Origin of the sequence: Micromonospora sp. Mcm103, from assembly GCF_024519755.1 — a bacterium.
In the GTDB taxonomy this organism is placed as follows: domain Bacteria; phylum Actinomycetota; class Actinomycetes; order Mycobacteriales; family Micromonosporaceae; genus Micromonospora; species Micromonospora aurantiaca.
Genome location: NZ_JALJRJ010000001.1, coordinates 113,142 through 168,352, shown reverse-complemented (window position 1 = coordinate 168,352; position 55,211 = coordinate 113,142). Strand labels below are relative to the sequence as shown.

General features: G+C 74.8%; 56 protein-coding genes and 1 tRNA gene (2 of these 57 cut by a window edge). 42 read left to right on the top strand and 15 right to left on the bottom strand.

Going from position 1 to position 55,211, the window contains the following annotated elements:
* A protein-coding gene (locus OC439_RS00810; RefSeq protein ID WP_262011695.1) for a DEAD/DEAH box helicase crosses the window boundary here: on the bottom strand, nt 1-1,080 show its 5' portion. 681 nt of this gene lie to the left of the window's left edge; 1,080 of the gene's 1,761 nt are visible here — the first part of the coding sequence; its start codon is at nt 1,078-1,080; its stop codon lies beyond the left edge, outside the window.
* Between the two features lie 118 nt (nt 1,081-1,198).
* Nucleotides 1,199-2,026, bottom strand: a complete 828-nt coding sequence (locus tag OC439_RS00805; protein ID WP_262011694.1) for a hypothetical protein — start codon at nt 2,024-2,026, stop codon at nt 1,199-1,201.
* 132 nt (nt 2,027-2,158) lie between these two features.
* On the opposite strand from OC439_RS00805, the gene OC439_RS00800 reads away from it, so the two are divergent.
* The 9 genes from OC439_RS00800 (at nt 2,159) to OC439_RS00760 (ending at nt 10,890) form a co-directional block, all read left to right on the top strand.
* A complete protein-coding gene (locus OC439_RS00800) occupies nt 2,159-3,304 on the top strand; it encodes a sensor histidine kinase (protein ID WP_262011693.1) in 1,146 nt (381 codons plus the stop codon).
* Nucleotides 3,301-3,906 carry a response regulator transcription factor gene (locus OC439_RS00795; protein ID WP_013286580.1) on the top strand — a complete coding sequence of 202 codons (606 nt, stop codon included), beginning with the start codon at nt 3,301-3,303 and terminating at the stop codon, nt 3,904-3,906. Before OC439_RS00800 ends, OC439_RS00795 begins: the two co-directional genes overlap by 4 nt.
* A gap of 44 nt (nt 3,907-3,950) precedes the next feature.
* Complete coding sequence (locus OC439_RS00790; protein ID WP_262011692.1) at nt 3,951-4,484, top strand: 2'-5' RNA ligase family protein; 534 nt, start codon at nt 3,951-3,953, stop codon at nt 4,482-4,484.
* A gap of 85 nt (nt 4,485-4,569) precedes the next feature.
* Complete coding sequence (locus OC439_RS00785; protein WP_262011691.1) at nt 4,570-5,514, top strand: inositol-3-phosphate synthase; 945 nt, start codon at nt 4,570-4,572, stop codon at nt 5,512-5,514.
* Nucleotides 5,515-5,571: 57 nt separating this feature from the next.
* On the top strand, nt 5,572-6,315 hold the full coding sequence (locus tag OC439_RS00780; protein WP_262011690.1) for an ArsR/SmtB family transcription factor: 744 nt from the start codon (nt 5,572-5,574) through the stop codon (nt 6,313-6,315).
* Between the two features lie 105 nt (nt 6,316-6,420).
* Complete coding sequence (locus tag OC439_RS00775) at nt 6,421-7,422, top strand: cytochrome P450 (protein ID WP_262011689.1); 1,002 nt, start codon at nt 6,421-6,423, stop codon at nt 7,420-7,422.
* Nucleotides 7,419-8,216, top strand: a complete 798-nt coding sequence (locus tag OC439_RS00770) for an isocitrate lyase/phosphoenolpyruvate mutase family protein (RefSeq protein ID WP_262011688.1) — start codon at nt 7,419-7,421, stop codon at nt 8,214-8,216. The genes OC439_RS00775 and OC439_RS00770 overlap by 4 nt, the downstream gene beginning before the upstream one ends.
* A 102-nt stretch (nt 8,217-8,318) precedes the next feature.
* Nucleotides 8,319-9,275, top strand: coding sequence for a hypothetical protein (locus tag OC439_RS00765; protein WP_262011687.1), 957 nt, complete (start codon nt 8,319-8,321; stop codon nt 9,273-9,275).
* A 4-nt stretch (nt 9,276-9,279) separates the two neighbouring features.
* Entirely contained in the window at nt 9,280-10,890 is a 1,611-nt protein-coding gene (locus OC439_RS00760; RefSeq protein ID WP_262011686.1) for an asparagine synthetase B family protein, read from the top strand.
* 40 nt (nt 10,891-10,930) lie between these two features.
* On the opposite strand, the gene OC439_RS00755 is transcribed toward OC439_RS00760, so the two are convergent.
* Nucleotides 10,931-11,806: a transglutaminase-like domain-containing protein gene (locus OC439_RS00755; protein WP_262011685.1), complete on the bottom strand. Its 876-nt coding sequence runs from the start codon at nt 11,804-11,806 to the stop codon at nt 10,931-10,933.
* 122 nt (nt 11,807-11,928) lie between these two features.
* On the opposite strand from OC439_RS00755, the gene OC439_RS00750 reads away from it, so the two are divergent.
* Genes OC439_RS00750 through OC439_RS00740 form a run of 3 tightly spaced genes read left to right on the top strand, consistent with a single transcriptional unit; the run spans nt 11,929 to nt 13,876 of the window.
* Nucleotides 11,929-12,402, top strand: a complete 474-nt coding sequence (locus OC439_RS00750; protein WP_262011684.1) for a DUF1203 domain-containing protein — start codon at nt 11,929-11,931, stop codon at nt 12,400-12,402.
* A 48-nt stretch (nt 12,403-12,450) separates the two neighbouring features.
* The gene (locus tag OC439_RS00745) at nt 12,451-13,443 is read left to right on the top strand and encodes a carcinine hydrolase/isopenicillin-N N-acyltransferase family protein (RefSeq protein ID WP_262011683.1); all 993 of its coding nucleotides are present in this window, start codon (nt 12,451-12,453) and stop codon (nt 13,441-13,443) included.
* 40 nt (nt 13,444-13,483) lie between these two features.
* On the top strand, nt 13,484-13,876 hold the full coding sequence (locus OC439_RS00740) for a VOC family protein (RefSeq protein WP_262011682.1): 393 nt from the start codon (nt 13,484-13,486) through the stop codon (nt 13,874-13,876).
* 71 nt (nt 13,877-13,947) lie between these two features.
* Here OC439_RS00740 and OC439_RS00735 read toward each other — a convergent pair whose 3' ends face one another.
* Entirely contained in the window at nt 13,948-15,399 is a 1,452-nt protein-coding gene (locus OC439_RS00735) for an LVIVD repeat-containing protein (RefSeq protein WP_194799303.1), read from the bottom strand.
* A gap of 138 nt (nt 15,400-15,537) precedes the next feature.
* Between OC439_RS00735 and OC439_RS00730 the strand changes: the two genes are divergently transcribed.
* From OC439_RS00730 to OC439_RS00710, 5 genes are all read left to right on the top strand, one after another.
* Nucleotides 15,538-16,233 (top strand): DUF305 domain-containing protein, encoded by a 696-nt coding sequence (locus OC439_RS00730; protein ID WP_262011681.1) that lies wholly within the window; start codon nt 15,538-15,540, stop codon nt 16,231-16,233.
* Between the two features lie 50 nt (nt 16,234-16,283).
* Nucleotides 16,284-17,498, top strand: coding sequence for a sensor histidine kinase (locus OC439_RS00725; RefSeq protein WP_262011680.1), 1,215 nt, complete (start codon nt 16,284-16,286; stop codon nt 17,496-17,498).
* Nucleotides 17,495-18,160, top strand: coding sequence for a response regulator (locus tag OC439_RS00720; RefSeq protein WP_262011679.1), 666 nt, complete (start codon nt 17,495-17,497; stop codon nt 18,158-18,160). Before OC439_RS00725 ends, OC439_RS00720 begins: the two co-directional genes overlap by 4 nt.
* A 148-nt stretch (nt 18,161-18,308) precedes the next feature.
* Nucleotides 18,309-19,073: an ABC transporter ATP-binding protein gene (locus OC439_RS00715; protein ID WP_262011678.1), complete on the top strand. Its 765-nt coding sequence runs from the start codon at nt 18,309-18,311 to the stop codon at nt 19,071-19,073.
* Between the two features lie 5 nt (nt 19,074-19,078).
* A complete protein-coding gene (locus OC439_RS00710; RefSeq protein WP_262011677.1) occupies nt 19,079-21,559 on the top strand; it encodes an ABC transporter permease in 2,481 nt (826 codons plus the stop codon).
* 61 nt (nt 21,560-21,620) lie between these two features.
* Here the strand turns inward: OC439_RS00710 and OC439_RS00705 are convergent, their stop codons facing one another.
* The gene (locus OC439_RS00705) at nt 21,621-22,997 is read right to left on the bottom strand and encodes a serine/threonine-protein kinase (protein ID WP_262011676.1); all 1,377 of its coding nucleotides are present in this window, start codon (nt 22,995-22,997) and stop codon (nt 21,621-21,623) included.
* Between the two features lie 505 nt (nt 22,998-23,502).
* Between OC439_RS00705 and OC439_RS00700 the strand changes: the two genes are divergently transcribed.
* The 8 genes from OC439_RS00700 (at nt 23,503) to OC439_RS00665 (ending at nt 30,491) form a co-directional block, all read left to right on the top strand.
* Entirely contained in the window at nt 23,503-24,138 is a 636-nt protein-coding gene (locus tag OC439_RS00700) for an RNA polymerase sigma factor (RefSeq protein WP_262011675.1), read from the top strand.
* 19 nt (nt 24,139-24,157) lie between these two features.
* Nucleotides 24,158-24,901, top strand: coding sequence for a hypothetical protein (locus tag OC439_RS00695; RefSeq protein WP_262011674.1), 744 nt, complete (start codon nt 24,158-24,160; stop codon nt 24,899-24,901).
* A gap of 155 nt (nt 24,902-25,056) precedes the next feature.
* Nucleotides 25,057-26,292: an ergothioneine biosynthesis glutamate--cysteine ligase EgtA gene (egtA, locus tag OC439_RS00690; protein WP_262011673.1), complete on the top strand. Its 1,236-nt coding sequence runs from the start codon at nt 25,057-25,059 to the stop codon at nt 26,290-26,292.
* Nucleotides 26,289-27,596: an ergothioneine biosynthesis protein EgtB gene (gene egtB / locus OC439_RS00685; protein WP_135240362.1), complete on the top strand. Its 1,308-nt coding sequence runs from the start codon at nt 26,289-26,291 to the stop codon at nt 27,594-27,596. Before egtA ends, egtB begins: the two co-directional genes overlap by 4 nt.
* Before the next feature lie 9 nt (nt 27,597-27,605).
* On the top strand, nt 27,606-28,352 hold the full coding sequence (gene egtC / locus OC439_RS00680; protein WP_262011672.1) for an ergothioneine biosynthesis protein EgtC: 747 nt from the start codon (nt 27,606-27,608) through the stop codon (nt 28,350-28,352).
* A gap of 32 nt (nt 28,353-28,384) precedes the next feature.
* Entirely contained in the window at nt 28,385-29,350 is a 966-nt protein-coding gene (gene egtD, locus OC439_RS00675) for an L-histidine N(alpha)-methyltransferase (protein ID WP_262011671.1), read from the top strand.
* Nucleotides 29,351-29,577: 227 nt separating this feature from the next.
* A complete protein-coding gene (locus OC439_RS00670; protein WP_013286559.1) occupies nt 29,578-30,165 on the top strand; it encodes a TMEM165/GDT1 family protein in 588 nt (195 codons plus the stop codon).
* Between the two features lie 122 nt (nt 30,166-30,287).
* Entirely contained in the window at nt 30,288-30,491 is a 204-nt protein-coding gene (locus OC439_RS00665) for a hypothetical protein (RefSeq protein WP_262011670.1), read from the top strand.
* 60 nt (nt 30,492-30,551) lie between these two features.
* On the opposite strand, the gene nhaA is transcribed toward OC439_RS00665, so the two are convergent.
* On the bottom strand, nt 30,552-31,853 hold the full coding sequence (gene nhaA, locus OC439_RS00660) for a Na+/H+ antiporter NhaA (RefSeq protein WP_262011669.1): 1,302 nt from the start codon (nt 31,851-31,853) through the stop codon (nt 30,552-30,554).
* A gap of 164 nt (nt 31,854-32,017) precedes the next feature.
* Nucleotides 32,018-33,865 carry a nucleoside-diphosphate sugar epimerase/dehydratase gene (locus OC439_RS00655; RefSeq protein WP_262011668.1) on the bottom strand — a complete coding sequence of 616 codons (1,848 nt, stop codon included), beginning with the start codon at nt 33,863-33,865 and terminating at the stop codon, nt 32,018-32,020.
* Nucleotides 33,866-34,050: 185 nt separating this feature from the next.
* On the opposite strand from OC439_RS00655, the gene OC439_RS00650 reads away from it, so the two are divergent.
* Entirely contained in the window at nt 34,051-35,499 is a 1,449-nt protein-coding gene (locus OC439_RS00650) for a polysaccharide biosynthesis tyrosine autokinase (protein ID WP_262011667.1), read from the top strand.
* Here OC439_RS00650 and OC439_RS00645 read toward each other — a convergent pair.
* Nucleotides 35,480-36,040, bottom strand: coding sequence for a low molecular weight phosphatase family protein (locus tag OC439_RS00645; protein WP_262011666.1), 561 nt, complete (start codon nt 36,038-36,040; stop codon nt 35,480-35,482). The genes OC439_RS00650 and OC439_RS00645 overlap by 20 nt on opposite strands.
* A gap of 144 nt (nt 36,041-36,184) precedes the next feature.
* Here OC439_RS00645 and OC439_RS00640 point away from each other — a divergent pair, with 144 nt between their 5' ends.
* The 8 genes from OC439_RS00640 (at nt 36,185) to OC439_RS00605 (ending at nt 45,188) form a co-directional block, all read left to right on the top strand.
* Entirely contained in the window at nt 36,185-37,426 is a 1,242-nt protein-coding gene (locus tag OC439_RS00640) for a glycosyltransferase family 4 protein (protein ID WP_262011665.1), read from the top strand.
* Between the two features lie 103 nt (nt 37,427-37,529).
* On the top strand, nt 37,530-39,314 hold the full coding sequence (locus OC439_RS00635; RefSeq protein ID WP_262011664.1) for a DUF4012 domain-containing protein: 1,785 nt from the start codon (nt 37,530-37,532) through the stop codon (nt 39,312-39,314).
* A gap of 13 nt (nt 39,315-39,327) precedes the next feature.
* Nucleotides 39,328-39,948 (top strand): hypothetical protein, encoded by a 621-nt coding sequence (locus OC439_RS00630; protein ID WP_262011663.1) that lies wholly within the window; start codon nt 39,328-39,330, stop codon nt 39,946-39,948.
* A 99-nt stretch (nt 39,949-40,047) separates the two neighbouring features.
* The gene (locus OC439_RS00625; protein WP_262011662.1) at nt 40,048-40,464 is read left to right on the top strand and encodes a protein-tyrosine phosphatase family protein; all 417 of its coding nucleotides are present in this window, start codon (nt 40,048-40,050) and stop codon (nt 40,462-40,464) included.
* Nucleotides 40,465-40,565: 101 nt separating this feature from the next.
* Nucleotides 40,566-41,870 carry a D-alanyl-D-alanine carboxypeptidase family protein gene (locus OC439_RS00620; RefSeq protein ID WP_262011661.1) on the top strand — a complete coding sequence of 435 codons (1,305 nt, stop codon included), beginning with the start codon at nt 40,566-40,568 and terminating at the stop codon, nt 41,868-41,870.
* Between the two features lie 54 nt (nt 41,871-41,924).
* Nucleotides 41,925-43,088, top strand: coding sequence for an MGDG synthase family glycosyltransferase (locus OC439_RS00615; protein ID WP_262011660.1), 1,164 nt, complete (start codon nt 41,925-41,927; stop codon nt 43,086-43,088).
* Nucleotides 43,085-43,807 carry a polysaccharide deacetylase family protein gene (locus OC439_RS00610; RefSeq protein WP_262011659.1) on the top strand — a complete coding sequence of 241 codons (723 nt, stop codon included), beginning with the start codon at nt 43,085-43,087 and terminating at the stop codon, nt 43,805-43,807. The genes OC439_RS00615 and OC439_RS00610 overlap by 4 nt, the downstream gene beginning before the upstream one ends.
* 100 nt (nt 43,808-43,907) lie before the next feature.
* Nucleotides 43,908-45,188, top strand: a complete 1,281-nt coding sequence (locus OC439_RS00605; RefSeq protein WP_262011658.1) for a D-alanyl-D-alanine carboxypeptidase family protein — start codon at nt 43,908-43,910, stop codon at nt 45,186-45,188.
* A gap of 15 nt (nt 45,189-45,203) precedes the next feature.
* Here the strand turns inward: OC439_RS00605 and OC439_RS00600 are convergent, their stop codons facing one another.
* The gene (locus tag OC439_RS00600) at nt 45,204-46,229 is read right to left on the bottom strand and encodes a LacI family DNA-binding transcriptional regulator (protein WP_262011657.1); all 1,026 of its coding nucleotides are present in this window, start codon (nt 46,227-46,229) and stop codon (nt 45,204-45,206) included.
* Nucleotides 46,230-46,428: 199 nt separating this feature from the next.
* Here OC439_RS00600 and OC439_RS00595 point away from each other — a divergent pair, with 199 nt between their 5' ends.
* Genes OC439_RS00595 through OC439_RS00585 form a run of 3 tightly spaced genes read left to right on the top strand, consistent with a single transcriptional unit; the run spans nt 46,429 to nt 48,818 of the window.
* Nucleotides 46,429-47,394 (top strand): acetylxylan esterase, encoded by a 966-nt coding sequence (locus tag OC439_RS00595; protein ID WP_262011656.1) that lies wholly within the window; start codon nt 46,429-46,431, stop codon nt 47,392-47,394.
* Nucleotides 47,395-47,454: 60 nt separating this feature from the next.
* A complete protein-coding gene (locus OC439_RS00590; protein ID WP_262011992.1) occupies nt 47,455-48,267 on the top strand; it encodes a M15 family metallopeptidase in 813 nt (270 codons plus the stop codon).
* Between the two features lie 44 nt (nt 48,268-48,311).
* The gene (locus OC439_RS00585; RefSeq protein WP_262011655.1) at nt 48,312-48,818 is read left to right on the top strand and encodes a DinB family protein; all 507 of its coding nucleotides are present in this window, start codon (nt 48,312-48,314) and stop codon (nt 48,816-48,818) included.
* A gap of 30 nt (nt 48,819-48,848) precedes the next feature.
* On the opposite strand, the gene OC439_RS00580 is transcribed toward OC439_RS00585, so the two are convergent.
* Nucleotides 48,849-49,622, bottom strand: coding sequence for an alpha/beta hydrolase (locus OC439_RS00580; protein WP_262011654.1), 774 nt, complete (start codon nt 49,620-49,622; stop codon nt 48,849-48,851).
* Nucleotides 49,623-49,769: 147 nt separating this feature from the next.
* On the opposite strand from OC439_RS00580, the gene OC439_RS00575 reads away from it, so the two are divergent.
* Entirely contained in the window at nt 49,770-50,162 is a 393-nt protein-coding gene (locus tag OC439_RS00575; protein WP_091327452.1) for a hypothetical protein, read from the top strand.
* A gap of 67 nt (nt 50,163-50,229) precedes the next feature.
* On the opposite strand, the gene OC439_RS00570 is transcribed toward OC439_RS00575, so the two are convergent.
* Entirely contained in the window at nt 50,230-50,817 is a 588-nt protein-coding gene (locus tag OC439_RS00570) for a TetR/AcrR family transcriptional regulator (protein ID WP_262011653.1), read from the bottom strand.
* 83 nt (nt 50,818-50,900) lie between these two features.
* On the opposite strand from OC439_RS00570, the gene OC439_RS00565 reads away from it, so the two are divergent.
* The 3 genes from OC439_RS00565 (at nt 50,901) to OC439_RS00555 (ending at nt 53,277) form a co-directional block, all read left to right on the top strand.
* Nucleotides 50,901-51,320 (top strand): nuclear transport factor 2 family protein, encoded by a 420-nt coding sequence (locus tag OC439_RS00565; protein ID WP_262011652.1) that lies wholly within the window; start codon nt 50,901-50,903, stop codon nt 51,318-51,320.
* Nucleotides 51,321-51,939: 619 nt separating this feature from the next.
* Nucleotides 51,940-52,012, top strand: a tRNA-Glu gene (locus OC439_RS00560).
* Between the two features lie 65 nt (nt 52,013-52,077).
* Complete coding sequence (locus OC439_RS00555) at nt 52,078-53,277, top strand: RtcB family protein (RefSeq protein ID WP_262011651.1); 1,200 nt, start codon at nt 52,078-52,080, stop codon at nt 53,275-53,277.
* A gap of 32 nt (nt 53,278-53,309) precedes the next feature.
* On the opposite strand, the gene OC439_RS00550 is transcribed toward OC439_RS00555, so the two are convergent.
* The 3 genes from OC439_RS00550 to OC439_RS00540 are packed head-to-tail and all read right to left on the bottom strand — an operon-like array spanning nt 53,310 to nt 54,168.
* A complete protein-coding gene (locus OC439_RS00550) occupies nt 53,310-53,474 on the bottom strand; it encodes a hypothetical protein (RefSeq protein ID WP_262011650.1) in 165 nt (54 codons plus the stop codon).
* Nucleotides 53,471-53,689, bottom strand: coding sequence for a helix-turn-helix domain-containing protein (locus OC439_RS00545; RefSeq protein WP_030499989.1), 219 nt, complete (start codon nt 53,687-53,689; stop codon nt 53,471-53,473). Before OC439_RS00545 ends, OC439_RS00550 begins: the two co-directional genes overlap by 4 nt.
* Nucleotides 53,689-54,168, bottom strand: a complete 480-nt coding sequence (locus OC439_RS00540) for a DUF2975 domain-containing protein (protein ID WP_262011649.1) — start codon at nt 54,166-54,168, stop codon at nt 53,689-53,691. Before OC439_RS00540 ends, OC439_RS00545 begins: the two co-directional genes overlap by 1 nt.
* Before the next feature lie 115 nt (nt 54,169-54,283).
* On the opposite strand from OC439_RS00540, the gene OC439_RS00535 reads away from it, so the two are divergent.
* Nucleotides 54,284-54,790 (top strand): hypothetical protein, encoded by a 507-nt coding sequence (locus OC439_RS00535; protein ID WP_262011648.1) that lies wholly within the window; start codon nt 54,284-54,286, stop codon nt 54,788-54,790.
* Between the two features lie 12 nt (nt 54,791-54,802).
* Here OC439_RS00535 and OC439_RS00530 read toward each other — a convergent pair whose 3' ends face one another.
* A protein-coding gene (locus tag OC439_RS00530) for a dihydrofolate reductase family protein (RefSeq protein ID WP_262011647.1) crosses the window boundary here: on the bottom strand, nt 54,803-55,211 show its 3' portion. The gene runs 233 nt beyond the window's last position; 409 of the gene's 642 nt are visible here — the last part of the coding sequence; its start codon lies beyond the right edge, outside the window; its stop codon occupies nt 54,803-54,805.

The window sequence follows — 55,211 nt, the reverse complement described above, 5'->3', positions numbered from 1 at the left end:
CTCCCGCCCGGCCCGGCCCACCCGGCCGATCCGGTGCACGTACGACTCCGGGGCCGACGGCACGTCGTAGTTGACCACGTGGGTGAGCTGCTCGACGTCCAGCCCTCGGGCGGCCACGTCGGTGGCGACCAGCAGGTCCGCCGTGCCGGCGCGCAGCCGGCCCATCACCCGGTCCCGCTGCTCCTGGCTCATCCCGCCGTGCAGCGCCTCGGCCCGGTAGCCCCGGCCGTTCATCGTCTCGGTGAGCCGGTCCACCTCCTCGCGGCTGCGGCAGAACACGATCGCCGCGGTGGGCGACTCCACGTCCAGCACCCGGCCCAGCGCGGCCGGCTTGTGCGCCCGGGCCACGATGTACGCGCTCTGCCGCACCCGGGGTGCCTCCCCGGCGACCGGCCGCTCCCGCTCGATCCGGATGCGGACCGGGTCGGTCAGGTGCTGCCGGGCCAGCCCGTCGATACGGGCTGGCATGGTGGCGGAGAACAGCACCGTCTGCCGGCCCGCCGGGGCGTGCTCCAGGATCGCCTCGATGTCCTCGGCGAAGCCCATGTCGAGCATCTCGTCCGCCTCGTCCAGCACCACCGTGCTCAGCGCACCGAGCCGCAGCGTGCCCCGGGCGATGTGGTCCAGGGCCCGGCCCGGCGTCGCCACCACCACGTCCACCCCGTGGTCGAGCGCGCGCAGCTGCCGGCCGATCGGCTGCCCGCCGTAGATCGGCAGCACCCGGGCGCCCAGGTCCTTGCCGTAGCGGTGGAACGCCTCGGAGACCTGCACGGCCAGCTCCCGCGTCGGCACCAGCACCAGCGACACCGGGTCGCCCTCGGCCCGCCCCACCGGCATCCGCTGCAGCAGCGGCAGCGCGAACGCGGCGGTCTTGCCCGTACCGGTCGCCGCCTGTCCCAGCAGGTCCTGCCCGGCCAGCAACGGGGGGATGGCCTCCCGCTGGATCGGCGTCGGTTCCTCGTACCCGAGCGCGGACAGCGCGCCCAGCAACTCGGTGCGCAGCCCGAGATCGGCGAAGGCGAAGGCGTCCTCGGCGTCGTCGGGAACGGCGGGGTCGGTCGGGCTCGGTGCGGCGGTCATGCGACAAGTTTTTCATCACCGCCGCGCGGGGGTCGCGGCGACCGGGGCAAACGTTCGCCGCGCCACCCCGGCGCCGTCCCCTCCGGGTGATCCGGCGCGGCCCCGTGCCCCCGCCGGATCACCGGGACAGGACGGCCAGCAGCGTGGTCAGGCCCACCCCGACGTCGAACACCGCGCACCACAGCGCGTACCCGCGCGGCACCACCGCGCCGGTGCGGTGGTACCAGGCGTCCCAGGCCGCGTGGACGAGCCAGCCCACCCCGACGAGCACCCCGGCGACGTCGGCGGACGCGATCATCGCCACGACCGCCAGGCCGCCCCACACGGCTGCCCCGGCGAGCTGCGCCGCCAGCGCGCGCCGGTCGCCCCACTGCCGCCGCCAGGTGCCGATCAGCAGGTAGCCGGCGGGCAGGACCAGCAGCGTCCACGGCGCGAAGACGGTGGGCGCGAACCACATGTCCACCGTCATGAGCAGTCCCAGCCCGGCCGGCCATCCGCGCGCCACGGCCGCCGCGACCGGATGCCGGCGCGGCGGCGCCGTGGGCGTGTGCCGGTGCCGCAGCGCCACCAGCAGCATCGCCGGCACCATCAGCAGGTGACCGCCGAGCAGCAGCGCGTCGCCCCCGACCCACCCGGCCCACCAGGGCGGGAGCAGCAGCAGGAACGGCACGTACATGGCCGCTGACATCTCCGCGGTGGCGGCCCGGCCGTCCCCCCGGTACCACATCCAGGCGGCCATGCCCGCCGCCATGTCCGTCGCCATCACCAGCGCGGCCACGTCCGGCCGCGCCAGCACCGCCGCGCCGCCCAGCAGGCTCCCGCCCACCTGCCACAGCGGCCCGAGCAGCACCATCCCGGCCACCATCGCCACCACCATCCCGGCCAGGTGCCGGGTCCGCGCCCACCCGGCCCACCGCCGGGGTACGACCACAGTCATCTCCGTCATGCCCCGACCCTGCCGCCGCCCGGCGCACCGGAGAAGGCGCGTCAGTCACCGGGAAACCGTGCGGAACGCACGATCCGGCCGTGACGTTTCTCAGGGGTGGGCGGACCGGTGCACGCCCTAGGATCAGCGGGCATGAGCGTCGATCCGGCGGACCACCGGCTGCGCCGGGCCCGGCGGGTCACCCTGCTGTCGCTGGCCACGAACGTGTGGACCACCGTGCTGCTGCCCGCCGTCGGCCTGGCCCGCGAACCCGACCCGGTACGCGTCGCGCTCGGCGCCGCCGGGCTGCTCGCGTTCACCGTCGCCCAGATCGCGGTGCTGCACGCCGCCGTCACGCCGTGGCTGCCCCTACCGGCCCGTCGCCGCCGGCACGCCGCGCTCACAGTGGCGGCGCTGCTCAGCCTGCCGCTGCTCGGCCCGGTCGCGGCCGGAACCTGGCCCACCTGGGCCTGGCTCGGCGCGTCCCTGGTCGGCATGACGCCGCTGCTGTTCCGGCCCGCCGTCGCGGCGGTGGCGGCGGCCGGCGTCCTCGCGGTGTCCGCCGCCGTCACCGGGGCGACAGGCGGGCCGGTGCCCACGGCGCTGCTGGTCACCGGCGTGGTGGGCGCCGGGATCGCCGCGCTCACCTGGGTCCAGGTCTGGTTCTGGGACCTGCTCGTCGAGGCCCGGCAGGGGCAGGCCGCCCAGGCGCGGCTCGCCGCCGCCGAGGAACGGCTGCGCTTCGCCCGCGACGTCCACGATCTGCTCGGCCACGACCTGACGGTGATCGCGCTCAAGGCCGAGCTGGCGGAGCGGCTGGCGCCGCGCGACGCCGGCCGGGCCGCGCGGGAGGCGGCCGAGGCGCGGCGGCTGGCCGGCTCGGCGCTGACCCGGGTCCGGGCGGCGGTGCACGGCTACCGCGCGGTCGACCTGGCCGAGCAGGCCGCCGCGGTGGGGGAGGTGCTGCGCTCCAGCGGGGTCCGCACGACAGTGGTCCCGCCCGCCGGTGAGGTGCCCGCGCCGGTCGCCGCCGACCTGGCCGCCGTGCTGCGCGAGGCCGGAACCAACGTGCTGCGGCACAGCCGGGCCGGCTGGTGCCGGATCGAGATCACCCGGGAGGACGGCGTGGTGACGCTGACCGTACGCAACGACGGCGTCCGCGACGACGCCGGACCGGACCGGCTCAGCGGCGGCCTGCGCGGCCTGGCCGACCGGCTCGCCCCGGCCGGCGGACGGGTCCGGGCCGAGGCCGCCGACGGCGTGTTCAACCTGGTGGCGACAGTGCCGGTGACGCCGTGATCCGGGTGCTGCTGGCCGACGACGAGGAGCTGATCCGGCTCGCCCTGGCCGCGCTGCTCGACCTGGAACCGGACATCGAGGTGGTCGCGCACGCCCGCGACGGGCGTAGCGCCCTGGACGCGGCGCTGGCCCACCGCCCCGACGTCGCCGTGCTCGACCTGGAGATGCCGCCGCCCGGCGGCGTCGAGGTCGCCGCCGAGCTGACCCGGGCGCTGCCCGGCTGCGCGCCGGTGATCCTCACCGGACACGGCCGTCCCGCCCAGCTCCGCCCGGCGCTCACCGCCGGGGTACGCGGGTTCCTCGCCAAGGGCGCCCCCGGCGGCGCGCTGGCCGACGTGATCCGCCGGGTGCACTCCGGGGCGCGTTACGTCGATCCCGCGCTCGCCGCCGACGCGCTCACCCTGCCGGAGTGCCCGCTCACGCCGCGTGAGCTGGAGACGCTGCGGCTGGCCGAGCTGGGTACGCCGGTCGCGGTGATCGCCCGGCGGACCCACCTGGCCGCCGGAACGGTCCGCAACCACCTCAGCGCCTGCGTGCAGAAGCTCGGCGCCGCCGACCGGGCGGAGGCGGTCCGGCGGGCACGCGAGGCCGGCTGGCTCTGACGTACGGGGCGTCGCGGGCGGTCGCCGGCGACTAGCCTGATCACGTGCGGACGGTCGAACTGCTCTGCTCACCCGAACTGGAAGCGGCGGTTCGCGCTGCCTGGGAAAGGCTCGCCGCCGCCGGGCTGCCCAGCCTGGCCCGCAACACGCACCCGACGAACCGGCCGCACCTCACGCTCGCCTCGGTGGAGGAGTTCCCGCCCGGCGCCGAGCAGCGCCTGGCCGACCTCTGCGACGCGGCGCTCCCGCTGCCGGTGCGGCTGGGCCGGGTGACGGTGCTCGACGGCAGCGCGCCACTGGTGTGGCTGGTCCGCCCGGCACCGCAGCTCGTCGCGCTGCACGGCGCGGTCTGGGACGTGCTCGCCGAGGCGTCCGGCGGGCACTCCTGGCACCAGCCCGGCCGGTGGGTGCCGCACCTGAGCCTGGCGCTGCGGTTCGGCGCGGCGGACCGGCGCCGAGCCCGGGCGGTCGCCGGGGCGCACCCGCCGGCCGGGGCGTTCGTGGCGGCGCGCAGCTACGACGGCGACACCCGCACGGTCAGCGAGCTGAGCACCGCCTGCCCGCGTTCCGGCGGCTGACCGAGAGGTCATACCCGGCGCTGGTGGGCGTCGGTTCCGTTGACCGGGACCCCCGGCGTGGGCAGATCCGGGTACTCTTCGCCCCATGATCGACAGTGTTCGATTGGCGGTCGTCGGTGTGGGCAACAACACGTCGGCGTTGATGCAGGGCATCGCCTTCTACCGCAACACCGGCAGCCTGGTAGGGCTCCACCGGCCAGAGATCGCGGGACTGGGCGTCAGCGACATCGACGTCGTCGCCGCTTTCGCCATGTCCGACCGAAAGGTGGGCAAGGATCTCCACGAGGCGATATTCATGCCGCCCAACAACTTCCCGCGCCTCGACACCGAACTTCCGCCCGCCGGCGTGACGGTGCGGCGTGGCCTGGTGGACTCGACGGAAGTCGAACGGGTGGCGCACGCGCTGGAAGGGGCGGAGGTGCTGCTCTACTCCGCTCCGAGCGGCCGGCCGGACACGGCTCGGGCTTACGCCGAGGCGGCTCTGACGGCGGGAGTCGCGTTCGTGAACACCACGTCGGATCCGGTGGCCAGGCACGAGTCACTACTGGCACGTTTCGAGGAAGCCCGTGTGCCGTTGCTCGGCGACGACCTGGCCAGCCAGTTCGGCACCTCCGTGCTGCACCACGCACTACTGCGGCTGATCGAGGAGCGCGGCCTCACCCTGGGCAGCTCCTACCAGGTCAATCTGGGCGGGACCGAAGACTTCCGCAACCTGGTCGAGAACCCGAACACCAAGAAGCAGTCCAAGCTGAACGCCCTGGGGTCGTCCGGCAAGGTCCAGATGGCGCCCCTCGCGTACATGCCGCACCTGCGATCCCACAAGATCGCCCACCTCAACATCGAAGCGCAGGGCTGGGCCGAGACGGTGGTGAGTGTGGAGGTGCGCCTGCAGGTGCATGACCCGAGTGGTGCCGCCGGCGTCAACATCGACCTGATTCGTCTGGCGGCCATCGCCCTGCGGTCGGGTCGTGGCGGCTACCCGGCCGAAGCGGCATCCCTCCTGAAGTCCCCACCCGGAACCGCGATCTGACCCCAACCCCCGGACCGTTCGGCGCGGCCCGAACCGTGCCCGTGTCAGCATGGGCCGATGACCACCGGTGCCGACGGCCGCGGACTCGCCGGGTTCGCCGCGCTGCTCGCCGACCCCACCCGGGCCGGCTTCTGCCTGGCACTGCTCGACGGCCGCGCCTGGACCGCCGGGGAGCTGGCCCGCGCCGCCGGGGTCGCCGCGTCCACCGCGAGCGACCACCTCACCCGGCTGGTCGCCGGCGGCCTGCTGGTCGAGCAGCGGCAGGGCCGCCACCGGTACGTCCGCCTCGCCGACCCGGGCGTCGCCCAGCTCGTCGAGGACCTGGCCGCGCGGGCGCCCGCACCGGCGGCCCCGCCCCGCACGTTGCGCGCCGCGTCGGCCGGCGCCGCCCTGGCGTACGCGCGCACCTGCTACGACCACCTGGCCGGGCGGCTCGGCGTGCTGCTGCACGACGCCCTGCTCGACCGTGGCGTGCTCGATCGCACCGGCGGCCTGGCGCTGACCGGCAACGGCGTGACCTGGCTGGCCGGTCTCGGTGTACCGGTCGAGCCGTTGCGCGCCACCCGGCGACCGCTCGTCCGCGACTGCCTGGACTGGACCGAACGGCGCCCGCACCTGGCCGGCGCGGTCGGGGCGGCGCTGTGCGGGCGCTTCCTCGACCTCGGCTGGACCGCGCGTGGCACCGGCCGGGCGGTACGGGTCACCCCGGCGGGGCGGGACGCGCTGGCCGCGACGCTCGGGCTCGACCCGGCGCTGCTGGCCCCGCCCGCCGCCCGCGACACCGGTCCGGCGCGCGCCTGACCCGCCCGTGTTCCGCGCCGCCGGTCCCGCCCGCGCCTGACCGCCGGGTGTGCCCGGCCGGATCGTTCGGTCCGGACCGAACTGTCGGCGCCCTACGGTCGGGCGATGGATTCACCGACGATCACGGCTGCTCCGGGCACACCGCCCTGCGGGCAGCCGACCTCGGACGACGGCGGCTGGGTGGTCACCCGGTACGCGGACGTCGTCTCCGTCCTGACCGATCCCCGCTGCGTGGTGCCGCCCGCCGAGGAGGCGCCGGAGGGTGGCCTGGCATGGCTGCGCGCCTCGGTGAGCCGGTTCAGTCCGCCGGACCGGCATGCCGCGCGGCGCGCCGTCGGGGTGGCGGCGCTCGACACGCTCGACCCACGGGAACTGCGCGTGGCCGCGGCACGGCTGACCGGGCGGATCCTCGACCGCGCCGCGACCGCGGACAACGGCGGCGACCGGGTGGACGTGACCGGTGACCTGGCTCGGCGCGTACCCCTTGTGGTGCTGGCGGAGCGGCTCGGCCTGGCCGACCCGGCGGCGGCCGTCGCGGAGGTGACGGCGGTGGCCGCCGCCTACCACCCGGGTGCCGGCCCGGCGGCGGTGCGGCGGGCGGACCGGGCGGTGGCGGCGCTGCTGGCCATGTCGCCGCCCGCTCCGGCCGAGGTGACAGCGAACCGGCTCGGGCTGCTGGTGCAGGCCGCCGACGCCACCGCCGGGCTGATCGTGGCCGCCGTCCGGCACGGGCTCGACGCGCCGGACGGGCTCGGGACCGACGCGCTGCTCGCCGAGGTGCTGCGCCTCGACCCGCCGGTACGGGTCACCCGCCGGGTCGCCGCCGACCCGCTGAGCCTGGGCGGCCGGCCGGTGCGCGTGGGGGAGCGGCTGCTGCTGCGGTTCGACGCCGCCAACCGCGACCCGGCGGTCTTCCCGGAGCCGGACCGTTTCCGCGCCGGCCGGGCGAACGCCGCGCTGACGTTCGGCGCCGGCCCCCGCGGCTGCCCCGGGCGGCGGCACGCGCTCGCCCTGGCCGCCGGCGTGGTCGGCGTGCTGCGCCGCCGCTGCCGTCCCGCCCGCCCGACCCCTGACGTCCCGACGACCCGACTCGAGGTGATCCGATGACGACCGACAGGTACCGCGCGTTCCGTGACCTGCATCGGCCCGGCGACCCGCTGCTCCTGCCCAACGCCTGGGACCACGCCTCCGCCGCGGCGCTCGCCGCCCGGGGCCATCAGGCGATCGGCACCACCAGCCTGGGCGTGGCGGCGGCCGCCGGGCGGCCGGACGCGGTCCGGGCGACCCGCGCGGAGACGCTGGATCTGGCGTACCGGCTGCGGGACCTGCCGACGCTGCTCACGGTGGACATCGAGGACGGCTTCCACGACGACCCGGCGGAGGTCGCCGGGTTCGTGGGCGAGCTGGCCGCGCTCAGCGTAGTCGGCGTGAACCTGGAGGACGGGCGCCCGGACGGGCGACTGGCCCCGGCCGAGCACGTCGCCGCCGTGATCGCGGCGGTCCGCGCGGCAGTGCCGCGGATGGTCGTCAACGCCCGCACCGACGCCTGGTGGCTGGGCGTGCCGGCGCCGCTGGACGAGGCACGGCGGCGGGCGGCGGCGTTCCGGGCCGCCGGGGCCGACTGCCTGTTCGTGCCGGGCGCACCGGACGACCTGGTCGGCCTGCTCGCCGCCGAGGCGGGGTTGCCGCTGAACGTGCTCTACCGGCCGGGCGGCCCGGACCTCGCCGCCCTCGGACGGCTCGGCGTGGCCCGGGTCAGCACCGGCTCGCTGCTGTTCCGGGCCGCCCTCGGCGCGGCGCTGCACCTGACCGACGCGATCGGTGCCGGGCGTGACGCGGGCCTGCCGGCGCCGCCCGGGTACGAGGAGGTGCAGGCGCTGGTGCAGCCGTCCGCCACCTGATCGGGCACTTCGGGGGAGATGGGAGGAATCGCGCCTTCTCCGGTCTTTACGGTGTGTGCAGGCCCAATCACGCCGTGTCCTGACCGAGAGGGGACGGAGACCATGCGAGTGCCCAGCCGCAGCCCAGGTCGCCAGCCCGGTCCCGCCGTCACGTCCACCGCTCCCGCCCGGCGGGTGCCCGGCGGTCGCCGCGCCGGCGCCGAGCCGGACCTGTCCGCGTACCGGGCGGCGGTGGCGGAACTCCTGGTCGAGGTGGGCGCGCTCGCCGACGCGCCGTCCACCACCGCCCGCCAGGTGCTGCTCGACCAGCGGCTGCGTGAACCGGCCATCGCCGCCGTCCTCGACGCCACCCCGCAGGGGCTGATCGGCGCCCGGGAGACGCTCCTGCTGGAGATGGCCCGCTACCAGCCCAACGCGCGCAGCTCGGCGCAGGACCTCACCGCGCTGGTCCGCATCTACCTGCTCTCCCGCGTCGACGTGCTCTGGTGGCGGGACAGCCCGACGTTCCTCACCGACGACCAGGTCCGCACCAGCACCGAACTGGTCGACCTGGAATGGCTGCGCCGCCGCGGCCTGGTCGAGTTCCGCTACCAGGAACAGCCCGCCACAGTGGTGGGACGCGGGCTGCGGGCGGTCCGGCGGCGGCTGCGCCCGGACGCCACCCCGCGTACCGCCGGCCTGCTGTTCCGCCGGGCCCGCCGCGAGATGATCGCGTTCCTCAACGACCTGGCCCGCGAGTTCACCGCGATCGCGCCGGACGGCACGCCACCGCTCTGGGTGACCAGCCTGGCCCGCAGTGCCGAGCACCAGCACCGGCTGCGCCGCCTCGGGTACGCGGCGATGGTGCCCAGCGGGCACTGCCTCGGCTGGGCCGCCGACGTCGAACTGGAGTGGTACGACCGCTTCGGCGCCCGCCCGGCGCTGGCCGGGCTGCTGCTGGCCCGCCAGGACGCCGGCGAGGTGAACGTGGTCGACGAGGGACAGGCCTGGCACGTGTGTCTCGCCCCGGCCGTCCGCCGCCGCTACCGGCGGGCGTACGAGGCCGAGATGGGGGTGTGACCCGGTGTGCGGCATCGCGCTGAGCATCGGCCCCGAAGCGGACCCGGCGACGTTCCGGCGGATGCTCGCCGCGCTCGCACCGCGCGGCGAGGTCACCGAGACCCGGCAGGAGAACGGCCTGCTCGCCGGCGTACGGCGGCTGAAGATCGTGGATCGGGAACGATCCGTGCAGCCGTGGATGTCACCGGACGAGCGGCACCTGCTCTGCTTCAACGGCGAGATCTTCAACCACCACGAGCTGCGCGCCGAGCTGACCCGGCTCGGGCACCGGTTCAGGACCGCGGGCGACACCGAGGTGGTGCTCGCCGCGTTCCGCCAGTGGGGCGAGAACGCGGTCCGCCGGCTGCGCGGCGAGTACGCGTTCGCAATCGTCGAGCGCGACAGCGGCCGGGCGTACCTGGCCCGCGACCCGCTCGGCGTCAAGCCGCTGTACTGGTCCCGCCTGCCCGGCTGCCTGCACCTCGCCTCCGAGGTCAAGGCGCTGGTCGGGCACGGCGCGCCGATCGGCGAGGTGGCACCCGGGCACCACGGCTGGGTCGAGCCCGGCCGCCCGGTCCGGCTCGGCCCGCACGTCGACCTGCTCACCCTCGGCGACGGCCTGCCGGTGATCGACGACCCGGACGAGGCGGCCCTGCTGGTCCGCGTCGCGCTGACCGACGCGATGCGCGCCCGGCTGGACACCGACCTCACCGTCGGCGTGGTGCTCTCCGGCGGTCTGGACAGCTCGCTGGCGCTGCTGCACGCCCGGGAACTGCACCCGGACTGCGTGGCGGTCACCATCGGCGCGCCGGAGAGCCCGGACGTCGCGTACGCCCGGCGGCTCGCCGCCGACCTCGGCGTACCGCACGAGGTGATCGAGCTGCGCCCGCGCGACATCCGGCTCGCCGACGTCCGCGAGGCGATCCGGATCTCCGAGCTGACCGAGTACGGCGACATCATCAACGCGGTCGTCTCGGTGCCGATCTTCCGGCGGCTGCGCGAGCTGGGCGTCCGGGTGGTGCTCACCGGCGACGGTTCGGACGAGTTGTTCGGCGGGTACCCGATGTACCACCGGGTCGGGCCGGAGCGGTCCCGCCGGCTGTTCCTGCACAAGATCCGCAACCTGTGCCGGACCGAGCTGCAACGGGTGGACCGGGCCAGCATGGCGCACGGCGTGGAGGCCCGGGTGCCGTTCCTCGACCTCAGCGTCGTCGAGCTGGCCATGCGGCTGCCGCTGGACGTGAAGCTGCGCGACGGGCAGGAGAAGTGGATCGTCCGGCGGGCCTTCGCCGACCTGCTGCCCGCCTACGTCCGGCAGCGGCCGAAGAACCCGATGTCGTACTCGTCGGGGCTGCACGAACGGGCCCGCCTCTACAAGCCGCTGTTCGCCCGGCTGCACCGCTCCTTCGGCTACGACCTGCTCGAACCGGTGCGCCGGGACTTCGACAGCGTGCTCACCCGTTGCGGCAACGACCTCGACCGGGCCATCGCCGAGGGCATGGCCCGGCCCGACTACACCGTGCTCGAACACGCCCGGGACTTGGTCGGCGCGGCCCGCTGGAACGCCGCCCCGATGGTCCGCCGGCTGGTCAACCCGCGTCGCACCCGAGGCGACGAGGCGCCCCTGCCCGGGTGAGCCCGCGGCCTCGTCCGGCCGGTCGGTGCGCGACGGTGGGTCAGCGCCGCAGGTCCACGTCGGCGGTCACGCCGGAGACCGGGTCCATGCAGTGCACCGTCGGGCCCGGACGCAACCGGGCGTCCGAGGCGTACCGCCGGGCCAGCTCCCGCTCGGCGGCGGCGTCGCCGCGGTCGGCCGCCACCAGCAGCGCGGCGACCTCGTCGACGAGGGTGAGATCGGCGCCGGTCAGGTCCTCGGTCATCGCCCCGAACCCGTCCCAGAGCAGCACCTCGTCCTTGTGCCGGTGGGCCAGTTCCAGCAGCACGTAGTCGTGGATGAGCCAGTCGCCCCGGATCGGCAGCGACGGGTCGACGCCGTAGGTGTCCGGGTCGATCCGGCCCGCCCGGTACGCCAGCCACACCCGGGCCGCCGACTCGAAGTGCCCCGCCTCCGGGTCGATGTCGTAGCCGTCGAACGGCCGGTCGGCGGCCGGGTCGAGCTCCGGGTCGGACCAGACCCAGCGCTCGCCGTTCCACCACTCCGCCAGCACGTGGTCGTGGTGCCAGTCCGGGGCGAAGTAGCTCACGAACCCGACCCGGCTGCGCGCCGGGATCCCGTGCCGGCGCAGTGCCGCGACGGTGAACAGCGTGTGGTCCCGGCAGCAGCCGGCGACCCGCTCGGCGGCCGGGCGCTCGGTGGTCAGCGGCAGCGGGAACCGGGACTGGTCGGTGTCGAGGATGCGGTCCAGCCAGCGCAGGTTCACCTCGGCCTGGCGGACGTCCGGCAGCTCCACGCCGCCGGCGCGGTAGTGGACGATCACGTTGCGGGCGGTCGCCGCGACGGTGGGCAGGTCGGCTGGCACGGCGCCGAGCAGCGCCGCGTGGTGGCGGGGATCGCTGTACGGGGAGTGGGTCCGGTAGTCGTCGACGTCCATCCGGTCATTGTCGGCGCGGGACGCGGCCGGCGGGTGCCCGCTCGGCGCGCAATCTCGCGGTGCCCGAACGCGAGGTCCGATCACCGCCAGCGTCGCGGTGCGGGCCGCGCCAGGCTGGAACCGTGACGACCACCCGTACCGCGTTCGGAATCCGCCCGCTGCCCGCCGGAACGCTCGCCGAGCTACGGCGCACCGGCCGCGACGCCACCGGGCAGCCACCCGAGCACCGGCGCGCCACCGGCGGCGAGCCGCTGCGCTGCTGCCTGCGCGACGCCCGCCCGGACGAGGCGCTGCTGCTGTTCGGGTACGCCCCGCCGCTGCCGCCGGGCCCGTACCGCGAGGTGGGGCCGGTGTTCGCGCACGCCACCGAATGCGCCGGCCCGGACGACGTGACGGCGTACCCGGTCCAGTGGCGCGGACGGGAGCAGGTGCTGCGCGCGTACGACAGCCGGGGCCGCATCGTGGGCGGACGGCGACACGACGGCGGCGATCCGGAGGCGGTGCTCGCGGAGCTGTTCGCCGATCCGGCGGTGGACCAGCTGCACAGCCGCAACGTGGTGTACGGCTGCTGGATGTTCGCGGTCGTGCGGAGCTGACCGACTCCCGGATGGACATCGGCGCACGCCTCTTCTAGCGTCGCTGTCATGCGGAGGACCCTCATCGCCGGCGGGCTCGCGCTGCTCCTGCTCGCCACGGCCTGCGGGGAGAGCCGCCGGTCCGGCCCGCCGGCCGCGGCCGGCTCACCGACCGCGTCCCGGCAGGACCCGGCGCAGGTCGAGCGGACCCTGGCCAGCCTCCGCAAGATCGACGACCTGCCGATGTACGAGATGACGTACGACGGCGACTACGACCCGACCGCCGGGCTGGCCGAGTCCACGCCGCCGAGCCCGTTCGGCTGCTCGCTGTTCGCCGCGCTCGCCGACCGGGAGCGCCCGTTGTTCGCCCGCAACTTCGACTGGGAGCCCAATCCCGCGCTGGTGCTGCGCACCGACCCGCCGGACGGGTACGCCTCGATCTCGCTGGTCGACATCTCGTACCTGGGCGTGTCCGCCGACCCGACCGGGGACCGGCGGCTGCTGGACGCGCCGCTGCTGCCGTTCGACGGCATGAACGAGCGGGGTCTCGCGGTCGGGCTGGCCGCCGACGACGGTGCGCGCGCCGAGCCGGTGCCGGGACTACCGAAGGTGGGCTCGGTGCGCATCCTGCGCCTGGTGCTCGACTCGGCCGCCACCGTGGACGAGGCGGTCGCCGTCTTCCGGCGCTACAACCTCGACTTCGACGGCGGCCCGCCGCTGCACTACCTGCTGGCCGACGCGACGGGCGCGTCCGCCGTGGTGGAGTTCGTCGACGGGAAGCTCTCCGTGGACCGGCGGCAGGGCCCGTGGCAGGCGCTGACCAACGTGCCCGCCGTCGGCGTGCCGGACCGCGAGCTGCGCCAGGACCACCGGTACGGGGTGCTGGCGAAGGAGCTGGACCGCACCGGCGGGGTGGTAGACGCCGCCGGGGCGCTGCGGCTGCTGAACGCGGTACGCCAGTCGCACACCCGCTGGTCGGTGACGTACGGGCTGCGCAGCGGCGAGGTGCGGGTGGTCACGGCCGGCGGCGGCACCCGCGACTACCGGCTGCCGATGAGCTGACCCGGGCGCCTGCGGTCCGCGCCGGAGTTACTGTCGGACGATGACGCCCGTGACCCGGTTGGACCACGTCGTGATCGCCGTCTCGGACTGGCGGGTCGCCACCGACTTCTATCGCGACGTGGTCGGCGCCGAGGTGATCGGCGTCGGCGGCGAGCGCGTCGCGTTCCGGATCGGGCCCACCCAGCTCAGCGTGCACGGGCCGGGGACGGACCTCGCCGGCAACGTCGCCCGCCTGCCCGTCCGCCCCGGCAACAGCGACGTCTGTCTCGTCTGGGACGGCCCGGTCGACGCGGCGGTGGCGCACCTGCGCCGTCACGGCGTCGAGGTGGAGACGGGGCCGGTCCCGCGGTTCGGCGCCGGCGGCCCCGGGACGAGTGTCTACTTCCGCGACCCCGACGGGAGCCTCCTGGAGTTCATCTCCTACGAGGCGTGACGGGGGCGCGGACCGCGACGGGCCCGGCGTCCCCGCGAGGGGGAGCACCGGGCCCGTCGACGGTCAGCGGGTCACCAGCTCAGGTAACCGGCCTGGGTCTGCACGTTCAGCTCGGGCACCAGCAGGAACTGCGCCAGCCAGGTACGCGGGTCACGCAGCTCCAGCACGTCCAGTCCCTTCTGGATGTCGCTGGAGTAGATGTGGCCGTTGTACCAGTAGGCCGACCACGACCCGCCGGTACGCAGCTGCGAGGCGTCCAGCGGCCCGCGCTCCCAGTAGGCGATCTCCTTGGGCTTGCGCGAGTCGGTGAAGTCCCACACCGAGATGCCGCCCTGGTACCAGGCCTGGACCATGATGTCGCGGCCGGGCACCGGGATCAGCGAGCCGTTGTGGGCCACGCAGTTCTCCGTGTCGGCGTTGACCCGGGGGATCTTGTAGTAGCTGCGGAACTCCAGCTTGCGGGCGTCGCCGCGGCCGGTGATGTCGTAGATGGCGTCCGCGCCGCGGTTCGGGCCGACCACCTCGTTGCAGGTGGCCGCGCCGCCGCCGCCCAGCTCGTCGGTGAAGACGACCTTGGTGCCGGCGTTGTTGAACGTGGCCGAGTGCCAGAACGCGAAGTTCTCCGCGTCGGTGACCCGCTCGATCACCCGGGGCGCCTCACGGTTCTTGATGTCCAGCAGGATGCCGTCACCCATGCAGGCGCCCGCGGCCAGGTCCTTCGACGGGTACGCGGTGATGTCGTGGCAGCCGGTGGTGGCCGACGACTGACCCGGGATGCCCGGGTAGCCGCCGTCCGGGAACAGGTTCGGCGTGGCGACCACGGAGGCGGTGGTGGGGTTCTTCACCGGCACCTTGACGATGGAGATGGAGTCGTGCGGCGGCTGGCAGTCCGGGAACTCGGCCCGCGGGCTGTACGAGGAGACGTACAGGTAGACGTTCCGCTTGTCCTTGCCGGGCACCAGGGTGTGGGTGTGCGAGCCGCACGCCGTCTCCACCGACTTGATGTAGCGCGGGTTGCGCTTGTCCCGGATGTCGAAGATCTTGATGCCCTCCCAGGACTCCTTCACCGACGCCGGCTGGGTGGTGCTGGCGCAGGAGTCGTCGCTGCGGGAGGAGTCGGTCGACAGGAACAGCAGGTCGCCGTGGACCGAGATGTCGTTCTGCGAGCCGGGGCAGAGCACCTGGGACACGATCGCCGGGCGGTTCGGGCGGGAGACGTCGTAGACGACGAACCCGTCGTAGTTGCCGACGAACGCGTACCGCCCCTGGAAGGCGATGTCGGTGCCGAGGGCGGCGGTGGTGTCGAACGGCGCCTGCTTCGGCAGGTTCGCCACCTGGCGCAGGTTGGGGCTGCTGGAGATCTCGTCGACACCGGGGACGGCGTTGTCCACGGTGGCCGGGGCGGCCTGGGCGCGGGGGATCTCCTGCGCGCTGCTCGGGGGCGCGGTGAACACGCCGGCGAGCAGCAGGCCGGCGGCGGCCAGGCTGACGGTCCGGATTCGGGACGTGCGGAGGCTGATCATCGGCAACGCCCTTCGAAAGGGGGTCATGATTCGCCACACCTTACCTATTTGAGACGGCCATCAATGTGACCTGGGTCACACTTTGGAACTTTCGTCTATGGATAGGATCGCTGTCACCTTGACCGGAGGAGGCGTCGTATGACCAGCCGGCAGGCGCGTGTGTGGGTGGGCGTCACAGCACTGGTGACCCTTGTGGTGGTCGGCGCACTGGCGCTGACCGGGCGCGAGGAAACCCGTGCCCCGGAGGCGGCCGGAACCGCCGCGGCGGCCGCGCCGAGCGCGAGCGCCGCCGGGTCGGCGCCACCCGTGGTGGTACCGGGACGCCCGGGGGAGCCCGCCGCGACCCGCCCGGCCGAACAGGTCCGGGGCGCCACCACGCCGCGCTGGAACAGCCTCGACGTCTGGTACGTCCGGATGATGATCCCGCACCACGAGCAGGCCCTGGAGATGGCCGCCCTCGCGCCCGAGCGCGCCGCCGACGCGCGGGTGCGCGCCGTGGCCGACCGGATCCGTGCCGCGCAGGGCCCGGAGGTCGGCCTGCTGCGGGCCTGGCTCAGCACGCGCGACCTGCCCGCCGACGTACCCGGGCACGACCACGGCAGCATGCGCGGGATGCAGTCCCCGGAGGCGATGCGGCGGCTCGCCGACGCCCGCGGCGCGGAGTTCGACAAGCTGTTCGTGCAGATGATGTCCGACCACCACCGGGGCGCGATCGTCATGTCCACCGACCTGCTGAAGGTCGGCGTCGACCAGCCGATGCAGGAGTTCGCCACCTCGGTGGCCGTCGAGCAGTCCGCCGAGATCAGCCGCATGCAGGCCCTCCTGACCCGCTGACCTGGGAGCGGGCGGGGGAGGACGCAGGGGCGGGCCTAGGCTGGGGGATCGTGAACCGCCTGATCCTCGGTCGCCCGCTGCGGGGTGTCGCGTTCGACGCGGCAGTCTGCGGCCTCGTCGCGTTCTTCGCGCTGTCCGGCTTCGTCGCCGGGCAGACCGGGATCCCGGCGACCGCTGTCGGCCTGGCGATGGCGGCGGCGCTGTTCCTCCGGCGTACCCACCCGTCGGCCGTGGGTGCCCTGGTGGCCGCGCTCGCGCTGGTCCAGGTGATCGCCGGCTGGGGCCCGCTCAGCTACGACATCGCCGTCCTGATCGCCCTCTACAGCGTGGTCAAGTACGCCGACCGGCTCCGCGACGGCATCGCCGCCGGGATCGTCGCCGTGATCGGCGGGGTACTCGCCGCGCTCCAGACGTCCGGCACCGGTCCCTGGTGGATGGGCGCGTTCTTCTACACCCTGATCGTCGGCGCGGTCTTCCTGGCCGGACTGAACCTGCGGACCCGCCGGCTCTACGTGCTCAGCCTGGAGGAACGCGCCGCCACGCTGGAACGCGAGCGGGAGGCCGAGGCGCGCGCCGCCGTCGCCGAGGAACGCACCCGCATCGCCCGTGAGTTGCACGACGTGGTCGCCCACAGCATGGCCGTGATGATCGTGCAGGCCGACGGGGTGCGGTTCACGCTCGACCGGGACCCGGCCACCGCCCGGGAGGCGGCCAAGGTGGTCGCCGACACCGGCCGGGCGGCGCTGGAGGAGATGCGGCGGCTGGTCGGCGTACTCCGGGAACCGGACCGCCCGGAGCCGGCGCCGGCGGACCAGCCGGCCGCCGAGCCGGCGCATCGGCGGCCCGCGCTGGTGGAGTTACCCGCGTTGCTCGACCGGTTCCGCGCCGCCGGGCTGCGGATCACCTGCGGCGGCACCGGCACGCCGCGGGCGCTGCCGCCCGGCCTGGAGCTGACCGTCTACCGGGTGGTGCAGGAGAGCCTGACCAACGCGCTCAAGCACGCCGGTGTCGGCGCGTCGGTGGAGCTGACGCTGGACTGGGCCGCCGACGCCGTCGTGGTCCGGGCGGTCGACGACGGCGGCGGCGCTCCGGTGGTCCGGCCGGCGCCGTCCGGCGGGCACGGCCTGGTCGGCATGCGGGAACGGGTCGGGGTGTACGACGGCAGCCTCGCCGCCGGCCCCACACTCGCCGGCGGCTGGCGGGTGCAGGCGCGGCTGCCACGGCCGGCGGGCGCCGGCACCGAGGAAGGGAGCGCGGCGGCGTGACAGTGCGAGTGATGATCGTCGACGACCAGATGCTGGTACGGGCCGGGTTCCGGATGGTGCTCGACTCCCAGCCGGACCTGGAGGTGGTCGGCGAGGCCATCGACGGCGCGGACGCGCTGCGGGTGCTGGACCGGATCGAGGCCGACGTGGTGGTGATGGACCTGCGCATGCCCACCATGGACGGGGTGGAGGCGACCCGGCGGATCTGCGCCCGCCCGGATGGCGGCGGCCCGCGCGTGCTGGTGCTCACCACGTTCGACACCGAGGCCGACGCGTTCGCCGCGCTGCGCGCCGGGGCGAGCGGGTTCCTGCTCAAGAACGTGCCGCCGGAGGAGCTCATGGCCGCGATCCGGGTGGTGGCCCAGGGCGACTCGGTGGTGGCACCGTCGATCACCCGGCGGCTGCTCGACCGGTTCGCCGGTCAGCTCGGTCCCGCGCCGGCCGCCGACCCCCGGCTGGCCCAGCTCACCGAGCGGGAGCGCGAGGTGCTGCTGCTGGTGGCGCAGGGGCTCTCCAACGCCGAGATCGCCGCCCGGGTGCACGTCGCGGAGGCGACGGTGAAGACCCACGTGGGTCGCATCCTGGCCAAGCTCCAGCTCCGCGACCGGGTTCAGGCGGTGGTGCTGGCGTACGAGAGCGGCCTGGTCACGCCCGGCGGCTGACCGGCCGTACGTCTCAGGTCGTACGGGTTCCCCCGGTGGGGGACGACCGTGGTCGCACCGAGGTCGAGCGCGCAGGTGGAGATCGACTCAGCGGTGCCGGACCTAGCGTCGGAAGGGTCTTCAGACCGTGTCCGACAGGAGCACCACAGTGTCCGCACCACCGACCACAGGCGTCGCCCTCGCCGCCCGCGCGCTGCGCAAGGAGTACGGCGCCGGCCAGTCCCGCGTCGTCGCGCTCGACGGCGTCGACCTCGACCTGGCCGCCGCCCGGTTCACCGCCGTGATGGGCCCCTCCGGCTCCGGCAAGTCCACACTGCTGCACTGCCTCGCCGGCCTCGACCGGCCGACCGCCGGGGCGGTCCACATCGGCGACGCCGACCTGACGGGCCTGGACGACCGGCGGCTCACCCGGCTGCGCCGGGACCGGATCGGCTTCGTCTTCCAGAAGTTCAACCTGCTGCCCACGCTCACCGCCGAGGAGAACGTCGTCCTCCCGCTGGCCATCGCCGGCCGCCGCCCGGACCCGACCTGGCTGCGTCAGGTGGTGGCCGCGGTCGGCCTGACCGATCGCCTCGGACACCGCCCGGCGGAGCTGTCGGGCGGCCAGCAGCAGCGCGTCGCGGTGGCCCGCGCCCTGATCACCCGGCCGTGGGTGATCTTCGCCGACGAGCCGACCGGCAACCTCGACTCGCGCTCCGGCGCGGAGGTGCTGCGGCTGCTGCGCGAGGCGGTCGACACGCTCGGCCAGACCGTCGTCATGGTCACCCACGACCCGGCCGCCGCCGCGTACGCCGACCGGGTGGTCTTCCTCGCCGACGGCCGGCTGGTCGACGAACTGCACGCGCCGACGGTCGGCGCGGTCCGGGACGCGCTCAGCCGGCTCGACCCGGCCGTGACCCCGGCGGGGCGGTGACCGGGATGTTGCGCCTGACCCTGCGCCAGGTCCGCGCCGACGGCCTGCGCCTGCTGCTGTCCTCGCTGGCGATCGTGCTCGGCGTCGCGTTCGTCGCCGGCACGCTGATGTTCATCGACGGCATGCGCGCCGGGGCGTACGAGCGGGCCGGTGAGTTCGACAGGCACACCGACCTGGCCGCGTACGCCGAGACCGACCCGCTGCCCCCGGCGCTCGTGGACCGGGTGCGCGCCGTCGACGGGGTGGCCGCCGCCGCGGGCGAGCTGACCGGCTCCGCCGGGGTGGTCGGCCGCGACGGCCGTCCCGTGCTCGGGTACGCGGTGCTCGCCGCGATCCCCACCGAGACGGACCTGCAGTCCTACGACGTGGTCGCCGGGCGGCTGCCGCAGCGCCCCGGCGAGGTGGTGCTCGACGACGAGACCGTCGCCGAGCAGCGCTTCACCGTCGGCGGGCCGGTGTCGATCGGCGGGCAGGACGGCGCGGCCCGCCCGTACACCCTGGTCGGCACCGTCGACGTGGACGGCAGCTCCCGCGACGTCGGCGGCCCGTACATCGGGTTGACCGGACCGGACGCGCTCACCGTCGGCGGCGAGAAGGGGTACGGCCGGATCATGGTGGCGGCGCGGCCCGGGGTGGACACGGCCGCGCTCGCCGACCGGATCCGCGCCGTGGTGGGACCGGACGTGACGGTCCGGGACCGCGATGCCATCCTCGACGCCGCAGTCGACGACGCGGTCCGCGACCTGCGGCAGTTCGGCATGCTGCTGGGCACGTTCGCGGCGGTGGCGGTGGTGGTGGCCGGCTTCGTGATCGCCAACACCTTCGCCATCGTGCTCGCCCAGCGCTCCCGGCGTACCGCGCTGCTGCGCCTGGTCGGCGCCACCCGGGGGCAGATCTACCGGGCCACGCTGTCCGAGGCGGCGGTGACCGGCCTGCTCGCCTCCGTGGCCGGGGTGCTGGCCGGCGCGGCGGTGGCCGGCGGCCTCGGCGTCCTGCTCGCCGGCACCGGCGCGCCGCTCGGTAGCGGGCTCACCCTGACCTCGCGGACGCTGCTGCTCTCGCTGGGGCTGGGGACTCTGCTCACCGTGGCGTCGGCCGCGCTGCCGGCCTGGCAGGGCACCCGGGTCGCCCCGGTGGCCGCGCTCACCGACGCGGCGATCAACCCGGTGCGCCCGGCCGGGCGGGTCCGGCTGGCGGTCGGCGCGCTGGCGCTCGCCGCCGGTGTGGCGGCGCTGGCCGGCGCGGGTGCCACCGGCCAGGTGGTGCTGGTGGCGGCCGGCGCGTTGCTGGCCTTCGGCGGCATCGTGGCGTTCGGCCCGGTGCTGGTGCCGGCCCTGGTACGGGTGCTCGGCGGGCCGTTCCGCGCGGCGTTCGGCGCCACCGGCGGGCTGGCCGTGTCGAACGCGGTACGCAACCCGCGCCGGGTCGCCGCCACCGCGACCGCCATGGTGATCGGCATCGGGCTCGTCTCCGCGTTCGTGGTCGGCGCCGCGAGCGTCAAGTCCGGCATCGAACGCGCGGTGGACGCCCGGATCGGCGTGGACTTCCTGGTCACCGGTATCGGCGGCGACCTGCCGGCCACCGTCGCCGACGACCTGGCCGCCCGCCCGGAGCTGGGTGTGGTGCACGAGCAGCGCAGCCGGGTGGTCGGCGACGTGCAGCTGCGCGCCGCGCATCCGGCGCTGGTCCGGCGCACGCTGTCCGCGGTGGACGCCGGTGACCCGGCGGACCTGGGCCCGGGTTCGGTGCTGGTGCACCGCGAGCTGGCCGCGGCGCGGGGCTGGACGGCCGGCTCCACGATCACGCTGGCGGGCCGCCCGTTCCGGGTCGTCGCGGTGGTGGCCGACGAGGAGCCGGTCCTGGCCGGCAGCCCGGTGCCCGCCGGCCACCTGGTGGACGTGCTGGACACCGACTTCACCGCCATGTTCCCCACCGAGCGCGGCTACCTGGCCGAGGTGGACCCGGCCCCCGGGGTGGGTGTCGACGCCGCCCGGACCGCCGTCGAGTCGGTGCTGGCCCGCTATCCGACGGTGAACGTGATGGACCAGGCCGCGTACAAGAAGATGCTCACCGGCACCGTCGACATGGTGCTGGGGTTCGTCACCGCGCTGCTCGGCCTGGCCGTGGTGATCTCGCTGGTCGGGGTCGCCAACACGCTCAGCCTGTCGGTGGTGGAACGCACCCGGGAGACCGCGGTGCTGCGCGCGGTCGGGCTGAGCCGGGCCGGGATGCGGGGCGTGCTGGCGGTCGAGGCGGTGCTCACCGCGCTCGTCGGCACGCTGCTCGGCATCGCGCTCGGCACCGGGGCGGCGGCCGGGGCGATGGCAGTGATGGCCCGCATCGGCGGCGACTTCACGCTGGTGCTGCCCTGGGCGCGGATCGGGCTGATCGTCGCGGTGGCGGTGGTGGCCGCGCTGCTCGCCTCGGTCCTGCCGGCCCGCCGGGCGCTGTCCCGGCCGGTGGTGGCGTCGCTCGGCGCGGACTGAGCACCGCCACCCGGACACGGACGAGCCGGCTCCGCCGTGGGCGGGGCCGGCTCGTGGTGGGTCAGGGCTGGGTGGCCGGCTGCCCGCCGGTGTCACCGCCGCCGGTGCCGGGGTCGGCGGTGGTCGGGTCCGGCGCGGGCGCCGTGGTGGGCGCCGTCGTCGTCGGCGCGCTCGACGGCGTGCTGCTCGGCTCGGCCGACGGGGCCGGCTCGTCGGTGACGCTCGGCTGCGCCGACGGGGTCGCCGAGGTGCTCGGCGTCACCGAGGGCGTGGCCGACGGCCGGCCGCCCGGGCCGACCGGGCGGTAGGTGTACTCGTCGTCGGCCGACGGCTCGTCGACGACCGGCTCCGCGGCCGGGTCGCTCGGCGCCACCGCGGGCGCGGTCTTGTCGATCTTCGTGGCCGGTTCGGCGGTGTCGTTGGCGGCGGCCACGAGCGCGCCCAGCGCGCCCATCGCCACCAGCACCGCGCCCAGCGCCCCGACGAGCGTGCCGCGCCGGCCCCGCCGCCGCGACGTCGCCACCGCGGCGCCCGGGCGGACCGCAGGCTGGTCGTCGCGGGACCGCGCCGAGCCCGCCGCGCCGCGCAGCGCCACCGTCGCGGTCGGCGAGTCGTTACGCGCGGCCCGTGCCGCGTCGGCCATCGCCGCGGCACTCGGGTAACGGTCGGCCGGGTCCTTGGCCAGCGCGCGGGAGACCAGCTCCCGCACCGACGCCGGGATCTCCGCCGGCAGCTCCGGCGGCTCGTCGTCGAGATGGCGTACGGCCACCTGGAGCGGGTTGTCGCCGGTGAACGGCGGGCTGCCGGTGAGGCAGCAGTACGCGACGGCGCCGAGCGCGTACACGTCGGTGGCGCCCGAGACGGGCCGGCCGGCGGCCTGCTCCGGCGCCATGTAGAGGGCGGTGCCGGGCACCGCGTTCGTGCTGGTGATGCTCGTGACGTTCGTCGACCGGGCCACCCCGAAGTCGACCAGGACCACGGTGCCGTCGTCCTGCACGAGCAGGTTGCTCGGCTTCACGTCCCGGTGCACGATGCCGCGGCCGTGCGCCGCGTGCAGCGCCTGCGCCACCTGCGCCACGATCGACATGGTCTCGGCGACCTCGAGCTGTCCGGCGGTCTCGATCCGCCGCGACAGCGGCTCACCGGCGACGAACTCCATCACCAGGTAGTCGGCCCGGCCGCCGCCGGGCAGGTCGTCCTCACCGCAGTCGAAGACCTGGACCACGCCGGGGTGGCGCAGCGAGGCCATGATCCGCGCCTCGGAACGGAACCGGGCGATGAAGTCGGGGTCGGACACCAGGGCGGGAAGCAGCACCTTCACCGCGACCGGGCGACCGAGGACAAGGTCGGTGGCACGCCAGACGTCGCCCATGCCGCCGGTGGCGACACGGTCATCCAGGCGGTACCGACCGCTGAGTACGACGTCTGAGGACAGCACCCCCATACCGTACCCACAGCAGGCGCGAAGTATTTCCCGCGATATCCGTGGCCGGTCCGGGCGGGCCGTTCGGCCGGGTGTCCGGCACCCGGGACGCCGATCGGCTGATCGTGATCGACCCGGTACGATCGGCCAGAAAGTGACGCGCCCCCCGCTCTCGCGGCCCGCCGCCCCGGCGGGGATCCGACCCGGGGAGCGTCGCGACCGCCGTCCGTGTTACCCCGACACGCCGGTGACGCAGGTAGACATTTCTCTCTGTTTCTCCGCCGTGCGGAGGCTTGCCGACGCGACCCGCCCGCACCGGCGTCGGCCCGACTCCCGGCCGCCCCCGGACGCCGGTACGGTATGTCCCGCCGACGCCCGTGCCGCGCGGCAGTGTCCACGGCGCTCCGCACCCTCGTGCGGGTGCCTGATTCAGCTCACCGGGGGGCCGAGTGCGGATGGCGGTGTGGTCCCTGGCACCCGTTGACCGGCTCCGGGGCGTCATCCGGCTGGGGCGGCGCGCGTGACGGCCGAACTGAACGAGGCGGTCGCCGCGGCGCAGGCGGGGGACGAGGAGGCGTTCCGGTTCCTCTACCGCAGCCTGCAACCCGCGCTGCTGCGCTACCTGACCGCCCTCGTCGGCGCCGACGCCGAGGACGTGGCCTCGGAGGCGTGGCTCCAGATCTCCCGCGACCTGCCGTCGTTCACCGGCGGCGAGTTCCGCGCCTGGGTGGTCACCATCGCCCGCAACCGGGCCATGGACCATCTGCGCCGGCAGCGGCGGCGGCCCTCCGTGCCGGTGCCGGTGCAGGCCCTCAACGACCTGGCCGCCGACGTCGACACCGCCGACCGGGCCGGTGAGGCCATCGCCACCGAGAGCGCGCTCGCGCTGATCCGTACGCTGCCGCCGGCCGAGGCCGAGGCGGTGATGCTGCGGGCCGTCATCGGCCTGGACGCGGAGACCGCCGGGCGGGTGCTGGGCCGGCGGGCCGGCGCGGTGCGCACCGCCGCGCACCGCGGCCTGCGCCGGCTCGCCGCGCTGCTGGAGCGCTCGGCGGCGCAGGCCGCGCCGGAGGACACCCGGGACGCCGTCGCGCCGCGTCCCCGGACCGAGCGCCAGGTGCCGCACGCGCCCGAGGCCGAGCCGGCGGAGGGCTGACGTGAGGGGAGACGACGGCATGCACGCTCGCCGGTCCGGCGGGCCCGCCGACCGTACGGAGTCCGACCGGCTGCTCGACGCCGCGCGCGCCGGCACGCCGCCGGGCGCCGACACCGACCCGCTGACCCGGCTGCTGTCCGCCGCGGCCGGCCCGGCCGGCCCGGACGAGGTCGCCGGGGAGGAGCAGGCGCTCGCCGCCTTCCGGGCGGCCCGCGCCGGAACCGCGCCGGCGCCGGTGATCGCGCCGCGCCCGCGCCGGCGCCTGCGGATCGCCGCCGCGCTGGCCGGGCTCGCCGCCACCGCCGTCGCCGGGGTGGCGTTCGCCGCCGTGCGCCTGAACCACGACCCCGAGCCGGTGGTGCCGCCCGCGACGACGGCCGGGCCGACCGGCGCCGGACCGACGGGCACCGGACCCGCCGTCACCGGGCCGTCCCGGCCGGCGCCGAGCACCCCGGCCGGTGACGCGTCCGGCGCGTTGTCCCCACCGGCTCCGGCCCCGTCCGGTACGCCGAGCGCCAAGGCCCGGCCGTCCGCGCCCCCGGCCGGCGGGGCGAGCCTGGCCGGCCACTGCCGCGCCTACCTGGCCAAGCCGGAACGACAGCGGGAGAAGGCGCTCACCAAGCCGGGCTTCGCCGACCTGGTGGCCGCCGCCGGCGGCCCCGAGCAGGTGGAGAGCTACTGCCGCAACCTCGTGGGCGCGTCGCCGGAGGGCCCGGACGACGCGCCGGAGCCCGAGCCCCCGGGCCGGGAAGCGGACGACTGAGCGCCGCGGCGCAATCAGATTCCGGACAAAAATTCATCTCTCCGGGCAAGCGGATCTCGTCTGCTAGACAGAGGATGGTGGGGCGGCGTCCCGTGCCGTCCCGGCCGGGCGCGTCGCGACGACGTCGTCGCCCATCGCCGAGGAGGAGCCGTTCCATGGTGATGTCGCCGGACCTGGACCGCGCAGTCGTCCTGGGGGACGAGGAGGCGGCCCGCGGCCACCTCGCCCGGATCTGCTTCAAGACCGGGCCACCCGCACTCGTCGGCGTCGAACTGGAATGGACCGTGCACGACGCCGCGGACCCGGCCCGGCCGGTCGACCGCGAGCGACTACGCGAGGCGCTGGGGCGGCACAGCCCGGTGACCCTCGACCCCACCAGTCCGGCCGACGAGCTCCGGCACGGCGGCGCCGTGACCGTGGAGCCCGGCGGGCAGGTGGAGATCTCCGCGACGCCCCGATCGTCGGTCGGCGCCCTCATCCTGGCCACCGAGGCCGACGTCGCCGAGCTGCGGGCCCGGCTGGACGCCGCCGGCCTGGTGCTCGGCCGCAGCGGCATCGACCCGTGGCGCCTTCCCCGGCCCGTCGTGGAGACCCCGCGCTACCGGGCCATGCGCTGCGCCTTCGACCGGCGTGGCCCGGCGGGACGGGCGATGATGTACAGCACGGCCGGGCTCCAGGTCTGCCTGGACGCGGGCGAGCCGGAGCACCTGGCACAGCGCTGGGCCGCCGCGCACGCCGTCGGCCCGCCGCTGCTCGCCGCCTTCGCCACCGCCGACCGGCACGCGGGCCGCCGCACCGGCTGGGCCTCCGCCCGGATGGCCACCTGGCTGGCCATCGACCCGGCCCGGACCCGTCCGGTGTGGTCGCCCGAGCGCGCCGACGACGATCCGGTGGCGGCCTGGACCCGGTACGCGCTCGCCGCGCCGCTGCTGTGCGTACGCGGCGACGGCCCGGACTGGACCGCGCCGCCCGGTGTCACGTTCGCCGACTGGCTGGCCGGGGCGCTGCCCCGCCCGCCCACCACCGGCGACCTGGAATACCACCTCAGCACGCTGTTCCCGCCGGTACGCCCGCGCGGCTACCTGGAGCTGCGCTACCTGGACACCCAGCCCGGCCCGGCGTGGACGGTGCCGCTGGCGGTGCTCACGTCGCTCTTCACCGACCCGGCCACCACCCGGGACGCGCTGGCGGCGGCCGGCCCGGTCGCCGACCGGTGGCGCGCGGCGGCCCGGTGCGGGCTGGCCGAGCGTCCGCTGGCGAGCGCCGCGGCGGCGCTGTTCGACCTGGCCCTGACGGCCCTGCCGAGGCTCGGCCTGCCCGAGGGCATCCACGACGAGACCGACCGAGCGATCCGGCGGCACCGCGCCGCCGCGGAGAGGGGACACCGGTGACCACCACCGAGCGACTACGCGACCGGATCGCCGCGGAACTGGAGCGGACCCGGGCCCGTACCGCGCTGCTGACCGACGCGGTGGACGACGACGACCTGGTCCGGCAGCACTCCACGCTGATGTCGCCGCTGGTCTGGGACCTGGCGCACGTCGGCAACCAGGAGGAGCTGTGGCTGGTCCGCGACGTCGGCGGCCGCGAACCGGTACGCCACGACATCGACGACCTCTACGACGCGTTCAAGCAGCCCCGCAAGGACCGCCCGGCGCTGCCGCTGCTGCCGCCGGCCGAGGCCCGTGCCTACGTGCGTACGGTCCGCGACAAGGTGTTCGACCTGCTCGACGGCATCCGCTTCACCGAGCGTCCGCTCGTCGCCGACGGGTTCGCGTTCGGCATGATCGTGCAGCACGAGCAGCAGCACGACGAGACCATGCTCGCCACCCACCAGCTGCGCGCCGGCGCCCCGGTGCTGGACGCGCCGCCCCCGCCGGAGCCCCGGGCCCGGGTCGGCGGGGAGGTACGGGTGCCGGCCGGGCCGTTCACCATGGGCACCTCCACCGACCCGTGGGCGCTGGACAACGAGCGCCCGGCGCACACCGTCGACCTGCCCGCGTACGTCATCGACGCCGCGCCGGTGACGAACGGTCAGTACCGGGCGTTCATCGCCGACGGCGGGTACGACGAGCCGCGCTGGTGGAGCGAGGCGGGCTGGCGGCACCGCGTCGAGGCGGACCTGAGCGCGCCGATGCACTGGCGGCGCGACGGGGACGGGTGGGCGTACCGCCGGTTCGGCCGCTGGTCGCCGGTACGCGACGACGAGCCGGTGGTGCACGTCTGCTGGTACGAGGCGCAGGCGTACGCGGCGTGGGCCGGCAAGCGGCTGCCCACCGAGGCGGAGTGGGAGAAGGCGGCCCGCTGGGATCCGGCGACCGGCCGGTCCCGCCGCTACCCGTGGGGCGACGAGGACCCGGGCACCGAGCACGCCAACCTGGGGCAGCGGCACCTGTGGCCGGCGCCGGTGGGCGCGTACCCGGCGGGCGCCTCGCCGCTGGGCGTGCACCAGCTCGTCGGCGACGTGTGGGAGTGGACCTCCTCGCCGTTCCGGGGTCACCCGGGCTTCACCGCGTTCCCGTACCGGGAGTACTCGGAGGTCTTCTTCGGCGACGACCACCGGGTGCTGCGGGGCGGCTCGTTCGGCACCGACCGGTCCGCCTGCCGGGGTACGTTCCGCAACTGGGACTACCCGATCCGGCGGCAGATCTTCAGCGGTTTCCGCTGCGCCCGGGACGCCGGACCGGAGGAGTGAGCCGGCCCGATGTGCCGTCACCTCGCGTACCTCGGTCCACCCGTGCTCCTGGGCAGCCTGCTGTTCGACCCGCCGTACGGGCTGCTGCGCCAGTCGTGGGCGCCGCGTGACATGCGCGGCGGCGGCACGGTGAACGCCGACGGTTTCGGCGTCGCCTGGTATCCCGGCGACGGCGACCCGGTCCGTTACCGGCGGGCCCAGCCGATGTGGAGCGACACCACGCTGCCGGAACTGGCCGCCGTGACGCGGGTGCGGGCGGTGCTGGCCGCGGTCCGCTCCGCCACCGTCGGCATGCCGCTGCACGAGACCGCCGCCGCCCCCTTCGCCGAGGGGCGGTGGCTGTTCAGCCACAACGGCGTGGTGCGGGGCTGGCCGGACAGCCTGGTCCCGCTCGCCGCCGGCCTGCCCGTCCGCGACCTGATCACCCTGGACGTGCCGACCGACTCGGCGCTGCTGTGGGCGCTGGTCCGGCACCGGCTGCGGGCCGGCGCGCCGCCGGACGAGGCGGTGGCGGACACCGTCGCGGCGGTGACCGCCGCCGCTCCCGGCTCGCGGCTGAACCTGCTGCTCACCGACGGTACGACGGTGGTGGCGAGCACGGCCGGGCATGCGCTGTCGGTGCGCCGCGGCCCGGACTCGGTGCTGCTGGCGTCCGAACCGTTCGACGACGACCCGGCCTGGCGGGCCGTGCCGGACGGCCGGCTCGTGGTGGCGACCACGGGCGGGCTCGACGTGCGGGACACGACCGCCGCCTGACGATCCGTACCCACCGCAAGAGAGGACACCCGATGAGCGCGGAGCCGCTGGAGATCCACCTGGAGCAGCAGGACCTCGACCGTGGGTTGCGGGAGGACGTACGGGTCGGGCTGACCGCGACGCCGAAGTGGCTGCCGCCGAAGTGGTTCTACGACGCCCGGGGCAGCGAGCTGTTCGAGGAGATCACCCGCCTGCCGGAGTACTACCCGACCCGGGCCGAGCGGGCGGTGCTGGCGGCGCACGCCGACGACGTGGCCACCATGACCGGCGCGAAGACGCTGATCGAGCTGGGTTCGGGTTCGTCGGAGAAGACCCGGCTGCTGCTCGACGCGTTCACCCGCCACGGCGACCTGGGCACGTTCGTGCCGCTGGACGTGTCGGTGAGCGCGTTGCGGTCGTCCACCGAGCAGATCGCCGCCGCGTACCCGGGGCTGCGGGTGCGGGGGATCGTCGGTGACTTCACCCGCCACCTGGACCGGCTGCCCACCGGCGGCCGGCGCCTGGTGGCGTTCCTCGGCGGCACGATCGGCAACCTGCTGCCGGTGGAACGGGCCGAGTTCCTCACCGCGATGCGCGCGGCGCTGGAGACCGGCGACTGGCTGCTGGTCGGCACCGACCTGGTCAAGGACCCGGGCGTGATCGTGCCCGCCTACGACGACGCGGCGGGCGTGACCGCCGAGTTCAACCGCAACGTGCTGCGGGTGATCAACCGCGAGCTGGGCGCGGACTTCGACGTCGACGCGTTCCGGCACGTGGCGGTCTGGGATCCCGAGCGGGAGTGGATCGAGATGCGGTTGCGCGCCGAGCACCCGACCCGGGTGCGGGTGCTGGACACCGACGTGGTGTTCGCCGCCGGTGAGGAGCTGCGGACCGAGGTGTCGGCCAAGTTCCGGCCGGACGGGATCGCGGCCGAGCTGACCGCCGCGGGGTTCGACAGGCGGGCGTTCTGGACCGACCCGGACGGGCTGTTCGGGGTGAGCCTGGTCCGCGCCGACTGAGGGCCGCCGTGGCCCCGGCCACACCCGGTGACCGGCCCGGCCGGTGATCGGCTAGGCTGGCGGCGCGAAGGGGAGTAGCCCCCAATGTCGTGGTCGACACACTGGTGCGTTCCGCATCCGGCCACGCGGCCCCGGTCTCCGGGGCGGGCGAGACCTTCGACTCAGGCTGTCGCAGCCGGGTCGAGGGCGCCCCCGTTCCTCCTCCCGGCTTGATCGGGAAGGTTCGCATGGAGGGTTTCCTCGTCGCGCTGGTGGTCAGCTTCGGCGTCATCTTCGTCGCCGAGCTGGGCGACAAGTCCCAGCTCATGGCTCTGACGTTCGCCACGCGGTTCAAGCCGGTGCCGGTGCTCATCGGCATCACGATCGCCACCGCCGTCGTCCACCTGGCCTCGGTGGCCATCGGGTACGGCCTGAACGCCGCCCTGCCCACCGACTGGATCTCGCTCATCGCCGGTCTGGCGTTCCTCGGCTTCGGTGCCTGGACGCTGCGCGGCGACAGGCTGACCGAGGAGGAGAAGCGCAAGGCCGAGCGCGGCGGCCGGTCCGCCGTCATCGCCGTCGGTGTGGCGTTCTTCCTGGCCGAGCTGGGCGACAAGACCATGCTCGCCACCATCACGCTGGCCACCAAGTACGGCTGGTTCGGCACCTGGCTCGGCTCGACGCTCGGCATGGTGGCGGCGGACGCGCTGGCGATCCTGGTGGGCCGGATGCTCGGCCGGCACCTGCCGGAGCGGACCATCCGCTACGGCGCGGCGGTGCTGTTCGCCATCTGCGGCCTCTGGCTGATCTTCGAGGCGGTCTCCGAGCTGACCTGACGTGAGTGGTGCGGCGGCGCCCGATGATCGGAGTGCGCTCGGGTGGGTAAGTAGCGCGGGTGAGCGCCGTGGCGGTGACCGCCCGGCGGAGGACGAATCGGCACGACCGGGAGGTTCCGCCCATGAGCAGGCACGACGAGCCCAACGAGTACGGCTTCGCCGGGGGCGCCACCGCGCCGGAGCCGCCGCCGGGCGGGCGCGAGGACGAGCAGGACCGCGCCGAGCAGGTGGCCGTGCCCGGCGACGACCTCACCGCGCCGGCCGCCGAGGCGCTCGAGGAACCGGAACGCAAGCGCGAGCCGCGGCCGGCCGAGCGCCGGCACTGAGGCGTACCGCGTCGAGGGTGGCGGCGGGCGTGACCGGACGGTCGCGCCCGCCGCGCCGGTTCAGACCGGGCCCTCCTGGTAGACGTCCGGTACGCCGTCACCGTCGGCGTCCCGGCTCTCCCGCTCGCTGATCCGCCGGTAGACCCGGTTGCGGCGCACCAGCACCACCGAGGCCAGCAGGGCGGAGATCAACGAGCCGAGCAGCACGGCCACCTTGACGCCGTCCTCCTCCGGGCTGCCGGCACCGAACGCCAGTTCGCCGATGAGCAGCGACACGGTGAAGCCGATGCCGGCCAGCAACGCCAGCCCGAGCAGGTCGGCCCAGGTGATCTCCTCGTCCAGTTCGGCCCGGGTGAACCGGGCGAGCAGGTACGTCGACCCGAACACGCCGATCACCTTGCCGAGCACCAGCCCGGCGGCCACCGCGATCACCACCGGGTTGGTCAGCACGCCGCCCACGTCCACGCCGACCAGCGTCACCCCGGCGGCGAAGAAGGCGAAGACCGGCACGGCCAGGCCGGCGGAGACCGGCCGCCAGCGGTGCTCCAGCCGCTCGGCCAGGCCGGGCGCGCCGTCGCGGCCGCGCAGCACCGGCACTGTGAAACCGAGCAGCACGCCCGCCACCGTGGCGTGCACGCCGGAGGCGTGCACGAGCGCCCAGGCGGCCACCGCCAGCGGGATCAGCGCCCACCACCAGGTCCGCCGCCGCTGCACCAACAGCCCGAACGCGGCGATCGGCAGCAGTGCGCCGAGCAGCGGCAGCGGGTGGAACGCGTCGGTGTAGAAGACCGCGATGATGGTGATCGCGAAGAGGTCGTCGACCACCGCGAGGGTGAGCAGGAAGGCACGCAGCCCCTGCGGCAGGTGGGAGCTGACCACGGCGAGCACGGCGAGCGCGAACGCGATGTCGGTGGCGGTGGGGATGGCCCATCCGCGCAGGCCGTCGCCGCCGGCGCTGAGCGTCACCGCGAGGTAGACCAGCGCGGGGGCGATCATGCCGCCGAGCGCGGCGACCACCGGCAACGCGGCCCGCCGGGGGTCGCGCAGGTCACCGGCGACGAACTCGCGCTTGAGCTCCAGGCCGACCACGAAGAAGAAGATCGCCAGCAGCCCGTCGGCGGCCCAGGTGCGCAGGTCCAGGTCGAGGTGCAGCCCGGCGCCGCCGGGCCAGGGCACCCAGTGGCTCAGTTCGGCGTACGCGGCGCGCCACGGCGAGTTGGCCCAGATCAGGGCGAGGACCGCGCCGAGCAGCAGCAGGCCGCCGCCGACGGTCTCGGTGCGCAGCACGTCGGCCAGGAAGCGGGCCTCCGGCCAGGAGCGGCGGGACAGCAGGCGCGAGCGGTGCGGGGTGTGCTGGGGCATGCGGCGTCCGTTCGGAAGCTGGGGTCGGCGGAACCATCGCCGACCAGGCTTCCCGGCACACCGGGATCAACCCTAACGGGCGCCGCCACCCGCGGCGAGCCGAGCCGGCCGATGGGACGCCCCTCTCACCACTCGGGTGGAGCGTCCCATCGGCGCGGCGGCAGTCAGCGTTGCCCAGGCAGAGCCGGCAGGGACGCCCCGACCGGGTCGCAGAACGCGGCCATCCGCTTGATCAGCTCGTCCGGGTCGGCGTACGGGTCGAGCCCGCGCACCTCGTCCGGGTCCAGCTCGGGCACCGGCACGTGGGAGATCAGCGGGTGCAGCGGCCGGGTGTCCACCTCGTCGGCGCCGAACAGGTGCTCGTGCAGCTTCTCGCCCGGGCGCAGACCGGTGAAGACGATCTCCACCGGGCGGTCCGCCTCGGCGGCGAGCCGGCGGGCCACGTCGGCGATCCGGACCGGCTCACCCATGTCGAGCACCAGCGCCTCACCGCCCCGGCCGATCGTCGCGGCCTGCAGCACCAGGTGCACCGCCTCCTGGACGGTCATGAAGTAGCGGGTCACGTCGGGGTGGGTGACAGTCACCGGCACCCCGGCGCGGATCTGCGCCTGGAACGCGGTGAGCACCGAACCGCGGCTGCTGAGCACGTTGCCGAACCGGACGCTGAGGTACCGGCCGTCCAGGCGCTGCGCGTGGTACGCGGTGAGCCGCTCGGTGATCCGCTTGGAGTAGCCGAGGACGCTGGTCGGGTTGGCCGCCTTGTCGGTGGAGATGTTCACGAACTCGGCGACGTCCCGGCACGCCTCCAGCACGTTCAGCGTACCCAGGATGTTGGTCTTGATCGCCTCACCGGGGTGGCGCTGCAGCAGCGGGAGGTGCTTCAGCGCGGCGGCGTGGAACACCACGTCGGGCTGCCGGTCGGCGACCACCCGGGCGATGCCCTCGGCGTCGCGGATGTCGGCCAGGATCAGCTCCGGCCCGTCCAGCAGCGCGCGGCCGTGCAGGGACATCTGCAGCGCGTGCAACGCGGACTCGTCCCGGTCGAGCATCATCAGCTCGTCCGGCTCGCAGCGGGCGATCTGCCGGCACAGCTCCGAGCCGATCGAGCCACCGGCCCCGGTGACGAGCACCCGGCGCCCGGCCAGCCCGCCGCGCTCCACGCTCAGCTCGGCCGCCCGGTGCGCGCGACCGAGCAGGTCGGTGAGCTGGAGGTCGCGGACGTCGGTGGCGGCCACCGGGCGGTCGAGGACCTCGCGGACCGGCGGCAGGACCTTGAACGCCGCCCCGGCCTCCAGCGTGCGGGTGCGGACGTCGCGCAGCAGCTGCGGGTCGGAGCCGCTCATCGAGAAGATGACCGTGCTCGCCCGGGTGGCCCGGACGGCTACGCCGATCTGCTCCCGGCCGCCGAGCACGCGCAGCCCTTCCAGCCGCAGGCCGCGGCTCTCGGGCGCGTCGTCGAGCAGGCCCACCGGCCGGTAGCTGCTGTCCGCGTCGTGCAGCAGCACCCGGACGAGGCGTTCGCTCGCCGCGTCCACCCCGTAGACCAGGCAGCGCTCGGCGTGTCCCGCGGCCGGCGGCCGGCGGTCGGCGTGGGCCCGCCAGAGCCCGCGGGCGGTCGCCATCACCACGAGCGCCACCGCGCCGCCGACCAGCGGCGTGCTGGCCGGGACCGGGTGCTCCGTCCACGGCAGCAGGGCGACGAAGCCGACCGCTGCGACGAGCGCGACGGTGGTGGCCAGGCCCTGCGCGTCACCGGCGCTGCCGATCGGGTACCGGCCGTAGAGCCGGGTCCGCACCAGCGTGAGCGTGGCGTACAGCGCGGCGCAGGTCAGCGCCAGGCCGAGCGTGCGGGCGCTGGCGGCGGCGGTGAGGTCGAATTCGTACCGCGTCCAGGCGGCGCCGAGAAAACCTCCGCACCACGCGGCCGTGTCCAGCGTTAACAGGGAAAGGGTGGCGGCGCGGTGGGTGATCCGGCCGGGGGGTCGAACGGCTGTGATCGCATCACGATCCATGGGCTGCCCTCTACGTCCTATCCGTATTGAAAGGATTAGACCGTCTGTGCCTGTTCGGTCGTTTACCGTCGTCCAGTCACGTAACGTCGTGAATAGGCGATTCGATCCTGGCACGGCGACTGGGGTTTTTAGGGGGCTTTCGTGCAGTTTCATCGGCAGACCGGCGTGTCGCGAGGGGGAGCGTGATGGACGTTCTCGGCTACCTGCGCCTGGTCCGACGCCACTGGTGGATCGTGCTGGTGACGGTGATGCTCGGCCTGGGCACCGCCGCGCTGGTGACGGTCCGGACGGCGCCTCGGTACGAGGCCTCGGTGACCTTCTTCGTCACCACGCCCAGCCAGGGGGTCACCGACGCCTACCAGGGCGGCCTCTTCCTCCAGCAGCGGGTGAAGTCCTACGGTGACCTGCTCACCAGCGACCGGCTGGCGCAGAGCGTGGTCGCCGACGCGCCGCTCGGCCTCACCGCCGACCAGGTGCGCAGCCGGATCCACACCACCGCCACGACCGGCACGGTCCTGCTCCAGGCGACGATCACCGACACCGACCAGACCCGGGCGCTGAAGACCACCGAGATGCTCGCGACCAAGTTCACCGAGCTGGTCCGCAAGGTCGAGACGCCGCCGGACGGCAAGGCCCCGCCCATCAAGATCGAAGTGGTCAGCGGTCCCCGGGTCACCTCCGACCCGGTCTCGCCCCAGCCCACCCGCAACCTGGTCCTGGGCGGTCTGCTCGGCCTGCTGCTCGGCGCCGGCCTCGCAGTGCTGCGCGGGGTGGCCGACGTCCGGATGCGCGACGGCGCCGGGCTGCAACGGGTGACCGGCAGCCCGCTGCTCGGCGAGATCCCGTACGAGACCGGCGCCCGGTCGGCGCCGCTGATCGTCGGCGACGCGGCCACCTCCGCCCGGGCCGAGGCGGTCCGCAAGCTGCGCACCAACCTGCGCTTCGTGGACGTGCACGAGCCGGCCCGGGTCATCGCGGTGACCAGCGCGCTGCAGGGCGAGGGCAAGACCACGATGGCCTGCAACACCGCCATCGCGCTGGCCGAGGCGGGCTGGCGGGTGCTGCTGATCGACGCCGACCTGCGCCGCCCCAAGGTCGCCGACTACCTCGGGCTCGACGGCGGTGTCGGCCTCACCGACGTGCTCGTCGGCGACGTCCAGGTCGGTGACGTGGTGCAGCGCTGGGGCGAGAAGTCACTGCTGGTGCTGCCCAGTGGCGCCACCCCGCCCAACCCGAGCGAGCTGCTCGGCTCCAAGTCCATGGCGGACCTGCTGGTCGCGCTGCGGGACTCGGCGGACATCGTGGTCATCGACACCGCGCCGCTGCTGGCGGTCACCGACGGTGTGGTGGTGGCCGTGCAGGCCGACGGCGCGCTCCTGGTCACCCAGCAGGGGCGTACCTCCCGCAGCCAGGTCGCCGCGGCGGCGCACGCGCTCAGCTCGGTGTCGGTGCGCCTGCTCGGCTGCGTGCTCAACATGGCCAAGGTGGCGAAGGCGGACGCCTACCAGTACGAGGCGTACAAGGTGGTCGTGCCGCCCGCGGCGCCCTCCGTACCGGCCGACCGGGCCGGCACCCGGCGGGGCGCGAAGGCCGTGGGCGACCGGACGCAGGAACTCACCCGGCTGTCGCGATGAGTGCGAGCACGGGCCGGATCGACCGCTCGATCTCCTCGGCGCACCGCCGGAAGTCGGCGGGCGAGCCGCCGATCGGATCGCGCAGGTCCTCCGCGTCGGGGGCGGCGGGTTGCAGCCGCCCCCGGGCGCGGACCGCGGCCGACACCGCCGCGCGCAACGGCGTGCCCGCGTCCGCCTCCGCCTCGGCGGGGCGGGCCTCCGCGGCCAGCCGGGCGAACTGCCGCAGCGTGAACGTCCGGGTCAGCGCGGCCGGCGCCAGCGAGGTGCAGGCCGAGCGTTGCCGGCGGGTCGCGGTCAGCACCAGCGCCGCACCGGTCAGGTGCTCGGCGCGCAGCCGGCGGGTGCGGAAGACCGCCGGGTCCGCGCCGGTGGCCGCGGTCACCTCGACCGCGTACGGGTGCATGGCCGCCCCGTCGATCGCGTCGGTTCCCGCGCTGGCCACCGTCAGCGGCAGGCCCGCCAGCATGCGGCGGGCGATGAACTCCGCCATCGGTGACCGGCACATGTTCGCGTGGCAGACGAAGAGCACCTCGTCGACCATCTGCACCCCTCTCGTCGGCACGGTCGCGACGGCGGGTGCCGCGACGGCGTTCTTCCGGCGGTCGCGGCCGGACGCAGAGGGGATGCGGGAATGGTACGCGGTGCGGCGCCCGGCCGTCCGGAAAGCCGCGCCGGGAGCGCGGTCATGAGAGTCGGCATCCTCACCTACCACTTCCCGCCGGAGCCGGCGTTCGTCCCGGGCAGCCTGGCCGAGGAGCTGGTGGCCCGGGGTCACGAGGTACGGGTGCTCACCGGATTCCCGGACTACCCGGGCGGCCACGTCTATCCCGGCTGGCGGCAGCGCTGGCGGCACCAGACGCACAGCGAGCGGCTGACCGTGCGCCGGGTGCCCCGGTACGCCGCGGGCGACGGCTCCGCCCGCGCCCGTACCGCGAGCTGGCTCTCCTTCGCCGGCAGCGCCGCGCTCGCCGGACGGGGCCTGCTGCGCGACGTCGACGCGCTCTACGTCTACGGGCACCCGGCGGTCACGTTCGCCGCCACCGGGCTGCTGCGGCTGCTCGGCCGTACGCCGACGGTCCTGCACGTGCAGGACGTGTGGACGGAGCGGGACGGTCGCGCGGCGCCGGACGGCGGCTGGTCGGCGCGGCTGGAGGCCGCCTCCCGCCGCCTCTACCGGGAGGCGGCGGTGGTGGCCGTCGGTTCGCCGTCCATGGCGGATCTGGTCCGCGCCGCCGGGGCCGACCCGGGCCGGGTGCGCGTGGCGCCGAACTGGACCGACGAGCGCATCTTCCGCCCCACCCAGGCCGGTCCGGCGGTGCGGCGGCTGGTCCGCCGGGACGACCGCTGCGTGGTGATGCACGCCGGGACGATCGGCGAGCGCCAGGATCTGGAGACGGCGGTCCGGGCGGCCGCGGCGCTCGGCGACCGGATGGATCTGGTGCTCGTCGGCTCCGGTCCGCAGGAGCGGCAGGTGCGGGGGCTCGCCGCCGATCTCGGCGCGGACAACGTCAGGTTCCTGGAGCGACGGTCCGCGGTGGACATGCCGCAGCTGTACGCCGCCGCCGACTACCAGCTCGTGGCCCAGCGCGACCTGCCGGAGCTGCGGGGCCGGGTGCCCGGCAAGCTCCAGGCCGCGCTCTCCTGCGCCGCGCCGGTGGTCGCCTCCGCGGCGGGGGAGACGGCGGAGCTGGTGGAGCGGGCCCGCGCCGGCCTGTCCTGCCCGCCGGAGGACTGGGCGGCGCTGGCCGACCGCTTCTGGCTGGCCGCCGCCATCCCGCCGGCCGCCCGGCTCGACATGGGCAGGCGGGGCCGCGACGCGTACCTGCGGGACATGTCGATGCGAGCCGGGGTGGACCGGATCGAGGCGCTGCTGCACGAGGCGGCCGAGCGGTCCTCGAACCGAATAAAGCTCGCACACAGCCGATGAATTGCCAGAGTGTCGAATAACGCCTCAAACAGGCACTTTCTCGTGCTAAAAAGCACTCGATCGTGAATTGTGTCCGATTCGACCGACACGTAGGGGGAAATCCGTGACCGGACCTGGTGCCACGCCCGGCCGGCGGCGCCGTTCGCGACGGCGCCGCCGCGCCCGGGTCCGCCGGATCCTGCTGACCGGGCTGGTCGTCGTGTCGGTGCTGCTCAGCGCCGGCGGCTGGGTCGCGTTCCGGGGCTGGCAGGCCCGCGCCCACCTGGTGAACGCCGCCGGGCTGGCCCGGGAACTCAGCGCCCAGGTGCTCGACGGCGACGTGGCCCGCGCCCAGCGCACGCTCGCCGCGTTGCAGGAGCAGGCCGCCGCCGCGCGCGGCGAGACCGGCGATCCGGTGTGGTGGGTGGGCCAGCAGACGCCGTACGCGGGGGACAACCTGACCGCGGTCCGGCAGATCTCGGTGGCGGTGGACGACCTGGCCCGGCTCGCGTTCCCCACGCTGCTGCGCGTCGACCTCGCCTCGCTGGTGCCGAAGCAGGGCAAGCTCGATCTGGCCCGCCTGCGCGCCGTCTCGGCCGAGGTGTCCGCCGCCGACCAGGCCGTGCGCCGCACCGCCGACCGGCTGCGGCAGGTGCCCACCGGCGACCTCGTGACGCAGGTACGCGACGCGGTCGTCGCGCTGCGCACCGAGCTGGACCAGCTCGGCGAGCTGACCTCGGCCGCCGACCGGGGCGCCCGGCTGCTGCCGCCGCTGCTCGGCGCGGACGGGCCGCGCACCTACCTGCTGGTCTCGCAGAACCCGGCCGAGCTGCGCGCCACCGGCGGCATGTTCGGCGCGTACGCCGTGCTGCGCGCCGAGGGCGGAGGGATCCGCCTGGTGAAGCAGGGCAGCTCGTCGGACCTGCGGTTCTTCGACCCGCCGCTGAAGGTCGGCGCGGACGCGAAACGGCTCTGGGGCGACCTGCCGGGCATCTATCCGGCGGACGTGAACCTCACGCCGGACTTCCCGGCCGCCGCCGCGCTCTACCGGGACATGGTGCGCCGCCGGACCGGCACCACTGTGGACGGGGTGCTGGCGGTGGACCCGGTGGTCCTGTCGTACCTGCTCGGCGTCGTGGGTCCGGTGAACGTGCCGGACGGGCCGTCGCTGGCCGCCGCCACCGCGGTACGGACGCTGCTCAGTGACTCGTACCGGGACCTGGACACGAAGGACCAGGACGAGTTCTTCAGTAGATCCGCGTCGGGCGTCTTCGACACGCTGTTCACCAAGACGGTAGACCCGAGGGCGCTTTTGACCGTTTTTACCCGTTCAATCAATGAACGTCGGATATTGTTCTGGAGTGTCCGATCCGAGGAGCAACGCGCACTGGCCGGCAGCCGGCTGGCCGGTCAACTCCCGGAGAAGGACACCGTGCCGACCGTCGGCGTGTTCCTCAACGACGGCAGCGGCGCGAAGCTCGGCTACTACCTCAGGTTCTCGGCCACCGTGACGGTCGGCGAATGCCACCCGGACGGGCGCCGCGAGCTACGGCTGCGGGTCACGGTGCACTCCAACGCCCCCAAGTCGGGCCTGAGCAAGTCGGTCACCGGGCTGGCCCTGGCCGGCGACAAGTACACCGCACGCACGTTCGTCTCCGTGCACACGCCCACCGGCGGCGCCGTGCTCACCGGCCGGCTGGACGGACGGGACACCGCGATGGGCAGCGGCACCCACGGCCGCCGCCAGGTCGCGGTGGCGAACGTGGAGACCCGCCCGGGGCAGACCCGGACGCTCGACGTCACGGTGCTCACCGGACAGACCGGCGCCGGGACTGCCGAACTGGTGCACACGCCCACCGTCACCCCATGGACCACCCAAGTAGTCAACGCACCAAGCTGTGAACAGTAGGAGGGAAACCATCATGCGGCTATCCCGCATCATCATGGCGCTCACGGTGGGCCTGGCCGTAGCGGCCGTGCCGACCGCGGCCGGGGCGGCGCAGCCGCAGCCCCCGGTCTACCCGCCCGAGGTCGCGTCGCTGACCGTCTCACCGACGACCATCCGGCTCGGCGAGACGTTCACCCTGCGGGGTTCGAACTTCGCGCCGAACGAGTCGGTGCGGATCGACGTGGCGATCACGGGCCTGCCCGCGGCCGCCCCCGCCGAGGGAACCGCGCGGCGCAGCGACGGCAGCACGGTGGCGATGGCGCCCGTCGCCTACACGCCCAACCGGGCCCAGCCGCAGCCCGCGCCGACCACGTTCACCGTGACGGCCGACGCCAGCGGCAACTTCACCGTCACCTACCGGCCGACCCGGCCGGGCCGGTACACGTTCACCGCCACCGGTCTGACGTCCGGGCGGATCGCGAGCGCGACCGGCACCGTTCTGCCGCCGCGGCCGACCAAGTCGCCGCACCACGGCGGGCTGCCGGTCACCGGTGACAGCATCGGCACGCCGCTGAAGCTCGGTGGGGGCCTCGCCGCCGCCGGTGCGGTGCTGCTGCTGGCCTCGATGGCCTGGCGTCGCCGCCGCCTCGGCTGATCCGGGGTGCGCCGGGGACGACCCGGCTCGATCGTGAGTGCCCGCCGGACGGAGTCCGGCGGGCACTCACGTGTCCGCCCGCCGGGACACAATGAGCCGATGGACCCGACACCGTGGACCGACCCGGCCGGCCTGCTCACGCTCCCCGGGGGCGCCACCGTACGCGGCCGCCGGGTCGCGGGGCCCGCGTCGCCGGCCGACTTTTCCCTGCTGCTGGCGCCCGGTCCCGAGCCGGAGTGGCCGTCCCGGCGGGTCCGCTGGCCCGACTTCTGGATCCCGGCCGACCGCGCCGACGCCCTCGACGCGCTGCGGGAGGCGTGGCGGCGCGCGTACGCGGGGGAGCGGGTCGAGGTGGCCTGCCACGGCGGCATCGGCCGCACCGGCACCGCGCTGGCCGCCCTCGCCGTGCTGGACGGGCTGCCGCCCGCGCGGGCGGTGGCCTGGGTGCGGTCCGGCTACCACAGGCGCGCGGTGGAGACGCCGTGGCAGCGGTGGTGGCTGCGCGGCGTGCGCTGACGCGCCAGTCGGTCACCGACCGGGACCGCGTGATCGGCACCGCGTCACGACACCGGTGAGCCGTCCGGACCTGATCATCGGGCTCGGTAGGGTGCCATCTCATGAGTGCCCGGGTCCTGGCCGCCGCCACCGCCGTCACCCTGCTCACCATCGGCGTTCCGGTCCCGGCCACAGGCGCCGCCCCGGCGCTCACACCCGCAGCCGCCCCGGCTGGCGTAGCCGCAGCCGCGCCGGCCGCGGCACCCGTGCCCTGCCCGCGCCTGCCCGCGCCGAAGGTCAGCCGGCCGCCGCGCCCGACGCCGCCGGCCACGACGCCCGAGCAGGCGGCGGTGGGCGGCGAGGCGCTGGCCGGCACCGGGCTGGTCACGCCACCCGGCAGTCCCGCACCCCCGGCGGTCACCGCCACCACCTGGCTCGTGGCGGACCTGGACACCGGCGCGGTCCTCGGCGCCTGCGGCGCACACGTCCCCGGCACCCCGGCCAGCACCCAGAAGCTGCTGCTGGCCGCCACCATGCTGAGTCGGCTGGACCCCAAGCAGGTCGCCGTCGCCACTCGCGCCGACCTGGACATCGAACCGGGTAGCTCAGCCGTCGGCCTGCTCGTCGGCGGCCGCTACAGCGTGGAGACGCTGTGGCTGGGCCTGCTGCTCCAGTCCGGCAACGACGCCGCCAACATGCTGGCCCGCCTCGGCGCCGGCAGCTCCCAGGCCGGCGTCGCCGAGATGAACGCGCAGGCCCGCCGGCTCGGCGCCGGCCAGACGCACGCGGTCACCCCGTCCGGCCTGGACGGCCCCGGCCAGTTCACCAGCGCGTACGACCTGGCGCTCATCGCGCGGGCCTGCTTCGCCGACGCCGCGTTCCGCCGGTACGCGCGCACCGAGCGCACGCAGATCCCGGCCCAGCCCGCGCTGAAGAAGGGCGGGTTCCAGATCCAGAACGAGAACCAGCTCATCTACCGCTATCCCGGCGCGCTCGGCGGCAAGACCGGCTTCACCGAGCTGGCCCGGCACAGCTACGTCGGCGCCGCCCAGCGCGACGGACGCCGTCTCGTGGTGACGCTGCTCGGCGCCGAGGCCCGCCCGGTACGCGGCTGGCAGCAGGGCGCCCAGCTGCTCGACTGGGGCTTCCGGCAGCCCCGGGACGCCTCGGTCGGCCGGCTGGTCGAGCCGGGCGAACGGGACGCCGAGGCGGCGGAGCCCAAGCAGGCGGCGGCCGCGGAGCCGAGCCGTACCGCCTCCCCGCCCTGGCGGGGGCCGGCCGGGACCGCGCTGCGCCGCGTCGGCGACGGGGACTGGCGGATGATCGTGCCGCTCGCCGGTGTGCTGGCCCTCACCGTCGGCGGGGTGGCGGCGGTGCTCGCCGCCTGCCGGGGCCGGTCCCGCCGTCGCGGACGCCGCCGCGCCTGAACCCGGCGTCCCGGCGGGTCGCGTGGACACCGATTCCGTGGGTATGCGCCCGGCATGGAGCACCCGGGCCGGATCGTGGTGGTCTCGGCGGACATCGGCGCCGGACACGACCGGGCCGCCGACGAGCTGGCGCACCGGCTGCGTGCGCGGGGCTTCGCGGTGGACCGGCTGAACCTCCTGCACCTGCTGCCCCGCCCGGTGCACCGGGCGGTACGCGAGACGTACCGGGGGGTGCTGCACCGGCTCCCCTGGGGCTACCACGCGCTGTTCCGGCTGACCGGCAGCTCGCGGACCGCCGTACGCGCTATCCGCGCGCTGATGCGGCCGTTCCGCCGCCGCCTGCGCCGCCGCATCCCGCCCGACACCCGGGCCGTGGTCACCACCTACCCGTTCGCCAACCAGATCCTCGGTCCGCTGCGGCGGCGCGGGCGGCTCCGTGTCCCGGTGATCACCTATGTGACCGACTTCGTGGTGCACCCGACCTGGCTCGCGCCGGGCGTGGACGTGTACTGCGCGGTCCGTCACGCCGAGACGCACCGGGCCGGCGCCGCCGACGTCACCGCCGTGCAGCCGCTGGTGTCCCGCGACTTCGCCCGGCCCGCCCCGGAGGACCGGCGGCGGGCCCGGCAGCGGTTCGGCCTCCCGGCCGACGGGGTGCTCGCGCTGGTCGTCGCCGGCTCCTGGGGCGCCGGCGAGGTGGCGGCCACGGTGGCCGAGGTCGCCGCCGCGGGCGTCCGGCCGGTGGTGGTGTGCGGGCACAACGCGGCGCTGCGCCACCGGCTGCGTGGCGCCGGCCGGCACGTGCTGGGCTGGGTCGACGACATGCCGGCGCTGATGCGCGCGGTCGACGTCATGGTGGAGAACGCCGGCGGGCTGACCTGCCAGGAGGCGCTGACGGCCGGGCTGCCGGTGGTCACGTACCGGCCCATCGCCGGGCACGGGCGCGCCAACGCCGCGATCCTGGCCCGGGCCGGCCTGAGCCGGTGGGCGGCCACACCGCAGCAGCTCGGGCCGGTCCTCGCGGCCGTGATCGGGACCGGACCGGTGAGCCCGTCCCGCGACGACGTGTCCCGCGACCCGGCCGGCCTGGTCGCCGAGGCCGCACGCCGGGCACCGCCGGCCGGACCGGCCGGTACGCGCCGCCCGCTGCTGGACCCGGTCGGCGACGCCGTCGCCGTGCTCGCCGCGCTGCTGCAGTCCACCGGCGGCCTGCGATGAGAGCGGCCACCCTGGCAGGGGCCGCCGCGCTCGCGCTGCCGGCGCTGCACGCGGCGCCGGCGGTGACGGCGCTGCCCGCGCTGCGGCGACGGCTGCTGCCCGGGCTGCACGGGCTCGGGACGCCCGGCCGGGTCGCGCTGACCTTCGACGACGGCCCGGACCCGGAGTCCACCGGCCACGTCCTGGACGTGCTGGCGGCGCACCGGGTCCGCGCCACGTTCTTCGTGCTCGGCGCGATGCTGGCGCGCCACCCCGCGCTGGGCCGCCGGGTGGCCGGCGACGGCCACGAGATCGCCGTGCACGGCTGGACGCACGACAACCTGCTGCTGCGCGGCCCGGCCCGCACCGTCAGCGACCTGACCCGCACGTACGACCTGGTCACCGACGTGACCGGCCGTCCGCCCCGGTTCCTGCGACCGCCGTACGGCGTGCTCACCACCGCCGCGCTGGTGGCCGCCCGGCGGCTGCGCCTGCGGCCGGTGCTGTGGAGCTGCTGGGGCCGGGACTGGACCGCCACCGCCACCGCGGACACGGTCGCGCGCACCGTCCTGACCGGACTGGACGCGGGCGGCACGATCCTGCTGCACGACTCCTCCCGTACCGCCGCGCCGGGCGCCTGGCGGGCCGGTCTCGCCGCGCTCCCGCGCGTGCTGGCCGAGTGCCGCCGCCGCGGATGGCAGGTCGGCCCGCTCGCCGGGCACGGGCTCCGCGCGCGCTGACCCGCGAGCGAGCAGCGGAGCCTACCGCCTGACCTCGGTGCCGGGGCCCGAATCCCGGAGCCGGTGACCCGTTCGGGTCGGCGTGGCTAGCGTCCGGGTCATGAGGACCTGGGGATCCTTCGTGGCGCTGACCGCCGCCCTGCTGCTGCCGGCCTCGGTGACACCGGCGGCGGCCGCCGCCCGCGCGCCGGTACGCCGGCTGCCGGCCGCGCCGCCCTGCCCGAACGTGCCGGCCCCGGCGACCCGGCCGCCGCAGCCGCCGCCCACGCCCGACCCGGCCGCGCGGGCCGTCGGCGGCGCCGCGCTCGACACCGCCGGCCTCGTCGTCCCGCCCGCGTCGAGCGCGCCGCCGGCGGTGACCGCCACCTCCTGGGTGGTCGCCGACCTGGACAGCGGCGCGGTGCTCGGCGGCTGCGGCCCGCACGAGTACGGCGTGCCCGCGAGCGTGCAGAAGCTGCTGCTCGCCGCCACCATGCTGCCCCGGCTGGATCCGCACCGGGAGGTCACAGTGACCGCGGGGGACCTGGCCGTGGAACCGGGCAGCTCGGCGGTGGGGCTGGTCGAGGGCGGGCACTACCGGATCGAGACGATCTGGCTCGGCCTGCTGCTGCGTTCCGGCAACGAGGCGGCCAACGCGCTCGCCCGCCTCGGCGGCGGCCCGGACGGGCTGGCCGGCGGGGTGCGGGCGATGAACGAGGAGGCGCACCGGCTCGGGGCCCGGCAGACGCACGCGGTCACCCCGTCCGGGCTGGACGGACCGGGGCAGTTCACCAGCGCGTACGACCTGGCGCTGATCGCGCGGGCGTGCTTCGCCGACCCGGCGTTCCGCGAATACGCCGCCACCCGGGTCGCGCAGATCCCGGCCCAGCCGGCGCAGCGGGCGAAGGGGTTCGCCATCTCCAACGACAACATGCTGCTGGACCACTATCCGGGCGCGCTCGGCGGCAAGACCGGCTTCACCGACCTGGCCCGGCACACGTACGTCGGCGCGGCCGAGCGCGGCGGCCGGCGCCTCGTGGTCACCCTGCTCGGTGCCGAGGTGACCAGCCGGCGGGGCTGGCAGCAGGGCGCGGCGCTGCTCGACTGGGGGTTCGCGCAGCCCCGTGACGCGCGGGTCGGCCGGCTGGTCGAGCCGGGGGAGCTGGACCGGTCCGCGCCACCGGCGGGCGGGGCGGCCTCGGCACTGGCCGGGCACGCCGATCTGCGCGGCGGCGGGGCGGCACCCGGGCCGCGGCCCGGCGCGGGCGTGACGGTGGCGGTGGGCGCGGTGCTGACGGCCGGGGGAGCGCTGCTGCTGGCCCGGCGGCGCCGCAACGCCGCCGTGGTAGCCATGTCGACCGGGTCGGCGCTGCGAGAGCCGGAAATTCCGGAACAGGAGTGAAAACAGGGGCCCGGATCAGCGGGCGGCGGGCCCTGCGGTGCTGTCCCGCACCACCAGTTCGGTGGCCAGTTCGACCCGGGGCGAGTCGATCTCCTCGCCCTGGGCCAGCCGCAGCACGGTGCGCGCGGCGAGCCGGCCCATCTCGACCAGCGGCTGGCGCACAGTGGTCAGCGGCGGGGAGGCCCAGCGCGCCTCGGGCAGGTCGTCGAAGCCGACCACGCTCACGTCGTCGCAGACCCGCAGTCCGCGGCGGCGTATCGCCTCGTACACGCCGAAGGCCATCTGGTCGCTGGCGGCGAAGATGGCGGTGGGCGGGTCGTCCAGGTCGAGCAGCGCGCCACCGGCGGTGAACCCGGAGGCGTGGTAGAAGTCGCCGGGCTGCACCAGCCGGTCGTCGGCGGCCACCCCGGCGGCGGCCAGCCCGGCCCGGTAGCCGTCCAGCCGGGCCCGGCTGCACAGCAGGTGCGGCGGGCCGGCCACGAAACCGATCCGGCGGTGGCCGAGCTTGAGCAGGTGCTCGGTGGCGGCCAGGCCGCCGGTCCAGTTGGTGGCGCCGATCGCCGGCACGTCGGTGGCGGCCACGCCGGCGGCCGGGTCGACCACCACCACCGGCACGTTGAGGCGCCGCAGCTGCGCCTGCACGGCCGGGCTCAGGTGCGAGGTCACCACGATCACGCCGTCGGACGCGCGGGCGCGCAGGTTGTGCAGCCACTGCCGGGTGGAGCTGGACTCGCGGTGGATCGCCGAGACGACGGTGCCCACCCCGGCGGCGTGGCTGACGTCCTCCACGCCGCGGATGATCTCCACGGCCCACGGGCTGTCCAGGTCGTTGAAGACCAGGTCGACCAGGTCCGCCCGGCGCACGGTACGGCTGCCGCGGCGGCGGTAACCGTGGTGACGCAGGAGTTCCTCGACGCGCTCCCGGGTGTCCGGTGCGACGTCGGAACGCCCGTTCAGCACGCGCGACACGGTCGGGACCGAGACGCCGGCCTCCCGTGCGATCGCGGTGATGGTCACCCTGCGCTCGTCGTCCGCGCTCACCCGTGTTCCCTTCGCCGGCTGCCGGAACCGACCGGTAGACCGTCCCGCCCCACGCACATCTTGCCGTACGGCGAGGGCTTGACGACAGGCCGGACCGGCCCTAGCGTTCGCACGAGTTGCGGAAACGTTCCGGAAATGCGCCAGTCATCTGCCGACGGCTCGCCGTCCACCCCCGACGAACGACGAGGAAAACCGAGGCGTGTTCACCGACCTGACCGAGGCCGAACTCCGCACCTACCGCAGCGACCTGCACGAGCCTCCGGACTTCGACGCCTTCTGGGCTGACACTCTGGCACAGGCGCGCTCGTGCGGCGACCCGGTGTCCGCGACCCCGCTGCCCACGCCGCTGACCGGTGTCGACGTCTTCGACGTGACCTTCCCCGGCTTCGCCGGCCAGCCGATCCGCGCCTGGCTGCGGGTGCCGCGCGGCGCGACGGAGCCGCTGCCCACGATCGTGCAGTACGTCGGGTACGGCGGCGGCCGCGGCCACGCCCTGGAGAACCTGCTCTGGTCCGCGGCCGGTTTCGCCCACCTCCAGATGGACACGCGCGGTCAGGGTTCGGGGTGGAGCCGGGGCGACACACCGGACGTCGCCGCCGCCGGACCGCAGGCGCCGGGCATGGCCACCCGGGGCATCGAGGACCCGAACAAGTACTACTACCGGCGCTTCCTCACCGACGCGGTCCGGGCCGTGGACGCCGCGTGCGAGCTGCCGGCTGTCGACCCGGACCGGATCGCCGTACTCGGTCACAGTCAGGGCGGCGCCGCCGCGCTCGCGGCCGCAGCGCTGGCCCCGCGGGTCCGCGCGGCGGTCGCGCACGTGCCGTTCCTCTGCGACATCCCGCGCGCCGTCACGATCACCGATGCCACGCCGTACCGGGAGATCCGCGACTACCTCGCCGTGCACCGCGACCGCGAGGAGCAGGCGCTGCGCACGCTCGGCTACGTCGACGGCGTCGCGTTCGCCCGCCGCGCCACAGTGCCGGCCCGGTTCTCCGTCGCGCTGATGGACGAGATCACGCCGCCGTCCACCGTCTACGCCGCCTACCACGACTACCGGGGCGACAAGGACCTGACGGTGTGGCGGTTCAACGGCCACGAGGCGGGCGCGATCGACGACGACGCCGCCGCTGTCGACTTCCTGCGTACCGTGCTGGGCGGCTGACCACCGGTTCCGCCGATGCCGGCCCGCCCGGGCTGGTAGACACGGCGGATGGGCACCGGCATGCGCGCGACGGCGGTCCTGGCCGTCGCGGCCGCGCTGCTCGCCACCGCCTGCCAGCGGCCCGCGCCGTCGCCGTCGCCGTCCGCGCCGCCGTCACCCACCTCGACCGGCCCGCGTGCCCCGGCGGACATCGTGGACCTCACCACCGTCGACCCCACCGTCCGCACCGACATCCGGTACGCGGGCCCGCACAACTTCGTCGGCCGTCCCATCGACGGGTACGCCGAGCCCCGCTGCCTGCTCACCCGCCCGGCGGCGCAGGCGCTGCACCGGGTGCAGACCGCCGCGCTCGCCGGTGGGCACAGCCTCAAGGTGTACGACTGCTACCGCCCGCAGCGCGCCGCCGACGACTTCGTCGCCTGGGCGAAACTCCCCGGCGAGCAGCGGATGAAGGGCGAGTTCTATCCCGGCGTACCCAAGGACCGGCTGTTCGCCGACGGCTACATCGGCGCGCCCACCGCGCACAGCCGGGGCAGCACCGTCGACCTGACGCTGGTCCCGGTCTCCGGGCCGCCGCAGCCCGCGTACACGCCCGGCCAGGCGCTCGTGCCCTGCACCGACCCGGCCGGGCGCCGCTTCGCCGACGACTCGATCGACATGGGCACCGGGTTCGACTGCTTCGACCCGCGCGCCCACACCGCCGACGCGCGGATCAGCGACACCGCCCGGAACAACAGGGACCTGCTGCGCCGGCTGATGTCCGCGCAGGGCTTCGAGAACTATCCGCTGGAGTGGTGGCACTACCGGTACGTCGACGAGCCGTACCCGGACACCTGGTTCGACTTCCCGGTGGCCGGTTCGTCACTGCGGTGACGCGGTCGTCCCACCAAGATCGATCGCGGCTAGGCTCGACGCTCATGGAGACCGAACGGATCGGCCCGCCGCTGCTCGCCGGCGAACGGGAGTCGCTGCGCGCCTTCCTCGACTTCCACCGGGCCACGCTGGCCCTCAAGTGCGAGGGGCTGACCGACGAGCAGTTGCGCCGGGCGGCGTCGCCGCCGTCCACGCTGTCCCTGCTCGGCCTGGTCCGCCACATGGCCGAGGTGGAGCGCACCTGGTTCCGCCGGGTCATCGCCGCCGAGGACGTGCCGCTGGTGTGGTCGGACAGCGGCGACTTCCAGCAGGCGTACGACGCCCGCGACGCCGACCCGGCCGAGGCGTTCGAGGCGTGGCAGCGGGAGATCGAGCACGCCCGGCGCATCGAGCGGGAGGCCGAGTCGCTCGACGTGACAGGTCACCAGGCCCGCTGGGGCGAGGACGTCTCGCTGCGCCTGGTCATGCTGCACATGCTGCACGAGTACGCCCGCCACAACGGGCACGCCGACCTCATCCGCGAGGCGATCGACGGCACCGTGGGCGTCTGAGCCGGCCCGGTCAGCGCCCGCGCACACCGGTCAGCGCGTGCGCAGCGGCAGCCAGGCCAGCACGTCGGAGATGCGCGCGTCCCAGTACGCCCAGTCGTGGTCGCCCGGACCGAAGTCGACGGTGACCGGCATGTCGCGTTTCCGGGCCACGTCGAGGAACCGCAGGCTGTCCTCGTACAGGAAGTCCTCGGTGCCGCACGCGACGTAGAGCGCCGGGAGGTCGTCGCCGGCGCGCTCCAGCAGCCCCACCGTGTCGTCGTCGGCGGGCACCGGGCCGTCACCCCAGACGGTGTGCCACACCGCCGGGTCGACCGGATGGGTCGGATGGTGACGGCGGCGCGTCACGTCCAGCGCGCCGGACAGGCTCGCCGCCGCCGCGAACCGGTCCGGCCGGCGCAGCGCCCACTTCACCGCACCGTAGCCGCCCATCGACAGGCCCGCGACGAACGTGTCCTCCCGCCGGTCGGACAGCCGGAAGAACGACCGGCACACCTCGGGCAGTTCCTCGCTGAGGAACGTCCAGTACCGGTTGCCGTGCGCCTCGTCGCAGTAGAAGCTCCGCTGCACCTGCGGCATCACCACGGCCAGCCCCAGCGGTGCCACGTACCGCTCGATCGGGGTGCGTCGCGTCCACACCGTGTCGTCGTCGGTCAGGCCGTGCAACAGGTAGAGCACCGGCGGGTCGCCGTCGGCGGCCGCGCCCGGCACACCGATCCCGGCCGCGCCGCGATCGGGCAGCAGCACCGTCATCGACGTGCCCACGCCCAACGCCTCGGAGAAGAAGTCACACCGGATCAGCGCCATGAGGCGGCAGCGTACCTCGCAGGGGTTCGATGAGGGCGTTCCTATTGCCCCGGGACGGTCGTCCGGGAAAAGATGGCCGTGCGTGCCGGAAACACACCCGTAACCTGCGCGCTGCTGGTCTCTGTCACAAGGAAGTGGGAGTCAGTCATGAGCGACGTGTCGGCCGCACTGGGTGTGCGCCTCTACCCGGACCTGGTCGAGCCCGGCGGTCTCGCCCCCGCGCTCGTGGCGACCGCCGCCGCGCACCAGCTCGACGTCGGCGAGGTGACCGCGCCCGAGCAGGGGCGCAGCCGGTTCACCTGCGCCGAGATGACCTCCGCCCGGGGCGTGGTCTGCGTCAGCCTCGGCTCCCAGGCCCGCTACTTCATGATCGACCTGCGGGTGGACGGCGACGTCCAGGCCCGGGGCGACGCCACCGACCTGCTCCAGGTCGCGCAGGTCGCGGCCGCCTGGCGGGCCGGCATCACGCTCGCCGAGCTGACCGTGCGCTACCCGTTCATGGAGGAGATGCGCCGCCACCCGGTCGCACACGCCGGCTAGTCCGACAGCCGCCGTTCGAGATCTTGGCTGCTGCGTTTCGCCGAGACCGGCAGACGCCGGGGTTGATCTACGAGGGCCTCCCCGATGTCGGCGGAGTTGTGGTCAGGCTATGGAAGCACGGGCGCAGTAGGTCGATGATCTGCTCGGGGGAGGCGTCCGCGAGGTGCGTGAGGCGCAGCAGGTGTCGCTCGGCTATCACGCCGTGGATGATCGCGCTGAGCAGGCTCGCGCGTAGGTGGGCGTCGGGCGCGGAGATTGCCTCGGTGAGCTGGTTGAGCTGGGGCTCCCCGGCGGCCCGGTAACGATCGGCGGCGTCGGCGTTCGTGAGCATCGAGCGCAGCAACGCCAGCGAGGCCGCCGGCTCGCCGGTCAAGCGTCGACCCAGCGACGTGAGCAGCGCCTCGGCCACCTCCCCTGGGGTGCCACCGGGCAACTCGTCGGCGGGCACCTCGACGGCCCGGGCGAAGAGCAGGTCCTTGCTGCCGAAGTAGTGCATGACCAGGCCGGCGTCCACACCCGCAGCCGACGCCACGGCCCGGATCGTGGTCCGGTCGTAGCCGAGTTCGGCGAAGATCTGGCGCGCCGCGGCGAGGATGCGTTCCTCGCTCTGGAGACGCTGCTGCGCTCGGGTAGGGCGGGCGCTCGATTCAGTCACGGGTTCATTCTACGGTTGTTGACCGGCGACTCCACGCCTTCTACGCTCGTTCAATCAACAGGCGTTGAACGAAGGGGGTGGCCGTGGACGCCACAGCACGGGAAGTCGTCGAGCAGATCTTGCGCGCGAGCCGCGAGCAGGACACCGAAAGGTTCGTCAACCTGTTCGCGCCGGAGGGCTATATCGAGTGGCCGTACCTACCGGCAGGCATACCGGGTCGGGTGGACGGCCGCGACCAGATCCGCGAGTTTCTGACCGCGCAGGCCGACGGCCTCGTCAAGTTCGACGAGTACCGCAACACGGTGATCCACGAAACCACCGACCCGGAGGTGGCGATCGTCGAGTATGAAGCTTTCGGCACCGTGGTCCCCACCGGCGCACCCTTGCACCAGACGATCATTGCCGTTTTGCGGATCAGGGACGGCCTGGTCCTCTCGTACCGCGACTACCTCAACCCTCTTGTGTTGGCCGAAACCCTCGCCGGCGTCGGCAACGTGCAATGAGAGCCTTCCTTCGGTGTCTTGTCCGGTCCGGTTGACGCGGGGCCGCCACCGCGTAGCGGTTGGCCGGCGGGATCGGGTGCTGGCCGAGCTGTTTCGCGGGACGGTCCGAGCGAGTGGAAACGCGCCGCGGCGAGACGGTTCGTGGGCTCGCCACGACCCTGCCTGCACCATTCGCCAGATCGGCGACCTCACCCACCGTCTACACGGGTCAGGCCGGCGACGCCAGCATCAAGCCCGAGCCGGCCGAGCCCACTGCACACGCCGCCTCCACCTCGAACTCCAGCCATGACCCCCAACGGCGGCTGCCGTCCTGAGCCGGCACGAAGGAATATCGCGTTGCCGCCCTGGTGCGGCGGCCGTACCGTGAACGGGCAACGTCGATCCGATCCACCAGGGAGCCTGCCGTGTCGCAGCAGAACCGCACCCGCGCCGAGCGGCAAGCGCCGCGCGCCGGTGTCCTGCTGCCCGAACCGGGCACGGGCCGGGAACGGCAGTGGCAACCCGGGTGGTGGCGCGTCTAGCGCCGGCGCGACGATCCGCGCGAACCGCCCGCCCCGACACCGGAGCCGGGCGGTTCTCCGTGTCCGGGCACTCTCACCGACGGCACCGCGCCGTCGAGGGGCCGTTGGAGCAACTGGCAGCTCACCCGGCTCTCAACCGGGAGGCTACGGGTTCGAGTCCCGTACGGCCTGCGTCAGACGGACATGAGCGAGTCCCGTACGGCCTGCGTCAGACGGACATGAGCGAGGAGACGACGATGGGTTTCACCCCGCTGGCCGGTACCCGGGCACCGGTCCGGGTCTGGACCGACCCGTACGCGATCGAGGCGCAGGCGGCCCGGCAGCTGCGCAACATCGGCGCGCTGCCGTGGGTGCAGGGCGTCGCGGTGATGCCGGACGTGCACTTCGGCAAGGGCGCCACGGTCGGCTCGGTGATCGCGATGCGGCAGGCCGTGTCGCCGGCCGCGGTCGGCGTGGACATCGGCTGCGGCATGTCCGCGGTACGGACCTCGCTGACCGCCGCCGACCTGCCCGACGACCTCGCGCCGCTGCGGTCGGCGATCGAGGCGGCGATCCCGGTCGGCTTCGCGATGCGCGACGACGCGGTCGATCCGCGCCGGATCCGGGGCCTGGAGCAGGCGGGCTGGGACGACTTCTGGCGGCGGTTCGGCACGCTGGACCGGAAGGTGGCCCAGCTCCAGACGCGGGCGCAGCGTCAGCTCGGGACGCTCGGCGGCGGCAACCACTTCATCGAGGTCTGCCTGGAGCAGGGCGGCGCGGACGACGGCCGGGTCTGGCTGATGCTGCACTCCGGGTCCCGCAACATCGGCAAGGAACTGGCCGAGCGGCACATGGCGGTGGCGCGCGGCCTGCCGCACAACACCGACCTGCCGGACCGGGACCTCGCGGTGTTCCTCGCCGGCACGCCGGAGATGGACGCGTACCGGCGGGACCTGTGGTGGGCGCAGGAGTATGCCCGCCGCAACCGGGCGGTCATGCTCGCACTGCTGAGCCAGGTGGTCCGGGAGGCGTTCCCGCACGTCGGCTACGACGAGCCGATCTCCTGCCACCACAACTACGTGGCGGAGGAGAGCTACGACGGGGTGGACGTACTGGTGACCCGCAAGGGCGCGATCCGGGCCGGTAAGGGGGACCTGGGCATCATCCCCGGCTCGATGGGCACCGGCTCGTACATCGTGCGCGGCAAGGGCAACCTGGACGCGTACTGCTCGGCGTCGCACGGCGCCGGGCGGCGGATGTCGCGGGGGCAGGCGAAGCGGACGTACAGCACCGCGGACCTGGCCGCGCAGACCGCCGGGGTGGAGTGCCGTAAGGACGCCGGGGTGGTCGACGAGATCCCCGGCGCGTACAAGGACATCACCGAGGTGATGGCCCAGCAGGACGACCTGGTCGAGGTGGTCGCCCACCTCAAGCAGGTCGTCTGCGTGAAGGGCTGAGTGATGGGGCCGGCGTCGAGGGGGCGCCGGCCCTACCGGGTACGCCGGGCGACGCGTACGCCGATGGCTACCGCGCCGATGACGAGCAGCGCGGACAGGAGCTGCAGGCCGGGGGAGTCGTCGGCCTCGCCGTACACGAAGCCGGCGACGCCGAGCACGACGGCGAGCAGGGCGACGGCGGCGGCCAGGTGTCTCATCGCTCCTCCTCGTCGGGGACCCATTCGAGCAGGTCGCCGGGCTGGCAGTCGAGCACCCGGCACATGGCCTCCAGGGTGCTGAACCGGACGGCCTTGGCGCGGCCGTTCTTGAGTACGGCGACGTTGGCCGGGGTGAGCCCGACACGCTCGGCGAACTCGCCGACGCTCATCTTGCGCTTGGCCAGCTCCACGTCGATGCGCACGACGATCGGCATCAGATCACCGCTTCCATGTCGGTGCGCAGCGTGGTGGCCTGGCGCAGCAGCGCGCGCAGCACGACCATCAGCAGCCCCAGCACGCTGACGCCGGTGACCAGCAGGAACAGCAGCAGCGGCAGGCCCGGGTCGTCGGCGTTGAAGCCGACGTAGCCGAACACGCCGACGAGCACCACCCAGGCGGCGGCGACCGCCCAGACGATCCCGTCGACCCAGCCCAGGGACGCCTCGGTGAAGATGCGGTCGCGTTTGACCAGGGTGAGCAGGTGCCAGGTGCAGACGATCACCACCTGCACGCACAGCACCCAGAAGATCGTCACCGCGGTGGCGGGCCAACGCAGGTACGCCATGTCCGGGTTCTCGCGCGCCATGTGCGCGAACTGCCCGGGCAGCGACATGGTCTGGAACAGCACCAGGATCGCGAACAGCAGGACCAGGAAGGCGCGGAGTGGTGTCACCGCGCGTTGCGCTGTAAGCATGCATCGACTATCGCGCGTAACCTATCGAAAGTCAATCGGTTCCGATCGTGGGTCGCTGTCGATAGGCTCGGTCCGGGATGCTCGCCCGGCTCCGGCCCACCCTGGGGAGGACGACATGACCGGACACCGCCGTCGCGCGGTCCGGCCGACGGCCCTTGTCCTGGCCGCCGCCCTGACCGGCGCCGCCTGCCAGCCGGGAGAGCCCGACCCGGCGGCCCCCGGCGCCGTGGTGATCGACCGCCTCACCGCGCCGGCCGAGCTGGCCGGTCTGCCCCGTCAAGACGCCGGCAGGGACCGCATACCGGCCCTGGTCGACGATCCGCCAGGTCTCGCCATGGTGATCAACGGGTACGGCGAGGCGACTCCGCCGCCACTGACCCTCGAGGCGTACTACGGCAACCGGGTGGGCATCGCGGCGGTGGGGCGGGCGTTGCAGTCGCGTCTCGGCGGAGGCACTGCCGCACCCGGCGCGGAGACCACCTGCCACAGTGGCGCCGACGGGTCTGTCACCTGCTGGCGGCGGGCGGACACGCTCGTCGTGACGGTCACCGCCCGCGACGGCCGGTCCGCCGAGCGGACGCGGGAGGCCACCGAGCAGGCGTGGCGCGCCGTCACCGGCTGAGCGCCGCCGACGTCAATCGGTGCCCCTCGCTGGGCGGCCGACGGCGTAGCGGACGTGTACGGCGTACCGCGAGTGGTGCACCGCGCGGATCTCCAGGTCGACGTCCCGGTCGAAGCCCTCGAAGAGCCGCTTCCCGCGGCCGAGGATCACCGGCGCGGTGGACAGGCCCAGCTCGTCGACCACGCCGGCCGCGAGCGCCTGCCGGATCACGTCGGCGCCCCCGCCGATGACCACCGCGCCGTCACCGGCCGTACGCCGGGCCGCCGCCAGCGCCGCGTCGAAACCGTCGACCATGAGGAAACCGGCGTCCGGGTCGGGCTGGTCGGCGGTGCGGTGGGTGAGCACGACCAGGGGCGCCTCGAACGGGTTGCGGCCGCCCCAGGCGCCGGCGGCGTCGTACATGCCCCGGCCGCACAGCGCG

Excerpts from the sequence above, each read along its gene's own strand:
- OC439_RS00555 (WP_262011651.1), top strand. The coding sequence starts at position 52,078 with ATGGGTTTCACCCCGCTGGCCGGTACCCGGGCACCGGTCCGGGTCTGG.
- OC439_RS00615 (WP_262011660.1), top strand. The coding sequence starts at position 41,925 with ATGGAGCACCCGGGCCGGATCGTGGTGGTCTCGGCGGACATCGGCGCC.
- egtD (WP_262011671.1), top strand. The coding sequence starts at position 28,385 with ATGAGCGCGGAGCCGCTGGAGATCCACCTGGAGCAGCAGGACCTCGAC.
- OC439_RS00780 (WP_262011690.1), top strand. The coding sequence starts at position 5,572 with ATGACCACCGGTGCCGACGGCCGCGGACTCGCCGGGTTCGCCGCGCTG.
- OC439_RS00765 (WP_262011687.1), top strand. The coding sequence starts at position 8,319 with ATGCGAGTGCCCAGCCGCAGCCCAGGTCGCCAGCCCGGTCCCGCCGTC.
- OC439_RS00670 (WP_013286559.1), top strand. The coding sequence starts at position 29,578 with ATGGAGGGTTTCCTCGTCGCGCTGGTGGTCAGCTTCGGCGTCATCTTC.
- OC439_RS00695 (WP_262011674.1), top strand. The coding sequence starts at position 24,158 with ATGCACGCTCGCCGGTCCGGCGGGCCCGCCGACCGTACGGAGTCCGAC.
- OC439_RS00655 (WP_262011668.1), bottom strand. The coding sequence starts at position 33,865 with ATGGATCGTGATGCGATCACAGCCGTTCGACCCCCCGGCCGGATCACC.
- OC439_RS00640 (WP_262011665.1), top strand. The coding sequence starts at position 36,185 with ATGAGAGTCGGCATCCTCACCTACCACTTCCCGCCGGAGCCGGCGTTC.
- OC439_RS00540 (WP_262011649.1), bottom strand. The coding sequence starts at position 54,168 with ATGCTTACAGCGCAACGCGCGGTGACACCACTCCGCGCCTTCCTGGTC.
- OC439_RS00730 (WP_262011681.1), top strand. The coding sequence starts at position 15,538 with ATGACCAGCCGGCAGGCGCGTGTGTGGGTGGGCGTCACAGCACTGGTG.
- OC439_RS00590 (WP_262011992.1), top strand. The coding sequence starts at position 47,455 with ATGCGCGCGACGGCGGTCCTGGCCGTCGCGGCCGCGCTGCTCGCCACC.
- OC439_RS00580 (WP_262011654.1), bottom strand. The coding sequence starts at position 49,622 with ATGGCGCTGATCCGGTGTGACTTCTTCTCCGAGGCGTTGGGCGTGGGC.
- OC439_RS00545 (WP_030499989.1), bottom strand. The coding sequence starts at position 53,689 with ATGCCGATCGTCGTGCGCATCGACGTGGAGCTGGCCAAGCGCAAGATG.
- OC439_RS00785 (WP_262011691.1), top strand. The coding sequence starts at position 4,570 with ATGATCGACAGTGTTCGATTGGCGGTCGTCGGTGTGGGCAACAACACG.
- OC439_RS00665 (WP_262011670.1), top strand. The coding sequence starts at position 30,288 with ATGAGCAGGCACGACGAGCCCAACGAGTACGGCTTCGCCGGGGGCGCC.
- OC439_RS00755 (WP_262011685.1), bottom strand. The coding sequence starts at position 11,806 with ATGGACGTCGACGACTACCGGACCCACTCCCCGTACAGCGATCCCCGC.
- OC439_RS00650 (WP_262011667.1), top strand. The coding sequence starts at position 34,051 with ATGGACGTTCTCGGCTACCTGCGCCTGGTCCGACGCCACTGGTGGATC.
- OC439_RS00800 (WP_262011693.1), top strand. The coding sequence starts at position 2,159 with ATGAGCGTCGATCCGGCGGACCACCGGCTGCGCCGGGCCCGGCGGGTC.
- OC439_RS00620 (WP_262011661.1), top strand. The coding sequence starts at position 40,566 with ATGAGTGCCCGGGTCCTGGCCGCCGCCACCGCCGTCACCCTGCTCACC.
- OC439_RS00535 (WP_262011648.1), top strand. The coding sequence starts at position 54,284 with ATGACCGGACACCGCCGTCGCGCGGTCCGGCCGACGGCCCTTGTCCTG.
- egtC (WP_262011672.1), top strand. The coding sequence starts at position 27,606 with ATGTGCCGTCACCTCGCGTACCTCGGTCCACCCGTGCTCCTGGGCAGC.
- OC439_RS00770 (WP_262011688.1), top strand. The coding sequence starts at position 7,419 with ATGACGACCGACAGGTACCGCGCGTTCCGTGACCTGCATCGGCCCGGC.
- OC439_RS00625 (WP_262011662.1), top strand. The coding sequence starts at position 40,048 with ATGGACCCGACACCGTGGACCGACCCGGCCGGCCTGCTCACGCTCCCC.
- OC439_RS00575 (WP_091327452.1), top strand. The coding sequence starts at position 49,770 with ATGAGCGACGTGTCGGCCGCACTGGGTGTGCGCCTCTACCCGGACCTG.
- OC439_RS00740 (WP_262011682.1), top strand. The coding sequence starts at position 13,484 with ATGACGCCCGTGACCCGGTTGGACCACGTCGTGATCGCCGTCTCGGAC.
- egtA (WP_262011673.1), top strand. The coding sequence starts at position 25,057 with ATGGTGATGTCGCCGGACCTGGACCGCGCAGTCGTCCTGGGGGACGAG.
- OC439_RS00585 (WP_262011655.1), top strand. The coding sequence starts at position 48,312 with ATGGAGACCGAACGGATCGGCCCGCCGCTGCTCGCCGGCGAACGGGAG.
- OC439_RS00645 (WP_262011666.1), bottom strand. The coding sequence starts at position 36,040 with ATGGTCGACGAGGTGCTCTTCGTCTGCCACGCGAACATGTGCCGGTCA.
- nhaA (WP_262011669.1), bottom strand. The coding sequence starts at position 31,853 with ATGCCCCAGCACACCCCGCACCGCTCGCGCCTGCTGTCCCGCCGCTCC.
- OC439_RS00710 (WP_262011677.1), top strand. The coding sequence starts at position 19,079 with ATGTTGCGCCTGACCCTGCGCCAGGTCCGCGCCGACGGCCTGCGCCTG.
- OC439_RS00550 (WP_262011650.1), bottom strand. The coding sequence starts at position 53,474 with ATGAGACACCTGGCCGCCGCCGTCGCCCTGCTCGCCGTCGTGCTCGGC.
- OC439_RS00735 (WP_194799303.1), bottom strand. The coding sequence starts at position 15,399 with ATGATCAGCCTCCGCACGTCCCGAATCCGGACCGTCAGCCTGGCCGCC.
- OC439_RS00805 (WP_262011694.1), bottom strand. The coding sequence starts at position 2,026 with ATGACGGAGATGACTGTGGTCGTACCCCGGCGGTGGGCCGGGTGGGCG.
- OC439_RS00630 (WP_262011663.1), top strand. The coding sequence starts at position 39,328 with ATGCGGCTATCCCGCATCATCATGGCGCTCACGGTGGGCCTGGCCGTA.
- OC439_RS00610 (WP_262011659.1), top strand. The coding sequence starts at position 43,085 with ATGAGAGCGGCCACCCTGGCAGGGGCCGCCGCGCTCGCGCTGCCGGCG.
- OC439_RS00605 (WP_262011658.1), top strand. The coding sequence starts at position 43,908 with ATGAGGACCTGGGGATCCTTCGTGGCGCTGACCGCCGCCCTGCTGCTG.
- OC439_RS00775 (WP_262011689.1), top strand. The coding sequence starts at position 6,421 with ATGGATTCACCGACGATCACGGCTGCTCCGGGCACACCGCCCTGCGGG.
- OC439_RS00745 (WP_262011683.1), top strand. The coding sequence starts at position 12,451 with ATGCGGAGGACCCTCATCGCCGGCGGGCTCGCGCTGCTCCTGCTCGCC.